This is a genomic window from Hyphomicrobium sp. B1, assembly GCF_049532635.1.
Lineage (GTDB): Bacteria > Pseudomonadota > Alphaproteobacteria > Rhizobiales > Hyphomicrobiaceae > Hyphomicrobium_B.
Map to the genome: position 1 here is coordinate 2839867 of NZ_CP134871.1, position 57671 is coordinate 2897537.

The 57671-nt window shown below is 58.7% G+C and carries 52 protein-coding genes and 1 tRNA gene (1 of these 53 running past the window's edge); 24 read left to right on the forward strand and 29 right to left on the reverse strand.

What is annotated here, in order from left to right:
* Window positions 1-88 precede the first annotated feature (88 nt).
* A complete protein-coding gene (locus RLW55_RS13555; protein WP_013948146.1) occupies window positions 89-268 on the forward strand; it encodes a DUF1328 domain-containing protein in 180 nt (59 codons plus the stop codon).
* A gap of 59 nt (window positions 269-327) precedes the next feature.
* Here the strand turns inward: RLW55_RS13555 and RLW55_RS13560 are convergent, their stop codons facing one another.
* Both RLW55_RS13560 and RLW55_RS13565 read right to left on the reverse strand, forming a co-directional pair.
* The gene (locus RLW55_RS13560; RefSeq protein ID WP_423414457.1) at window positions 328-1188 is read right to left on the reverse strand and encodes a class I SAM-dependent methyltransferase; all 861 of its coding nucleotides are present in this window, start codon (window positions 1186-1188) and stop codon (window positions 328-330) included.
* Between the two features lie 72 nt (window positions 1189-1260).
* Window positions 1261-2022 carry a glucose 1-dehydrogenase gene (locus tag RLW55_RS13565; protein WP_423414458.1) on the reverse strand — a complete coding sequence of 254 codons (762 nt, stop codon included), beginning with the start codon at window positions 2020-2022 and terminating at the stop codon, window positions 1261-1263.
* Window positions 2023-2180: 158 nt separating this feature from the next.
* Between RLW55_RS13565 and RLW55_RS13570 the strand changes: the two genes are divergently transcribed.
* Window positions 2181-3176 (forward strand): hypothetical protein, encoded by a 996-nt coding sequence (locus tag RLW55_RS13570; RefSeq protein WP_423414459.1) that lies wholly within the window; start codon window positions 2181-2183, stop codon window positions 3174-3176.
* Between the two features lie 10 nt (window positions 3177-3186).
* Here the strand turns inward: RLW55_RS13570 and RLW55_RS13575 are convergent, their stop codons facing one another.
* The 4 genes from RLW55_RS13575 to RLW55_RS13590 form a co-directional block, all read right to left on the reverse strand.
* Complete coding sequence (locus RLW55_RS13575; RefSeq protein WP_423414460.1) at window positions 3187-4551, reverse strand: cytochrome P450; 1365 nt, start codon at window positions 4549-4551, stop codon at window positions 3187-3189.
* A gap of 148 nt (window positions 4552-4699) precedes the next feature.
* Window positions 4700-5578, reverse strand: coding sequence for an NAD(P)-dependent oxidoreductase (locus RLW55_RS13580; RefSeq protein WP_423414461.1), 879 nt, complete (start codon window positions 5576-5578; stop codon window positions 4700-4702).
* Between the two features lie 51 nt (window positions 5579-5629).
* A complete protein-coding gene (locus RLW55_RS13585; protein WP_423414462.1) occupies window positions 5630-6643 on the reverse strand; it encodes an aldo/keto reductase in 1014 nt (337 codons plus the stop codon).
* 152 nt (window positions 6644-6795) lie between these two features.
* Entirely contained in the window at window positions 6796-8583 is a 1788-nt protein-coding gene (locus RLW55_RS13590; RefSeq protein ID WP_423414463.1) for a hypothetical protein, read from the reverse strand.
* Between the two features lie 262 nt (window positions 8584-8845).
* On the opposite strand from RLW55_RS13590, the gene RLW55_RS13595 reads away from it, so the two are divergent.
* The gene (locus RLW55_RS13595) at window positions 8846-10150 is read left to right on the forward strand and encodes an MFS transporter (protein ID WP_414463021.1); all 1305 of its coding nucleotides are present in this window, start codon (window positions 8846-8848) and stop codon (window positions 10148-10150) included.
* A gap of 11 nt (window positions 10151-10161) precedes the next feature.
* On the opposite strand, the gene RLW55_RS13600 is transcribed toward RLW55_RS13595, so the two are convergent.
* Window positions 10162-10536: a DoxX family protein gene (locus RLW55_RS13600; protein WP_414463020.1), complete on the reverse strand. Its 375-nt coding sequence runs from the start codon at window positions 10534-10536 to the stop codon at window positions 10162-10164.
* A gap of 33 nt (window positions 10537-10569) precedes the next feature.
* Window positions 10570-13017, reverse strand: coding sequence for a heavy metal translocating P-type ATPase (locus RLW55_RS13605; protein WP_423414464.1), 2448 nt, complete (start codon window positions 13015-13017; stop codon window positions 10570-10572).
* Window positions 13018-13092: 75 nt separating this feature from the next.
* Here RLW55_RS13605 and RLW55_RS13610 point away from each other — a divergent pair, with 75 nt between their 5' ends.
* Both RLW55_RS13610 and RLW55_RS13615 read left to right on the forward strand, forming a co-directional pair.
* Complete coding sequence (locus RLW55_RS13610; protein WP_409560334.1) at window positions 13093-13368, forward strand: metal-sensitive transcriptional regulator; 276 nt, start codon at window positions 13093-13095, stop codon at window positions 13366-13368.
* A gap of 202 nt (window positions 13369-13570) precedes the next feature.
* Window positions 13571-14620 (forward strand): L,D-transpeptidase, encoded by a 1050-nt coding sequence (locus RLW55_RS13615; RefSeq protein WP_423414465.1) that lies wholly within the window; start codon window positions 13571-13573, stop codon window positions 14618-14620.
* Between the two features lie 39 nt (window positions 14621-14659).
* On the opposite strand, the gene RLW55_RS13620 is transcribed toward RLW55_RS13615, so the two are convergent.
* Window positions 14660-15169 (reverse strand): CYTH domain-containing protein, encoded by a 510-nt coding sequence (locus RLW55_RS13620; RefSeq protein WP_013948131.1) that lies wholly within the window; start codon window positions 15167-15169, stop codon window positions 14660-14662.
* 323 nt (window positions 15170-15492) lie between these two features.
* Between RLW55_RS13620 and RLW55_RS13625 the strand changes: the two genes are divergently transcribed.
* Complete coding sequence (locus RLW55_RS13625; protein WP_414463017.1) at window positions 15493-16287, forward strand: SDR family NAD(P)-dependent oxidoreductase; 795 nt, start codon at window positions 15493-15495, stop codon at window positions 16285-16287.
* A gap of 112 nt (window positions 16288-16399) precedes the next feature.
* Here the strand turns inward: RLW55_RS13625 and RLW55_RS13630 are convergent, their stop codons facing one another.
* Together RLW55_RS13630 and RLW55_RS13635 are read right to left on the reverse strand one after the other, a co-directional pair.
* Window positions 16400-16660, reverse strand: coding sequence for a hypothetical protein (locus RLW55_RS13630; RefSeq protein ID WP_409560331.1), 261 nt, complete (start codon window positions 16658-16660; stop codon window positions 16400-16402).
* A 90-nt stretch (window positions 16661-16750) separates the two neighbouring features.
* Entirely contained in the window at window positions 16751-17458 is a 708-nt protein-coding gene (locus tag RLW55_RS13635; protein ID WP_423414466.1) for a CAP domain-containing protein, read from the reverse strand.
* Window positions 17459-17693: 235 nt separating this feature from the next.
* Between RLW55_RS13635 and parC the strand changes: the two genes are divergently transcribed.
* Together parC and RLW55_RS13645 are read left to right on the forward strand one after the other, a co-directional pair.
* On the forward strand, window positions 17694-19943 hold the full coding sequence (gene parC / locus RLW55_RS13640; RefSeq protein ID WP_423414467.1) for a DNA topoisomerase IV subunit A: 2250 nt from the start codon (window positions 17694-17696) through the stop codon (window positions 19941-19943).
* A gap of 60 nt (window positions 19944-20003) precedes the next feature.
* Complete coding sequence (locus RLW55_RS13645) at window positions 20004-20474, forward strand: hypothetical protein (protein ID WP_423414468.1); 471 nt, start codon at window positions 20004-20006, stop codon at window positions 20472-20474.
* Window positions 20475-20555: 81 nt separating this feature from the next.
* Here the strand turns inward: RLW55_RS13645 and RLW55_RS13650 are convergent, their stop codons facing one another.
* On the reverse strand, window positions 20556-21323 hold the full coding sequence (locus tag RLW55_RS13650) for an arginyltransferase (RefSeq protein ID WP_409560327.1): 768 nt from the start codon (window positions 21321-21323) through the stop codon (window positions 20556-20558).
* A 397-nt stretch (window positions 21324-21720) separates the two neighbouring features.
* Window positions 21721-21942 carry a hypothetical protein gene (locus RLW55_RS13655; RefSeq protein WP_013948123.1) on the reverse strand — a complete coding sequence of 74 codons (222 nt, stop codon included), beginning with the start codon at window positions 21940-21942 and terminating at the stop codon, window positions 21721-21723.
* A 407-nt stretch (window positions 21943-22349) separates the two neighbouring features.
* On the opposite strand from RLW55_RS13655, the gene RLW55_RS13660 reads away from it, so the two are divergent.
* From RLW55_RS13660 to RLW55_RS13670, 3 genes are all read left to right on the forward strand, one after another.
* The gene (locus tag RLW55_RS13660; protein WP_013948122.1) at window positions 22350-22556 is read left to right on the forward strand and encodes a hypothetical protein; all 207 of its coding nucleotides are present in this window, start codon (window positions 22350-22352) and stop codon (window positions 22554-22556) included.
* Between the two features lie 85 nt (window positions 22557-22641).
* Complete coding sequence (locus tag RLW55_RS13665; RefSeq protein WP_423414469.1) at window positions 22642-23931, forward strand: O-acetylhomoserine aminocarboxypropyltransferase; 1290 nt, start codon at window positions 22642-22644, stop codon at window positions 23929-23931.
* 19 nt (window positions 23932-23950) lie between these two features.
* Entirely contained in the window at window positions 23951-24271 is a 321-nt protein-coding gene (locus RLW55_RS13670) for a hypothetical protein (RefSeq protein ID WP_409560325.1), read from the forward strand.
* Between the two features lie 68 nt (window positions 24272-24339).
* Here the strand turns inward: RLW55_RS13670 and RLW55_RS13675 are convergent, their stop codons facing one another.
* Complete coding sequence (locus RLW55_RS13675; RefSeq protein ID WP_409560324.1) at window positions 24340-26148, reverse strand: PHA/PHB synthase family protein; 1809 nt, start codon at window positions 26146-26148, stop codon at window positions 24340-24342.
* A gap of 390 nt (window positions 26149-26538) precedes the next feature.
* Here RLW55_RS13675 and RLW55_RS13680 point away from each other — a divergent pair, with 390 nt between their 5' ends.
* From RLW55_RS13680 to RLW55_RS13700, 5 genes are all read left to right on the forward strand, one after another.
* Window positions 26539-27765, forward strand: coding sequence for an LL-diaminopimelate aminotransferase (locus tag RLW55_RS13680; RefSeq protein WP_024276046.1), 1227 nt, complete (start codon window positions 26539-26541; stop codon window positions 27763-27765).
* Between the two features lie 8 nt (window positions 27766-27773).
* On the forward strand, window positions 27774-29099 hold the full coding sequence (locus RLW55_RS13685) for a homoserine dehydrogenase (protein WP_024276045.1): 1326 nt from the start codon (window positions 27774-27776) through the stop codon (window positions 29097-29099).
* A gap of 34 nt (window positions 29100-29133) precedes the next feature.
* Window positions 29134-30135: a class II fructose-bisphosphatase gene (glpX, locus tag RLW55_RS13690; RefSeq protein ID WP_013948115.1), complete on the forward strand. Its 1002-nt coding sequence runs from the start codon at window positions 29134-29136 to the stop codon at window positions 30133-30135.
* A gap of 132 nt (window positions 30136-30267) precedes the next feature.
* Complete coding sequence (gene recJ, locus RLW55_RS13695) at window positions 30268-32100, forward strand: single-stranded-DNA-specific exonuclease RecJ (RefSeq protein ID WP_423414470.1); 1833 nt, start codon at window positions 30268-30270, stop codon at window positions 32098-32100.
* A gap of 112 nt (window positions 32101-32212) precedes the next feature.
* Window positions 32213-32287: transfer RNA gene (locus tag RLW55_RS13700), tRNA-Glu, on the forward strand.
* A 398-nt stretch (window positions 32288-32685) separates the two neighbouring features.
* On the opposite strand, the gene RLW55_RS13705 is transcribed toward RLW55_RS13700, so the two are convergent.
* Window positions 32686-33588: a LysR family transcriptional regulator gene (locus RLW55_RS13705; RefSeq protein WP_423414471.1), complete on the reverse strand. Its 903-nt coding sequence runs from the start codon at window positions 33586-33588 to the stop codon at window positions 32686-32688.
* Between the two features lie 126 nt (window positions 33589-33714).
* Here RLW55_RS13705 and RLW55_RS13710 point away from each other — a divergent pair, with 126 nt between their 5' ends.
* The 4 genes from RLW55_RS13710 (at window position 33715) to RLW55_RS13725 (ending at window position 35612) form a co-directional block, all read left to right on the forward strand.
* Entirely contained in the window at window positions 33715-34440 is a 726-nt protein-coding gene (locus RLW55_RS13710) for an SDR family NAD(P)-dependent oxidoreductase (protein ID WP_423414472.1), read from the forward strand.
* On the forward strand, window positions 34434-34931 hold the full coding sequence (locus RLW55_RS13715) for a RidA family protein (protein ID WP_423414473.1): 498 nt from the start codon (window positions 34434-34436) through the stop codon (window positions 34929-34931). The genes RLW55_RS13710 and RLW55_RS13715 overlap by 7 nt, the downstream gene beginning before the upstream one ends.
* Before the next feature lie 113 nt (window positions 34932-35044).
* A complete protein-coding gene (locus RLW55_RS13720) occupies window positions 35045-35476 on the forward strand; it encodes a cytochrome P460 family protein (protein WP_423414474.1) in 432 nt (143 codons plus the stop codon).
* On the forward strand, window positions 35409-35612 hold the full coding sequence (locus RLW55_RS13725) for a cytochrome P460 family protein (protein WP_423414475.1): 204 nt from the start codon (window positions 35409-35411) through the stop codon (window positions 35610-35612). The genes RLW55_RS13720 and RLW55_RS13725 overlap by 68 nt, the downstream gene beginning before the upstream one ends.
* Before the next feature lie 449 nt (window positions 35613-36061).
* On the opposite strand, the gene RLW55_RS13730 is transcribed toward RLW55_RS13725, so the two are convergent.
* Both RLW55_RS13730 and RLW55_RS13735 read right to left on the reverse strand, forming a co-directional pair.
* Window positions 36062-38947, reverse strand: a complete 2886-nt coding sequence (locus RLW55_RS13730) for an autotransporter outer membrane beta-barrel domain-containing protein (RefSeq protein ID WP_423414476.1) — start codon at window positions 38945-38947, stop codon at window positions 36062-36064.
* A gap of 335 nt (window positions 38948-39282) precedes the next feature.
* Window positions 39283-41052 carry a chloride channel protein gene (locus RLW55_RS13735; RefSeq protein WP_409560313.1) on the reverse strand — a complete coding sequence of 590 codons (1770 nt, stop codon included), beginning with the start codon at window positions 41050-41052 and terminating at the stop codon, window positions 39283-39285.
* 188 nt (window positions 41053-41240) lie between these two features.
* Here RLW55_RS13735 and RLW55_RS13740 point away from each other — a divergent pair, with 188 nt between their 5' ends.
* Window positions 41241-41717 (forward strand): MarR family winged helix-turn-helix transcriptional regulator, encoded by a 477-nt coding sequence (locus RLW55_RS13740; protein WP_414463007.1) that lies wholly within the window; start codon window positions 41241-41243, stop codon window positions 41715-41717.
* Window positions 41718-41899: 182 nt separating this feature from the next.
* On the opposite strand, the gene hmpA is transcribed toward RLW55_RS13740, so the two are convergent.
* From hmpA to RLW55_RS13770, 6 genes are all read right to left on the reverse strand, one after another.
* Window positions 41900-43138 (reverse strand): NO-inducible flavohemoprotein, encoded by a 1239-nt coding sequence (gene hmpA / locus RLW55_RS13745; protein WP_423414477.1) that lies wholly within the window; start codon window positions 43136-43138, stop codon window positions 41900-41902.
* Between the two features lie 338 nt (window positions 43139-43476).
* Window positions 43477-43662, reverse strand: coding sequence for a hypothetical protein (locus RLW55_RS13750; RefSeq protein ID WP_423414478.1), 186 nt, complete (start codon window positions 43660-43662; stop codon window positions 43477-43479).
* Window positions 43663-43718: 56 nt separating this feature from the next.
* Complete coding sequence (locus RLW55_RS13755; RefSeq protein ID WP_423414479.1) at window positions 43719-44180, reverse strand: Rrf2 family transcriptional regulator; 462 nt, start codon at window positions 44178-44180, stop codon at window positions 43719-43721.
* Window positions 44181-44772: 592 nt separating this feature from the next.
* Window positions 44773-45027 (reverse strand): hypothetical protein, encoded by a 255-nt coding sequence (locus tag RLW55_RS13760; RefSeq protein WP_409560309.1) that lies wholly within the window; start codon window positions 45025-45027, stop codon window positions 44773-44775.
* A 139-nt stretch (window positions 45028-45166) separates the two neighbouring features.
* Window positions 45167-45400, reverse strand: a complete 234-nt coding sequence (locus RLW55_RS13765) for a hypothetical protein (protein ID WP_414463005.1) — start codon at window positions 45398-45400, stop codon at window positions 45167-45169.
* A 133-nt stretch (window positions 45401-45533) separates the two neighbouring features.
* The gene (locus RLW55_RS13770; protein ID WP_423414480.1) at window positions 45534-46250 is read right to left on the reverse strand and encodes a Crp/Fnr family transcriptional regulator; all 717 of its coding nucleotides are present in this window, start codon (window positions 46248-46250) and stop codon (window positions 45534-45536) included.
* 537 nt (window positions 46251-46787) lie between these two features.
* Here RLW55_RS13770 and RLW55_RS13775 point away from each other — a divergent pair.
* Complete coding sequence (locus tag RLW55_RS13775) at window positions 46788-47066, forward strand: hypothetical protein (protein WP_423414481.1); 279 nt, start codon at window positions 46788-46790, stop codon at window positions 47064-47066.
* An 11-nt stretch (window positions 47067-47077) separates the two neighbouring features.
* Here RLW55_RS13775 and RLW55_RS13780 read toward each other — a convergent pair whose 3' ends face one another.
* The 6 genes from RLW55_RS13780 to paoA form a co-directional block, all read right to left on the reverse strand.
* Entirely contained in the window at window positions 47078-49234 is a 2157-nt protein-coding gene (locus RLW55_RS13780) for a catalase (protein ID WP_423414482.1), read from the reverse strand.
* A gap of 100 nt (window positions 49235-49334) precedes the next feature.
* Window positions 49335-50318: an ATP-dependent DNA ligase gene (locus RLW55_RS13785; protein ID WP_414464631.1), complete on the reverse strand. Its 984-nt coding sequence runs from the start codon at window positions 50316-50318 to the stop codon at window positions 49335-49337.
* Window positions 50319-50400: 82 nt separating this feature from the next.
* Window positions 50401-51477 (reverse strand): flavodoxin family protein, encoded by a 1077-nt coding sequence (locus tag RLW55_RS13790; RefSeq protein ID WP_414463002.1) that lies wholly within the window; start codon window positions 51475-51477, stop codon window positions 50401-50403.
* A gap of 184 nt (window positions 51478-51661) precedes the next feature.
* Window positions 51662-53872, reverse strand: coding sequence for an aldehyde oxidoreductase molybdenum-binding subunit PaoC (gene paoC / locus RLW55_RS13795; RefSeq protein ID WP_423414483.1), 2211 nt, complete (start codon window positions 53870-53872; stop codon window positions 51662-51664).
* 4 nt (window positions 53873-53876) lie between these two features.
* Complete coding sequence (locus tag RLW55_RS13800) at window positions 53877-54827, reverse strand: FAD binding domain-containing protein (protein ID WP_423414484.1); 951 nt, start codon at window positions 54825-54827, stop codon at window positions 53877-53879.
* Window positions 54824-55459: an aldehyde dehydrogenase iron-sulfur subunit PaoA gene (gene paoA, locus RLW55_RS13805; RefSeq protein ID WP_423414485.1), complete on the reverse strand. Its 636-nt coding sequence runs from the start codon at window positions 55457-55459 to the stop codon at window positions 54824-54826. Before paoA ends, RLW55_RS13800 begins: the two co-directional genes overlap by 4 nt.
* Before the next feature lie 180 nt (window positions 55460-55639).
* Here paoA and RLW55_RS13810 point away from each other — a divergent pair, with 180 nt between their 5' ends.
* Together RLW55_RS13810 and RLW55_RS13815 are read left to right on the forward strand one after the other, a co-directional pair.
* Window positions 55640-56785, forward strand: a complete 1146-nt coding sequence (locus RLW55_RS13810) for an HlyD family secretion protein (protein ID WP_423414486.1) — start codon at window positions 55640-55642, stop codon at window positions 56783-56785.
* Window positions 56782-57671, forward strand: the 5' portion of a protein-coding gene (locus RLW55_RS13815) for a DHA2 family efflux MFS transporter permease subunit (RefSeq protein WP_423414487.1). 691 nt of this gene lie beyond the right edge of the window; only the first 890 of its 1581 coding nucleotides appear in the window; it begins with the start codon at window positions 56782-56784; the stop codon falls past the right edge of the window. The genes RLW55_RS13810 and RLW55_RS13815 overlap by 4 nt, the downstream gene beginning before the upstream one ends.

The window sequence follows — 57671 nt, forward strand, 5'->3', positions numbered from 1 at the left end:
CGCAATCAGAAGCCGGGCCTAAGCAAAAAGGAACTTAAAAACGCCGGCGTGCGTTCGCTTTGCAGACATTTGAGCATGGAGGACCACAATGGGTGGCAGCCTGATTTATTACGCGATCGTCTTCTTGGTCGTCGCGCTTATTGCGGCGTTTCTCGGCTTCGGCGGCGTAGCCGGAACGGCGATGTCTGGCGCGCATCTCTTGCTGATGGTGGCCGTCGTGTTCGTGATCATCGGCCTCGTGGCCGGTGTGTTGCGACGCGGTGTGTAGGTTTTCTGTCGCCGTTGAGCAGCCCCCGGCGCTCGGAAGCGTTGGGGGCTGGTTCCAATTCACTTCGGCACCATCAGAGCGTAGCCGGCCGCGTTCTTAAAGTTCTGTCGTTCCGCAGATGACAACAGGGCACGCGCGACGGTCGCGACGATTGCTAGGAAGGGCATCCGTATTTTGCGACCCAGCCGATCGCCTTCCTCGCCGAAATAGCGAATTTCCTCGCGGTGCCAACCATGTTGGTCGAAGAAACCAAACCAGTCGGTGGGGCGAAATAAAAACGGCGCGTTCTGCATTTTGCCCGACATCATGCCCTCGCGGAACTTGAGAAGCTGAGGCGAAAGATAATCGACGATCCAGTAGGCCGCATGATCGAGCGCATGGAGATCATCGGCCAGAGCTCCGGCAGCATCCATTGTCAGATATGGAACGACGCCCTCGGTCAGGACCAAGAATTTCCGAGATTTCGCATTGACCTCTGAAAGCACGGACTTGCGTTCCGCATCGTTCGCGAGATCGCATGTCACGCGTGACAGACCGAAGCGCGGCTTTTCTTGCGCGAGCAAGCTTTTCTTGTAGTCGATCATCGCCGGATAATCGGCTTCGATCCAATTCAGCGTCGGCGGCAGATCCATCCGATAAGGGCGCGTATCTAGGCCCGCCCCGAGGTTCAAAACCGTATCGACGCCGTTGTCGACCGCACCATGAATGAACTCGTCGATGATGCGAGTGCGTACAGCAATGACCCATTCCGTCAGAAAAGGGCGCGGCATGGCTTCGGCGATGGTCCGCCCGCGATCTCCTGCCAGCACTGCCGCGAGGGGATCATGAAAGAGAGCATCCGCGCGCTTGCTTTCTATGCCGCGATAGTGAGCGACCCAGAATGCCGTATCCGAGACGTTCTCGATGATTGCGCTTGTCACGGGGATATATCCTTGAGCCAATTGAGCGCCAAGCGGCATAAGCCGCGATTGCGTCAGCGCGACGACCGCAAGCTAGACATAAATCATCTTCACGCTCATGCCGCCGTCGATGATGATGTTTTGGCCGGTCATGAAGCCCGCATCGTTTGCGAGAAACAGACATGCCTTGGCAATGTCATCCGGTACGCCGACGCGGCCGACAGGATGCTGCGCCTTGTCGGTATCCGAATGATGCGGGATTTTTGCGCGTCCTGAATATTGCCAGTCGCCGGTCTCGATCCAGCCGGGGCTGATCGCGTTGACGCGAATGCCATAGCCGCCGAGGCTGATCGCCATGCCGTGCGTCAATGCGATGATCGCGCCTTTTGATGCCGTGTAGGCTTCGGTGTTAGCCTCCGACATGAAGGCGCGCGTCGAGGCGATATTGATGATTGCACCGCCCCGCTTTGCCTTGACGAGTTCACGCGCGACGGCTTGCGTGCAGAGCACCGCACCACGGACGTTGACCGCCTGCACATGATCGAAATCCTTGATCCGCAATTCGAGGAATGGCTGATTGGCATTGATCCCGGCGTTGTTAACGAGCACCTCCGGACAGCCGAACGTTTTGATGGTCCGTGCGATCCAGCGGCTCACGTCTTCCTCGCGCGACGTGTCTGCGCGCTCGTACAGCGCGCGCCCGCCGAGCTTGCTGATGTATTCGACGGCCTCTTCGCCTGCGTCCGCGGCCGGATCGGCGATGGAAACAGCATAGCCCGCCGCCGCGAAAGCATACGCGATGCCACGTCCGATGCCTTGTCCGCCTCCCGTAATCGCGGCGATTTTTGCATCCATGTCATGCGGTCCTGATGTGGCTTCGGATTAAAACGTCATAGAACGGCCAACGTGCGAAACGGCGCAGCGTTGCACGCACGCCATGCAAACGCCGCAAGCCCGAACGATAGCAGTTGGAACGAAGTCTATTTATACATTGAAGAATGCGGGGGAGGAGCATGGCGCAGCCAGTCGCGATCGTGTTCGTGCACGGTATTCATACGTTTGCGCCGGGTTATCACGCAGGCATGCAGTCCGCAATCGAGGCCTGCCTGCCCAAGCGCGTCCGCGACGTCGCGACGTTTCGGTCGGTCTTCTGGGCGGAGCGCGTGCGCCAGCGCCAGAAAGAATATCTCGATGAAGTTGCAAAGAGCCGCCTTTTTCCCGTAACGCCGTATCGCAGTTTGGTCGTCCAGGGCCTCGGTGACGCAGCCGCCTATCAGAAGACAAAGAGCTTCCGCAATTCCTGCTACTACGAAATTCAGTCCGACATTCGCGCCGTTCTCGAAACGCTCGACGGCGACGGCCAGCCGAACCGGCCGCTGATTTTCATCGGCCATTCGCTCGGCTGCCATATCGTCTCTTCGTTCATCTGGGACGTAAATACGATCAAGAACTGGGACGATGCGCGCCTCGCACCAGAGGGCGATGATATCCGAGAATTCGCCGCTTACTTGAAGAACGGCTCGCCCTTTCGCCGCCTCGATACGCTGGCAGGCTTGGTGATGATGGGCTCGAACATGCCGCTCTTCACTTTCACGTTTGGGCCGAGCCGCATTCTGCCGATCACGACGTCCCGCGATCCGAACACGCCGCCAGCTTTTCCCGGTAGGGGTCTCGATGCCGATATGCGAGCGCGCACACGATGGCTCAACTTCTATAGCCGCAACGATCTGCTCGGCTATCCACTGAAGCCGCTCAACGAAGCTTATGCGAACGAGCCGCTGCTTGACGATATTGAGGTTGCATCGGAAGGCATGCTTCTCCGCGGGCTCGGTTATCTGTCGCAACCGATGGTCGCCTATCATGCTCACACCGGATACTGGAACAACCGCCGTGTGGTTCGCGGCGCCGCCGATTTGATTAGCTCGCTTGCGACCGCTGGCGAGCCCGTACGCAAGCGCAGATTTGCATTCTGGCGACGACCGGAAGAGGACCTCGCGACGGCCTCGTAGGAGCCAAAAATCAACGACGTGTCAACGTGGCGGGCATGCCGTACTTCGGTGGCATCGTGATTTGAGGCATGATGTCGATCACCGCGTCGGGGGCGAGCGTGAACTTGAATTGTTGTCCCACGGTCGCGAGCACGATGGCCGCTTCCATCAATGCGAAGTGCACGCCGATGCAAAGCCGCTGGCCGCCACCGAACGGATAGTAGGCAAACTTCGGCAGACGCGATGCGAGGCCATCGAGCCATCGCTCGGGAAGAAAGCGCTCGGGCTCAGGAAAATACTTCGGGTCGCGATGGTTGACCCACTGGCTCATCAAAATCGTATAGCCTTTCTTGACGCGATAACCGCCGAGTTCGAGATCTGTCGTCGCCTCGCGCCCGATGACATAGACGGGGGGATAAAGCCGCATCGCCTCGTTGATGACAGCTGCCGTATACGTCAGCGCCGATAGATCGCTCGCACGCGCCGCGCGTCCGCCGAGAACACGCTGCCATTCGGCGACGAGCTTTTGTTCGACGTCGGGATGTTGCGACAGCAGATACCAGCTCCACGTCAAGGTGAGTGCCGTCGTTTCATGGCCCGCGAGATAGAGCGTCATCGCTTCGTCGCGCAGCTGTTGCGCCGTCATTTGCGTGCCGTCTTCGCGCTGTGCTGCAATCATCGTGGACAGCAGATCGTTGCCGGGAGACGCCGCCTGCTTCTGAGTAATAAAACCGTCAATAACGGCGTTGACGTCTGCGATCGCCCGCTTGAGGCGCAAATTGGCCGGCGTCGGAAAAACGAGCGGCACTTGAAACAACGAGTCGAGACGATGCGTCAGAAGCTCGAACGTCAGCCGCAGACTTTCATCAACGCGCACGCGATCGCCGTGATCGTCGAGGCCGAACAGCGTCTTCAGTGCGATGGCGCTCGTCAGTGCGCTGAACTCGAATGCGATGTCAACAGATGTTCCTGGCACCCACTTCGCGAGCATAGCTTCTGTCAATTCCGCCATGACCGGAGCATAGGACAGCACCTGCGTTTTGAGGAAAGCAGGTTGCAACAGGCGGCGTTGCGTCAGCCAGAAATCGCCCTCGCTCGTAACGAGGCCGTTGCCTAGGACTGGCTTGAACGTCCGCGCGCCGAAATGCTTGATGTAGGAACGCGCGTCCGTCACCAGCACCTGCTGGATGAGCTCGGGATCGCTGACGAGAAAAAGTCGCCATCGTCCGGCGCGGAAGCTCGCAACAGGACCATACGTCTGCGCTAGCATTAGAAAGAAATCGACGCGTCGCGACCCGATCTGCGAGAGATTGCCGCCGATCAAGGTACCTTTCGGACCAGGCGGCAGACCCTTGTGTAACGTGGCCGTGTGCGACGTTGCGATAGACGTGCTCATGTCCGGCTCCGAAATTCGATAACGCATTCGAAATTTCGAAATAGGCACGGATACCATTTGGTTCCAGCCCATGCTGACGATGCTATCGTTTTGCGACCTTCAGTGTAAGCTTGAAAAGGCGCGGGAGACATGCGCGAAGGTGGGGAACTCAGGCGACGCCTGCATCTTTCGCCGCTAGGCTGCCGACGGCCGACCAGTCTAAATCATCGCCGCCATTGGCAAGCAGGGTTAGAAAGCGGTCGCGCAGCAGGCTGGCGATGGGCAACGGTACGCGCAGTTCCTCGCCGGCGGCCAGCGCCAGCCGAACATCTTTCAGCCCGAGGGGCGCTGCAAACCCAGCAGGCTTGAATTTTTCGTCCGCAATTAGATTGCCGTAAGTCTTGTAGATCGGCGCGCCGAACAGCGTCGAGGTGAGGATGTCGAGAAAGTGGTGTTTGTCGATGCCGGCCTTGCTCGTGAGCGCCATCGTTTCGCCGAGCGATTCAATGACGGTCGCAATAAGAAAATTACAGCTGAGCTTGACGACGTTGGCGGCGTCGGCCTGCTCCGAGACGACGAATGTTCGTTGTCCGATAACATCAAACAAAGGCGTTACGGCTTTCACAGCGTCAGCCGCGCCCGCCGCAACGATAAAGAGCTTCGCGGCCGCTGCCGCATCAGGACGGCCGAGCACGGGCGCTGCGACGTAACGCTGCCCGGTATTCGCATGCGCCTCCACCAGCCGCTTCGAAAGGGCCGTGCTGATGGTGCTGAGCGAGATATGAACGGCCTTGGGGTTCATGCTCGCGAGAATGCCGCCGTCGTCGAAAACAACGCTCGCAACGGCGGTGTCGTCCGCCAGCATCGTGAAGACGGCATCACCCGTCGCTGCTTCGCCCGGCGTGCTTGCGACCTTGGCGCCCTGCGACGCAAGCGCTTCGGCTTTCGCCCGGGTGCGATTGTAGACAGTGACATCGTATCCTGCCTTGAGCAGGTTTGCTGCGACGGCCGAGCCCATATGACCGAGCCCGATGAATCCGACTTTCATACTTCCTCACATATCTCGTCGACCGAGTGAAAATTGCGGCACGCCGCCATCTCAGCTTGACCGGGCCTGCGCGAATTGTGGCCGCTTTTCCGGCGGTGCCATGAACTCAGGAGAAACCGGATCGCTGATGCAGGCTTCCAAAATCGAATTTATTTCACGCTTGCTGCCGTCGTCGATATGCCAGCCATCGACTTCGGCCACCGGATCGAGCTGACCGGGATGGCGCGCGCCCCACAGCGCAATCGTGGGCCCCTGGTCAAGGACCCATCGGACAGCAAGCGCGAGCACGGATTTGCCGAAGCGGTTCTGCGCCAGAGCTTGCAGCTTTTCGATTGCAGCAAGGTATTGTGCGAAGCGCGGGGCCTGGAACTTCGGATCGGCTTTACGCAGATCATCGCCGCTAAACGTCGTCGCGGCGGTCATGCGCCCGCTGAGCAGCCCTCGGCATAACGCGCCATAGCTGAGCACCGTAAGTCCGGCTCTTTCGGCATAAGGAAGAACGTCGGCCTCGATCTCTCGCTCGAACAGATTGTAGGGCGGCTGCACCGCATCGAGCGCCGCCGCACGGCGAAACTTCTCCATCTGCGCCGGCGAATAATTGCTGACTCCGATCGCGCGGATTTTTCCGGACCGCCGCAAATCTTCCAGCGTGCGCGCCGTCTCTTCGAATGGTGTGTCGAGATCGGGCCAGTGGACTTGATAAAGGTCGATGACGTCCGTTCGTAGTCGGCGCAGCGAGTCCTCGATTTCCTGACGAATGCGTGACGGCGAAGAATCCCGATAGACCTTGCCGTCCTTCCACGCCAGCCCGACTTTCGTTGCGATCTGTACTTTGTCGCGCAGTCCGCCTACTGCGAGCGCTTTGCCGACGATCTCTTCAGACTGGCCGAAACCATAGACCGGCGCTGTGTCGATCAGCGTAATGCCGCGCTCGACGGCCGATTGGATTGTCGCGATGGACTCGCGTTCTTCGCTGCCGCCCCACATCCATCCGCCGATGGCCCAGGTTCCAAGACCCACCCGAGACGTCGTGACGCCGGACTTGCCGATAGCGATCTGTTCCATGACATGCTCCTCATTTCGCCGGCTACACTGTGCTTAAACATGGCGACGCGACGAAGAAGCTTCCAATACAAACTTCCGATGGCATTAAGCGCTCGTTGAGATGGCAGGCAGCCTGTCGCAACGTATCAAGAGCGCGCGAAGGTGCGCGCCCTCTAAGCCAGGGCGCCGCGCATCTCGACTTGATATCTAAGATCCGTGATGGTTTTGCGTAACTCGTCGTTCTCGATGCGGGCGTAGGCGTCGGCCGCGTGTCGCCCGAGGTTCTGCAGCATCCGTCGTTCGTTGCCGTCGATCGCCGTGCCGGACTCGTGCGGGCCATAGAACGTGATGGCATAACAATGCACGCGGCTCGTCGCCGGAATCGCCAGGATCGGCATATCGAGATCGCCAGGAAATGACGCGTCCTTTGCCACCGCCTCGTTGATGACGCACGGCTCGCCCTTCAGCAGCGCGCCGAGATTGTCATCGTTGAGACGAAGATCCGAGATATCGCCGGTCCAGCCTGTGCCGTTTTCGTAGCGGCGAAAACCGCTTTCGGTCCGGCGGAACGTCACCGCTGATGACAGCCTGAGAATATTGCTGGCGCGGCTGGATAAAATTCGGTCGATCTCGTCTCCGGTTTTGGCCTCCAATATGGCTTCGTCGAGAATCTCCCCGGCCCGATCGAGCGAGCGATTGAAAAAATCGTCGGCGAGCTCGACGGCCCATTCGTGCAGCCGTCCGATGACAAACAGAATGATCGCGCCGACGAGAAGCCACGTCCAGCTCGGAAGCTCGACAAGCTCATGCAGATGCTCGGCCTGCTCGTGCAAGAGGAGAGCCGGCAAACTCGTAATGAGCGCAAGCACGGTCACGCGCCTGAGCGGTATCGCAACGTTGACGACGCGTTGCCGCCGCACGGCTTCGACCACGAACAGGCAAAGCACGCCGTTGGTAAGATATAGCAGCCCGGCGACATCTTCCGGCAGAAACAGCCCGTCCCAGTCGGTCAGCAGCGTCGTGTATTCGTTGAGATCGGCGATGACAAACGCCGGAAGTCCGATCAGGCATCCCCACATCACCCACCGCAGGCGCTGGTTGTCCTTGGGCGACAGCGTCTGCCGCCGCATCAGCAGGATCGCAACGGCCGCCGCACTGACGAGGATACCGAACAAGATTGTGACGCGACTGAGCAATTCAGTATGGAATCCGAACGAGCTGCCGTAGGACGCCATGAGCGCCACGGCAATAACGGCGCCGAGCCATGGCATCAGGCGTTCCGCGCGCGCCCATTGCGGCTGCAGCGTATCGGTCGGCGCTCGCATCACGAAGATCAGCAGGCCGACGTATCCCGCAGCCTGAGCAATGCAACCCAGAGCGTTCTGCGCCATCAGCACGATCGGCCAGCGCTGCAAGTGGGCATAGAATTCGTAGGCTTGGCCGGGATTGAACCAGATGGCGTACAGGAAAAAGCCCCAGCTCATAGGACCGGGCTTCGTCCACACCAGCCACCCGGCGCCGAGGATGACCGCGATGCCGGCGATTTGCTCGAGCATCAGCACGAAGCGCACGAGCCAGTTTGAGGGCCGGGGCAGCGCCATCAAGTGCACCTGACGTGCCGGTTCCGCGCCATTGGGCAGCAGCTCGAACGTCGCCTGTACGCCAGGAAGGACATATTCGTTGCCGCCGACCGCTGAGATCGTCGCGGCACACACGTCGCGATCGTATGGAATACATCGCATTTTCGAAAAATCGAGCCTGTCGCCCTCGCGCACACCGGCTTTCCAGGCGGGGGAGTTCTCGAGGGCATTGAACGGACCGGCAACGTCATAGATCAGCCCGTCACTGTCGGCATAAAAACCGAACGATCCGAGAGGGCGAACCACGCGCGCGAAATCCGGCAGGATCATCGCGAGCGCCCAGATCAGCAGTCCGAGAAACAGAAGCCGCTGGCGTATCATCGTCGATTGCTTTCGCCTCAGGACTGTCATGCAATTCTGGTGACGGCCAACTTATCCCCGCAGTCCATGCCAGTGGTAGAATGCCGATGCATGAGGCCGCAAGGAGGCGCATTTGCGCAGGTTGAAGTTAATGATTTCCTTAATGAAATCCTGCTCCCGGAACGCTCGCTTCTGTGCGCGGCGGCGTTGCACTGGATTTTCATTATGAACATAATATAAAACCCTCGGCATGGGTTAAACGCGGATACGGTTTGGGGCCTTCATGATCTCTTCGGCGCTCGCCGCAACGATGGCGCGTAAAAACATCCACTACGGCTGGGCCGTTGCCGCCGCGGCATTCCTCACTATGCTCGTGACGGCAGGGGCCGTGGGCGCGCCGGGCGTTTTTATCGTCCCGCTCGAAAAAGAATTCGGCTGGAAGACGTCGGAGATCTCATCGGCGTTGGCCATCCGTTTCATCCTTTTTGGGCTGATGGGGCCGTTCGCGGCCGCGTTCATGAACCGCTTCGGCATTCGCCGCATGGTGCTGACGGCGCTCGTCATCGTTGCCGCCGTGCTCGCCGCGTCGTTGGCGATGACCAGCCTCTGGCAACTCGTTCTGCTGTGGGGCGTCGGCGTCGGATTTGGAACGGGACTGACGGCGATGGTGCTCGGCGCCACGGTCGCGACACGCTGGTTCTCCGAGCGGCGCGGCCTGGTGATGGGCATGCTGTCTGCCAGCACGGCAACCGGCCAGCTGGTCTTTCTGCCGCTGCTCGCCAAGCTCACGGCGCTTTACGGATGGCGTCTCTCCGTCGCGTTCATCTGCGCGGTGATCGCCGTTGCTGCCATCGTCGTCTGGCTCCTGATGCGCGACCGTCCCGCCGATGTCGGCCTGCCACCTTACGGCGCGAAGGACATCGTTCCCACGCCGCCGCATACTGAGAATTTTGCTGCGCTGTTGCTGACGCCGTTGTTGGTGCTGAAGGAGGTCTCCACCAGCGGAGCATTCTGGGTGCTGTTCGGCACGTTCTTCATCTGTGGCGTGAGCACGACCGGCCTGATCCAGACGCATTTCATCGCGCTGTGCGGCGATTACGGCCTCGCATCCGTCGCGGCGGCCAGCGTGCTCGCGATGATGGGCGTCTTCGATTTCTTTGGCACCATCGGCTCGGGCTGGCTATCGGATCGTTTCGACAACCGCTGGCTGCTCTTCTGGTACTACGGCCTGCGCGGGCTATCGCTGCTTTATCTGCCGTACACCGACTTCACATTTTATGGTCTGTCGCTTTTCGCGATGTTCTACGGCCTCGATTGGATCGCGACCGTGCCGCCCACGGTCAAGCTGACGACGCGTTATTTTGGGCCTGAAAAAACCAACGTCATCTTCGGTTGGATCTTCGCCGGCCATCAGATCGGCGCAGCGACGGCGGCATATGGAGCAGGGCTCACGCGCACCGAGTTCGCGACCTATCTGCCGGCGTTCTTTGCAGCGGGAATTGCGTGCCTCGCCGCGTCGCTGCTCATTCTGTCGCTAAAGAAACCGGAGAGTGCGCCCGCAATGCTCGATGCCAAAGCAACAACGTAAGGTGTAAATAATCAGACGGCGTAAGCCGCAGCGATCAATAATCCGCCGACAATGGCGGCGTTCGTTTGCCATGCGGTCTTGGCGGTCTGCCGCATCGGTTCATCCATGTTCCAGAAGTTGAGCAGCATGACCGAAGCGGCGATCGTGAACACGATCAAGCCGAACGCAGCGGCGGCCGTGAAGATATTGAGAACGAAAAGCGCGCCGGCAACAATCTGGAAGAGAGAGCCGACGATTAGGACGAGGCGAGGGTAGGGGATGCCGCGCGCAGCGACCATGGCGGTCAGCGGCGGCATGATGAAGAAGTGATGCACGCCCGCGTAGACAAAAAATCCGCCGAGCAGCACGCGGCCAAGCCCCAAAAGAAACGCGCTGAGGCTGAGCATTCTCTCGATCCCCCGAATCTTTTCCCGCTGAGCCTACTCTATATCAATGGCCCGCAAACGCAGCGCATTTCCGATCACGCTGACGGATGACATCGCCATCGCTGCAGCCGCGATGACGGGCGATAGCAGCAAACCAAAGACCGGATAGAGCACGCCTGCCGCAATCGGTACGCCCGCGGCGTTATAGATGAAAGCGAAGAACAGGTTTTGCCGGATGTTCGACATCGTGGCTTCGGACAGCCGACGCGCTTTCGCGATGCCTCCAAGGTCGCCTTTGAGCAGCGTAACGCCCGCGCTTTCGATCGCGACGTCGGTGCCCGTTCCCATCGCGATGCCGACGTCGGCGGCGGCGAGAGCAGGGGCGTCGTTGACGCCGTCGCCCGCCATCGCAACGGCGTGGCCGCGACCGTTGTATTCGTTGACGATGCGCGCCTTGTCTTCCGGCAGCACATCCGCCTTGACGTCGTCGATGCCGAGCTTGCCGGCGACAGCCTTCGCCGTCGTGGTATTGTCGCCCGTCAGCATGACGACATGAATACCGCTGGCTTTGAGTTTTTTAAGCGCCGATGCCGTCGTCGCCTTGATGGGATCGGCGACCGCAATGATACCCGCTGCCTGCCCATCGACCGCGACGTAGACCGCGGTCGCACCGTCGGCGCGCAGCTTTTCCGCGTCTGCATCGAGTGACGACGTCGAGATGCCCGCTTCGTCGATGATCTTCCTGTTGCCGATAACGACGGCGCGGCCGTCGATGGTGCCGCTGACGCCCTTGCCCGACGGTGCTACAAAGTCGCTGACCGGCGAAAGCGCGATATTGCGTTCGCGTGCGGCAGCGACGACGGCCGCACCGAGCGGGTGTTCGCTCGCCTGTTCAAGACTTGCTGCGAGCTTCAAAAGCTCGGCTTCGTCAACACCGGACGTGGTGCGGATCGAGGTAACCTTCGGCTTGCCTTCAGTCAGCGTGCCGGTCTTGTCGACGACGAGCGTGTCGATCTTTTCCATCCGCTCCAGCGCTTCGGCGTTCTTGATCAGAACGCCCGCGCGCGCACCGCGTCCGACGCCGACCATGATCGACATTGGCGTTGCAAGACCAAGCGCGCAGGGGCATGCGATAATCAGCACTGAGACCGCTGCGATGAGAGCGTATGAAAACCGCGGCTCTGGACCGAACGCCATCCACGCGATGAACGCCAATACTGCGACGCCTAAGACCAGCGGCACGAACCAGCTTGCAACCTGATCGGCCAATCGCTGGATCGGCGCGCGGCTGCGCTGTGCATCCGCCACCATCTGGACGATGCGCGCCAGCATCGTATCGCGGCCGACCTTTTCGGCGCGAATGACGAGCGCGCCCGAGCCGTTGATCGTGCCGCCGATCACCTTCGCACCAGCCGTTTTGCTGACGGGCATGGACTCGCCGGTCACCATCGATTCATCGACGTTGCTTTTGCCATCGATGACTTCGCTGTCGACCGGTATGCTTTCACCGGGACGCACGCGCAGTTTGTCGCCGACGACGACGGTCTCAACTTGCACTTCTTCTTCGGAATTGTCGGCCTTGATGCGCTGCGCGGTTTTCGGCGCGAGATTGAGCAGCGACCGGATGGCGCTGCTCGTCTGGTCACGCGCGCGAAGCTCAAGTACCTGACCCACGAGAACCAGCACCGTGATGACTGCAGCCGCTTCGAAATAGACGGGCGCTGCGCCATCCATGCCGCGTAGGCTTTCTGGAAACAAGCTCGGCGCCAGCGTCGCGACAATGCTGTAGACCCACGCCACGCCCGTTCCGAGCGCGATCAGTGTGAACATGTTGAGGTTGCCAGTCTGGATCGATTTCCAGCCGCGCTCAAAGAACGGAAAGCCCGCCCACAGCACGACGGGCGTGGCGAGCACGAGCTGCACCCAATTCGAAACCGTTGGGCTGATGAGGTGGTGCAGATCGAAGATGTGTCCGCCCATTTCGAGCACGAACACTGGCAGCGCCAGCGCAAGGCCAATCCACAGACGCCGCGTCATGTCTTCAAGCTCAGGATTCGGCTGAGCCTCGGCCGATACGATCTCGGGTTCGAGCGCCATGCCGCAGATCGGACAAAAGCCCGGCCCGACCTGGCGGATCTGCGGATGCATCGGGCAGGTGTAAATCGTGCCGGCGGGGACGTTCTCAGAGCGCGCTTCGGCGGGTTTCAGATATTTCGCAGGCTCGGCGAGAAACTTCGTCCGGCAACCGGCAGAGCAGAAATAATAAGACTGTCCCCCATGCTCGGCGCGGTGCTTCGCCGTAGCGGGATCGACGCTCATGCCGCACACGGGATCCTTCGCCATGTGCGCGGCCACGCCGTGACTATGACCCGAATGATCATGATGGGCGTGATCGTGCGCCTCAGCAGTCGCGCCGTCTTTCGCGGTCTGATGCGAGCAGCAGCTATGCCCGTTCTGGCCACTGTGATCGTGTCCGTCGGTCGGTTTACCTGCCGCCATCATTCCGCATCCTTGAGTCCGCGTACCCGCCTAGGGTATCGTTTGACAGATATACCCCCATAGGGTATACGTCAAGGCATGCAGAAACAGACAAAAACCGCGTGCTTGAAACGCCTGAGCCGGATCGAGGGGCAGGTGCGTGGCATCGCCAAGATGGTCGAGGATGACCGGTATTGCATCGACGTCGTCACGCAGATCTCGGCCGTTCGCGCCGCCCTTCGCCGTCTCGAAGAGGAAGTTCTGAAAGATCACGTCGCACATTGCGTCGAGCACGCAATCGCCAGCGGCAACTCGGCCGAGCAGCGCCGTAAGGTGGCAGAATTAATGGATGTGTTGGCCCGCTCTTCGCGCTGAACTTCGTCGGACAAGGAAAATCGGCTTTTATCAATATTGAGCGTTTCTTCGTTACAATTTGAAATACCGCCCATGCGTCGATGCCATTGATTTGCCACGCCGATGACGACTTCAGGCATCACATATTGAACGACGGAAATGGCGTTCCGATCTGTTCAGCCATGACTGCCCTACGGGTAAATCAAAGAATGCGCGGGATTCAATGAAAGCAATCATTCTGTCGATCGTCGGCGTGTCGGCGTTAGCCGGTTCGTCGACCCTGGCCTCAGCCCAGCAGTGGCAACAATGGAATGACCCACGCGGCGCACCCGTGCAGGGCTATTCCCAGTATGGCTACGACGAACCGCAGGATGACGATCGCTACTTCGATCAGCAAGACGGCCCGCGCGCCGATAATCGCTACGGCGATCCCGACAGCGACCCGCGCCGCTACGATCCCCGCTACAACGGCAACCGCGACGGCGGCTATTACGCGCCCTATCCGGGGCGGCGGGTCTACGGCAGCGACGGCTATGATAAATATGGATACGATCGCGACGATGATGGCGCGTGGGACGCAGCGCCCTCTCGCGAAGAAGAAGAGCGGCTGAGCAGGTCGCAGGGCGTCAGCGGCGGATCGCGCCCTTATATCCGTCCTGTGGCGCCGCCGAAGGTGGCCTTCAACGCGCCGTACGCGCCGGGCTCCATCGTCATCGATACCAGCGCGCGCAAACTCTACTACGTGCTCAACACGCACACGGCTTACGCCTATTCGATCGGCGTCGGCCGTCAGGGTTTTGCCTGGACCGGTAAGGAAAAAGTGTCCCGCATTGCTGATTGGCCGGATTGGTATCCGCCCGCAGAAATGCGCCAGCGCCAGCCGGGACTTCCCGTGCGCATGCTCGGCGGTATCGGCAATCCGCTCGGCGCCAAGGCAATCTATCTCGGTAACACGCTGTATCGCATCCACGGCACCAACGAGCCGAAGTCGATCGGCAAGGCGATGTCGTCAGGTTGCTTCCGGATGATGAACGCCAACGTGCTGCATCTTGCGTCTCTCGTGCATGTGGGAACCGAGGTGACGATCGTGCGCTCACTGAGCGGCCGCGTGGCTGCCGCAGAGAAGTCGCGGTCGAAGCCGGCTGAGCGGACGTCGGTGAAGACCTCTGCGGCTGCGCAGAAAACGAGCCCGCAATCGCCGCACATCATCAATCGTCAGTCGGAACGGCAAGCCGACGACGATGGCTGGGACCCTTATAATGGCTGGCATTGACGCAATGCCACGTGTGCGGGGCCAAAGGCATCGCAGCGCCTATGCATCGTCGTCTTTCTCCGGCGGCGGATTGCCGTTCTTGTCCCAAGTGATGAACGGATAGCGCGCGAGGTTGGAATTGCCGTAGCGGCGATCGTTCGTCACTTCGCGCCCGGCCCACTGCGGCAATGCCAGCGCCTGGTCCGGACTTTTGAGTTCGGCTTCGGCGAGCACCAGCCCTTTGTTCGCGCCTTCGAAGACGTCGACACTCCATACGACGCCGCCATAGGGCACATCATAGCGCATCTTGCTGATGATCGGCTCGACGCTGAACTGCTTGATCATCTCGACAGCGTCGGCTTTCGGAATCTCATATTCGTATTCATGCCGGACCAGCATGCCCGGTTCGCTCTTGAGCGTGATGTAGCCCTTGTCACCGTAGATGCGAATGCGGGCTCGGAGCAGCGGCGTGCGCGCGAAATAGCCCTGCAGAATGCGTTCAGAACCCGTCACCGCCTCTCTCCAGGAGGCGTCATGGATCAGAAATTTTCGTTCGATTTCGAGTGCCATTCGCCCTCCCGTCGTCCGCGCCGCAAACGAAGAACTGCGACGCGTCGCACAGACTGTAGCTCGTTCTGACGGCCGGAATGTTGCTGCTTGCTTTCCGGAGCAATACGAATTGTTGGAACCGCATGCGACGACCTGTTGGGACCGAGCCGGCGGGAGTTCGCGACCGGGCGGAACTCTCCCGCCGTCGCAACGTAGCAATTAGGTCCGCGCGCTCCGATTGCCATTGATCCAGGCCAAGAGAGGCGCGACGAAAACATTACTCTTGCATATTGTTCGGAAAATCCGATCTAAGGCACATCAACCCTCCAAACCGGAACCGGCCCATGAAAATCGATTTGACCGACAAGACCGCCCTCGTAACTGGCTCGACGGCCGGTATCGGACTGGCCATCGCGAAAAGTTTGGCTCAGGCCGGCGCCAAAGTGGTGATCAATGGCCGCAAGCAGGAGACGGTCGATAAGGGCATCGCCGCCGTGCACAAGGCATGCAACGCTGCGGCTGTCACGGGTGTCGCTGCCGACGTCGCTACCGCAGCAGGCTGCGATGCCTTGATCAAGGCGGTGCCGTCGGTCGATATCCTGATCAACAATGCCGGCATCTTCGAGCCGAAGCCCTTCTTCGATATTCCGGACGCCGATTGGATGCGCTTCTTCGAGACGAACGTGATGTCCGGCGTGCGCCTGACCCGCGGCTACCTGAAGGGTATGCTTGAGCGCAACTGGGGCCGAGTGATCTTCATCTCGTCGGAGTCAGCGGTGAACATTCCCGTCGAGATGATCCATTATGGGTTCACCAAGACCGCGCAGCTCTCGATTGCCCAGGGCGTCGCTCAACTGACGGCCGGAACCAACGTCACCGTCAATTCCGTCTTGCCGGGGCCGACGCTTTCCGAAGGTGTCGATGACTTCTTGAAGTCGATGGCCGAAGCTGCAGGCAAGAGCACGGACGAGATGGCCGCCACTTTCGTGAAAGAACACCGCCCGACCTCACTCATTCAGCGGTTCGCGAGCGTTGAAGAAGTCGCCAACATGGTTGTGTACGCGGCGTCCAAAGAAGCCTCCGCCACCAACGGCGCGGCGCTCCGGGTTGAAGGTGGCATTCTTAGAACCATCGGCTGACCGCGGCCGGCCTCCTCGACGCGTCATGCCGAGGAGCCATTGCGCAGATGAAAAGCGGATGCTCGGCACAGTCACGCGTGACTGCCCCGAGCATCACAACTCGATCTGGAGATCAATTCTGCGGCTGCTTTGGCGGCACTTCGATCTTTACGCCCGGAGCTTCGATCTTCGTGCCTTCGTTGCCCTTTTCGATATGCGTATAAGGCGCATCGATCGTCGTCTGATCGCCCGGCTTATTGGTTTCGACTTTCGCCGCCGGCGTATCGACAAGCACTTCTGTGTGTGAACGCCTATAGGTCGTCACCGCACCGATGACGACACCCGCAGCGATCAGGCTAAGCGCAATGAAGATGAGAAGTTGGCGGGTTTGCATAGGCATCCCTCCTTTTTCGTTTTTTAGCCGAATCTTATTGTAACGCGATGCGGCCGGAAAAGTTTCTTCACGGATCAATGTTCAGACTACTCATGGTTCTGCTGAACGGGTGGCAATTTCCAGCTTCGGCTCGCCCGAGGCATTCGGCTTGAGTGTGTATAGTTTTTTGTTTTCCGCCGTTACCTTCGCGATTTCCGTTGCCGAAGAAAAGACCCCGCCGGGCTTGGTAATAACGAGCTGCTGTTGCGAGCACGATGAGTGAACGACGGAAACTCCAGGCTTCAGGTCATAGGTCTTGCTTCCGTAGGAATAGCTGAGTTCCACCTTTGCGAAATTCTTGATCTGGAATGTCAAGATTTTCGAAGCAGGCTGGCCGAACAGTTCGACCGATATGAACTTCGGCTTGGCGCCTGGAGCGCGCGCAACGCCGACGCCGATTTCGGATACGCTGGCGCGAAGAATGTTGGCGCGATGCGGCGGCGAGTTCATCCAGCCCGCAATGGCTTGCAAGGCAAGCTCGCCAGTATCGAAGCCGCCGATGTTCTGGTCCATCGCGAGGTTTTCGGCGATATCGCAATGTTTGTAACCGACGCTCTCAGCGCGCTGGGCGGGCGTCCGGCCGTCTGCGGTGTGTGAAAACCTGCCGCTCGTTGCCACCTTCTGCGCAAACGCGCGCGCAGCCTTGGCTAGCATGGCATTGACCTTAAGCGCCGGCAGATTTTTTTCTCGACGCACTTCGTTCGTCATTTCGACGATGTGTTTTTCAACCTGAGGCAGGTCTGGCACGAGCGCCGCCATCGTTCATCCATTCTGGCCATCTGATCCCCTGGTTCTAAGAGGAATAGCGGCCCTCACATGCGGATGCCATCCCGTCCGATCAAGGAGCCCAACGGACTGTGGATTTTGTGTCGCGCCGCTCGCCTCGGGGACTTGTGCCGCATTGCGCCCAAATGGCGCGTCCCTGCAACTCTGGCCGTCCGCAGCGCTGCCCTAGGCTTGAGCGCGCCTCGGCAGCGCTGTAGAGGGATGCGCCATGAGTGACAAACCGATTCTTCCGGGCGATGGCCCCATTGAGCCCGTCGAGCTCAGAGCTGCTCTCGAAGAGCGCTATCTGGCCTACGCCCTTTCGACCATCATGCACCGTGCGCTGCCGGACGTGCGCGACGGCCTGAAACCCGTTCATCGGCGCATTCTTTATGCTATGCGCGAGCTTAGGCTCAATCCCGAGGGCGGCTTCATCAAATGCGCCAAGATCGTCGGCGAGGTGATGGGCGACTATCACCCGCACGGCAACCAGGCGATCTACGACGCTCTTGCGCGTTTGGCGCAGGATTTCGCGGTGCGCTATCCGCTGGTCGATGGCCAGGGCAACTTCGGCAACATCGACGGCGATAATCCGGCTGCTGAGCGTTACACCGAAGCGCGCATGACCGAGATTGCTGCGCTGATCCTCGAAGGCATCGACGAGGAGACGGTCGATTTCCGTCCCAACTACGACGGCCGCGTCGAAGAGCCAGTCGTGCTGCCGGCCGCTTTTCCCAATTTGTTGGCGAATGGATCGTCGGGCATCGCCGTCGGCATGGCGACGAACATCCCGCCGCACAATGTCGATGAATTGTGTGCCGCGCTTCTGCATCTCATCAAGCATCCGAACGCCACGATCGAGAAGCTTGTCGAGTTGGTTCCCGGTCCTGACTTTCCGACCGGCGGCGTGATCGTCGAGCCGCGCGCCCAGATCCTCGAAGCCTATAAGACTGGCCGCGGCGGCTTTCGCTTGCGCGCGCGCTGGGACAAGGAAGAGACCGGGCGCGGCGGCTATCAGATCGTCGTCACCGAAATTCCCTACGGCGTGCAGAAGGCGAAGCTGATCGAGAAGATCGCCGACCTGATGAGCGAGAAAAAGCTTCAGCTCTTAGGCGACGTCCGCGATGAAAGTGCCGAAGAGATTCGCCTTGTGCTCGAACCCAAGAGCCGCACGGTTGATCCTATTCTGCTGATGGAGAGTCTGTTCCGCGCGACCGAGCTTGAAGTGCGCGTCAGCCTAAACATGAACGTGCTATCGGGCGGCCAGATCCCGAATGTGCTCGATCTGCGCGACGTGCTCTGGCAATGGCTAGAGCATCGCATCGAGGTTCTGGTTCGGCGCTCAACGTACCGCCTGAAAAAGATCGAGCATCGCCTTGAAGTGCTCGACGGCTACCTGATCGCCTACCTCAACATCGACGAGGTGATCCGGATCATCCGCCGCGAGGACGATCCTAAAGCCAAGTTGATGTCGAAATTCAACTTGAGCGACGTCCAGGCCGAAGCGATCCTGAACCTGCGCTTGCGCTCGCTGTCGAGGCTCGAAGAAGTCGAGATCAAGGCTGAGCACGACAAGCTTTCGAAAGAACGCCGCGAATTGAAGCAGCTTCTGAAGTCGGAAGAGCTGCAATGGGAGCGCGTCTCTGAAGAAGTCAAGGAAACGCGCGAAAAGTATTCCAAGAAGACGCCGCTCGGCCGCCGCCGCTCGTCATTCGCCGACATGCCCGATATCGACATCGATCTCGATGCGGCGCTCGTCGAGAAAGAGCCGATCACCGTCATCATGTCTGAGAAGGGCTGGGTGCGCGCGCTGAAGGGCCATCAGGACGACCTGTCGAAGCTCGACTTCAAGCAGGGCGACGGCTTGAAACGCGCCTTGAAGGCGTTCACGACCGACAAGCTCGTGCTTTTCGCGACGAACGGCAAATTTTTCACGCTCGAAGCGGGCTCGCTGCCGGGCGGGCGCGGTCACGGCGAGCCGCTCCGCCTTATGATCGATCTTGAAGAAAACCACGATATCGCTGAGCTTTTCGTCCATGACCCCTCACGCAAGCTGCTCGTGGCTTCGACCGGCGCTTACGGCTTCATCGTGCCGGAAGCCGAGGTTATCGCCGCAACACGCAAGGGTAAGCAGGTCCTGAACGTCAGCGAGCCCGAGGAAGCCCGCGTTTGCGTGCCGGTTGATGGCGACTACGTCGCGACCATCGGCGAGAACCGCAAGATGCTCGTTTTCAAACTCGACGAGGTCAACGAAATGACCCGCGGCAAGGGCGTCATCCTGCAGCGGATCAAGGACGGCGCACTGTCGGATGCGCGCGTGTTCAAAAGGTCCAACGGCTTGACCTGGCTCGACAGCGCCGGCCGCGAATTTTCGCTGTCGTGGAGCGAACTGAAGGAATGGGTCGGCGAGCGCGCGCAAGCAGGCAAGGTGGCGCCCAAGGGCTTCCCGCGGTCAAATTCGTTCGGTCCCCGATTTTAGTCACACCTGTTGACTGCCGGACCTTGTGGCATTCGCTGCGCGAAGCTACGACTGCCTGCTATGGGTGGGTATCTGAAACGGACGGCGTCCAGGGCCGGGTTCTCGTTGCTGGCGATAGCGTGTGCCGGGTCGGCCGCATGCGCCGTGGAGGCGACGACGGGTTGCTCGAAGGAAGACTTTGAAGCGGTCGTCGAAGAGGCGGCCGGCAGCCTGCGCGACCTTAATTTGAAGAACCGCCCGCCTTTCCAGGAAAAACTGCGGGCGCTGAAAGACAAGCGGCACTGGAGCCATGACGAGTTCATGGAAAAGGCAAAACCGTTCGTAAGGGACGATAAGACCGTCGTCTATGACCAGACGACCAACGAATTGCTGTCCGAGATCGCCATGATGGGCCAGCAGGGGGCCGAGGCCGACACGCCTGATTGTGCACGCATGCAGGATCTGCGCGAGCACATGAAAAAGCTCGTCGATACGCTATCGGCGAAGTGGGTCTACATGTTCCAGAAGCTCGACGCCGAACTCGCGAATTGATCGAGTTCAGGACTTATCTGTCATCCCTCTGCATAAAGCTCAGGACACGCTCCATTGGCATCCGAGGTGTGGCAGGCGCAACTACTGCGGAATGTCTTCGTCGTCAGGCGCGCGTTCCCAGCGGTCGGGTCCAAGACGTTCCTGCGGCTTGAAGCGCGTCTTGTACGCCATCTTCCGCGAACCCTCGATCCAATAGCCGAGATAGACGTAAGGCAGTCCGATCCGGCGCGCGAAGGCGATGTGTTCGAGGATCATGTACGTTCCAAGGCCCGCATCGGCATCGTCAGGATCATAGAAGCTGTAGACCATCGAAATGCCGTCGCTCAGCCGGTCGCACAGTGCAACTGCTTTGAGCGGCCAGGTATCGAAGTCGAGATCTTCGGCCCCCTCAGGCTTTTCGCGATATTCGGTAAGGAACGTCTCGATGACCGTATCTTCGACCATCATGCGATAGTCGAGCATCGTCATGTCAGCCATGCCGCCGTCGCTGTGGCGCGCGTCGATGTAGGCGCGAAACAGCCGGAACTGCTCCATGGTCGGCGTCGGTGCCGTACGCTGGGCGACGAGACGTGAATTCCTTTTCCATGCTCGTCGCATCGAGCGGTCGGGCTCGAACTGGTCAGCGAGCACGCGGACGGAGACGCAGGCTTGGCAGCCCTCGCAATAAGGCACGTAGGCGATATTCTGGCTGCGTCGAAAGCCGGTGGTCAAAAGGCGATCGACAAGCTCAGGCGGCTTGTCGTGCGTCAGGTGCGTGAAAAGCTTGCGTTCGAGCTTGCCTGGTAAGTAGGGGCACGGCTGCGGCGCCGTCACGTAGAATTCTGGAAACTTCTTTTGCTGCTCCGTCATTCAGACGCGTCCCTCAGGGCTCCAGCGATTACTGATGATAGGAGGATGAAGACTCCAAATTCAAGGTGCTGGAGATCACTACGCAGCATCAATAGTGAATGTCAGGCAAAATTGTAGAAGCATAGCCGAGCAAAATACGCCTTTTCTGACCGGGCGGGTGCCAGTTATGCGCGCAAGGCGCTGCGTTTTGTAGGCAACTTAACCTGAAGTGGGTGCCCAGAGATGGGACGCCGCTGTGCCTGCATGACGGGAATTCGCATACCGCGGCGCATCGCAATCGCGCAGCAAAGGTCCATTGCGGAGGAACCAGCCGGCTCCAGACAGGCCCTCGTTCGGTGCCGGGGCGAATGCGCTCCGCCGATAGTTCAAATCCGGATTATCCGTAATGACCGGAAATCTAAACCTTGAATTCCGGCGAGGGCGCTCTCGGGATGCGGGCGCCGTCCGCGCCGACTTGGCTCGCCACGCCGTAAAGGGTGCATGCCAGGACAAGGGCAACGAACATGATGCCCATCCAGAGCGCCGAACGGCGCACAAACCAACCGACGGTAAGAGTTCCGGATGCGCGCGCATCGTCCCACGCCGCGCCTTCGGCCCGCTCGACACTTTGAGTAGTCATATGCTGATCTGCCGCCTTAGAAACTTGCCTCTGCGACTCACCCGATCACATCGCCCCGACACCCCCATCCGCACAAGACGACCATGCGCGCTTTTGGTGGAAATCGAATCGGATGTGGCATCCGCGCTGCTTATCTGCCGCGAGGAAGGGAGTGGCAAGGCCAAACCGTGGCAAATTCGATACGCTTTGAAGGCGACATGAGGGCCAATCCGCAACAGGAGCCGCGGCAAATATTCCTGACCACAGATTAGGCAGGAAGTGCGACAGCCTTGTTCTTGTGCACGGGAATATTTCCCGCATACTTGGCTCGATCAGTCCAAAAACAAATAAAAAACGACCAGAGGAACCGTCCAGGGCACACCGCAATCGCTCCCGCGAGCGATTACCGCTTCAAACCTGGAGGCCCCATGATCGAACTCGTCGTCGCTGTCTGCCTGATCGACCAGCCGAGCCGTTGCAAAGACGTCACGCTGAATTTCGAAGGTCAGAGCGTCAGCGCCAGCCAGTGCATGACCAACGGTCAGATCGAGATGGCGAAGTGGATTGGTGACCACCCCAACTGGGTTATCCAGAAGTGGCACTGCGGCATGGCCGGACGCTCCGCCGACCTCTAGGAAAACTTATAACGAGCCGGCCAGTTGACAGGCCGGTTCCACCTCGGCTCCCTGTGGTCCAAAAGGCCTCAGGGGAACGCCAACAATGTCGACATCATCGAACGTCAAGTTCGCGACGGCAGCCGTGCACGCCGGAGCAGCGCCGGATCCCACGACCGGCGCGCGTGCCACGCCGATTTATCAGACGACGTCTTACGTCTTTAATGATGTCGACCATGCCGCCGCCCTTTTCGGGCTGGAGGCGTTCGGCAACATCTATACGCGCATAACGAACCCGACACAGGCGGTGCTCGAAGGGCGCCTCGCCGCGCTCGAAGATGGCTCAGCCGCGCTGGCGCTTGCCTCCGGTCATGCCGCGCAGTTTCTGGCGTTCCATACGCTGCTTGAGCCGGGCGACGAGTTTATTGCCGGGCGGCAGCTCTACGGCGGCTCGGTCAACCAGTTCAATCATTCGTTCAAGAAGTTCGATTGGAACGTCATCTGGGCGGATGCAACGGACCCGCAATCGTTTGCCCGCGCCGTCACGCCGAAAACGCGTGCGATATTCTGCGAAAGCATCGCCAACCCCGGCGGCATCGTCGTCGATCTCCCAGCCATTGCAGCCGTCGCGAAAGATGCGGGCGTACCGTTTATTGTCGATAATACGCTGGCGACGCCCTACCTCTGCCGTCCGAAGGATTTCGGCGCCGACATCGTCGTACACAGCCTGACGAAATTTATTGGCGGCCACGGCAACTCGATCGGCGGCGCCATCGTCGATTGCGGCACCTTCGACTGGCTCGGAAGCCGCCACCATTACAAATCTCTGGTCGATCCGAATCCCTCCTACAACGGCCTGAAGATTGCCGAGGCCTTCGGGCCGATGGCGTTTGCCATCGCGGCGCGCGTTCTGGGGTTGCGCGACCTCGGGCCCGCAATCTCGCCGTTCAACGCCTTCCTGCTGTTGACGGGTTCCGAGACCCTGCCGCTCCGCATGCAACGGCAGGCCGACAACGCGCTCGCTGTCGCCGAATGGCTCGAAAGGCAGCAGAAAATCGCCTGGGTTAGCTATGCCGGGCTGCCGTCGAGCCCCTGCCACGCGCTGCAGAAAAAGATTTGTCCAAAAGGTGCAGGTGCCGTCTTCACGTTCGGGCTCAAAGGCGGATATGAAGCGGGCGTGAAGCTCGTTTCGGGCTTGAAGCTCTTCAGCCTTCTCGCCAACATTGGCGACACGCGAAGCCTTGTCATCCATCCCGCATCGACGACGCACCGGCAGCTCCGGGACGATGAGCGACGGGCTGCGGGGGCGGGGCCGGATGTCGTCAGGCTATCGATCGGCATCGAAGACATAGAGGACATCATCGGCGATCTCGAACAGGCGCTCGCTGCTGTCTAGACGTCAACGGGAAGGGACTATGAACCACCAGCTTGTTCTTCAATTTCAGGGCGACGACGACGATACGCTCGACAAGGTCATCGCGCTGGAAGATCGCCTGATCGAAGCGCTCGGCAGCTCGACGTCGGCCGAAGTGGACGGTCACGAGCCCGGTGAGGGCGTGATCAATCTCGTGCTGCTGGCAAAGAACGCGACGAAGGTCTGGGAGAAGATCGAGCCGATCGTGGAAGACGCTTCCGACGAGCTCGATATCAACGCCGTCGCGTTCCGCTCCCTCGATGGCGAGGATTTCACGGTTCTCTGGCCGGTCGATTATGAGGGCGAGTTCGAGTTGGCGTGAGCCTTTTCCCCTCTCCATTGTGTGGAGAGGGGCGATCGCCAGCCCTGCCGTTGTAGGCTGGGACGGCCCTAATGCGCTTTAACGTAAGCGCCGGGGGCGTCCTCGATCACGCCGAGCGTGCTGCCGGGAACGCGCGCCGGCACCCAACCGCCCGACTGCTGCGACAGCCATTCGATCCAGTACGGCCACCACGAGCCTGGATGCTCGACGGCGGACGCCTGCCAATCGGCGATGTTCGTCATTGCCGTGCCGTCGGTCCAATACTGATATTTGACCTTATTCGGCGGATTGACCACGCCCGCGATGTGTCCCGATCCGGCAAGCACGAACTCGACCGGGCCGCCGAACATCTGAATGCCGCGGAACACCGACGGCGCTGGCGCGATGTGATCCTCGCGCGTCGCCACCGAGAAGATCGGCAGCGTAATTTTCTTCAGGTCGAGATGAACGCCACCGAGCGTCATGTCGCCCCGTGCCAGCCGGTTCTCGTTATAGAACTCGCGCAGATAGAACTTGTGATTGGCCGCCGCCATGCGCGTCGAATCCTGGTTCCAGTAGAGCAGGTCGAACGGGAACGGCTTCTTCCCAAGCAGGTAATTGTTGACGACATATGGCCAGATGAGATCGCGCGGCCGCATCATATTGAAGACGTTCGCCATGCGCGAGCCGTCGAGGAAGCCGCGCTCCGACATCAGCGCATCGAGACTCTCAAGCTGCAGGTCGTCGGTGAACAGCAACAGATCGCCGGCGAGCGAAAAGTCGACTTGTGTCGTCAGCAACGTGCAGCATTGGAACGGCTCTTCGCCGCGCTGGGCGAGATAGGCGAGGCCGGTCGCGAGCGCCGTTCCGCCAACGCAGTAGCCGAGCACGTTGATCTTATCGAGCCCCGTTTCCTTCTGCACGGCCCGCACCGCTTCGAGGATGCCTTCCAGCACGTAGTCCTCGAAGGTCTTGTCGGCGAGCTTTTCGTCCGGATTGACCCACGAGACGATGAAAACGGTGAAACCCTGGTCGACGACATACTTGATCAGGCTCTTCGAAGCCGTCAGGTCGAGAATGTAGTATTTGTTGATCCACGGCGGGACCATGACCAGCGGCCGCTCGCGGACTTTCTCCGTCGTCGGACTGTATTGAATGAGCTGCAGCAGTTCGTTCTGGAAAACGACCTTGCCGCCCGTTGTTGCCAGGTTACGGCCAAGCTCAAAGGCGTTCGCGTCAGTCTGGCTGATCTTCATCAGATCGCCGGAACGCTTCATATCCTCCGCCAGCAGATTGGCGCCCTTCAGCAGGTTCTCGGCGTTCGAAGCCAGCGTCTCGCGCAAGACCTCCGGGTTCGTCACTGGGAAGTTCGTCGGCGAATAGGCGCTGGTGAGCTGTTTCAGATAGAACTCGGCGCGATGCCGTTCGACCGCATCGAGGTCCGGCGTCGAGGCCAACTGATCCTCAGCCCATTTGCACGCCAGGAGATAAGCCTGTTTGCAGAAATCGAAGAACGGGTTGTGATCCCACTCGGGGTCCTTAAACCTGTGATCCCCGGCAACCGGTGCAATGAGCGGCGGCACGTCCTTGTTCAGCATACGGGTCAGGACGTTGTTCCAGAGCGCCGCGAACTGCCGGAAGAATTCGGCCTGTGCCTCGGACAGCTTAACTGGGTCGGATAGCCATTTCCGGACCAACGCGGTCAATGTCTCGGTCGCGGCCGAAAATTCGCTCGCGGGCGAATAGGGACCCATCTTGGCGTCGGGACGCTCCGCAAGCTGAGCAAGCGCCGTGCTGCCCTGCTCGAACGCTTTCAACAGGTTTGTAGCGAACGCCTCCGGATCCGGAATGCGGTAGGCCGAGAAAAACGGCGGCAATTCGTGGCTGTCTTGCGGCATGGCGGCTTAAGAAGCTTTCTAAGGTTTTTTATCCGTTGGCACGGTACGCGAGTTCGCCAAAACCCTCGATGACAGTGCCGTTAAGAGGGGAGTCGAAGCAAGTGCGAATCGGTCATGTTGGCCCTTCGCAGTAGGTAGGTGGTGATGGCGCCATCATGACCGCGTCACGTTTGCTCCCGCAGTGCGAAAATAATGCGAAACCGTGCCCTTTCGCCCCGTTCGGTGCTACCTCGCGCCGCGGTACTGGACGGACCATGGGCCGCAAGCGTAAAGAGGCGTGCGGCCAAGCATTATCGCGAGCCTGGGCTTTGGTTAAACGACCGTTGATCAGCTTCGCAGCCGCCATATGAATTTCGCCGCGATTGCTGCGGTGCCGAGGGATAAAGATCTTTGAGCGAAGAGTTTCACCGCATCAAGCGCCTGCCACCGTACGTTTTCGCGGAAGTCAACCGTTTGAAGGCGGCTGCCCGAGCGCGCGGCGCGGATATTATCGACCTCGGCATGGGCAATCCCGATATGCCGACGCCGAAGCATATCGTCGATAAGCTCATCGAGACTATCAACAAGCCGCGGACGCATCGCTATTCGGCCTCGAAGGGCATTCCGGGACTGCGCAAGGCTCAGGCTGCTTATTACGAGCGTCGCTTCGGCGTGAAGCTCGACCCCGAGACCGAGATCGTTGCAACGCTCGGCTCGAAGGAAGGCTTCGCCAACATTGCCCAGGCGATTGCTGCACCCGGCGACATCGTGCTCGTGCCGAACCCGACCTATCCGATCCACTCGTTCGGTTTCATCATCGCGGGCGCCGCTATCCGCCATCTGCCGGCATCGAACGGCGAGGATTTTCTGCGCGCGATGGAACACGCGGTAAAACACTCGATTCCGAAGCCGCTCGCCGTCGTCATGTCGTATCCGTCGAACCCGACGGCCATGACGGTCAGCCTCGACTTCTACAAGGAAGCCGTGGCGCTGGCGAAGAAGCTCGACATCATCATTCTGTCCGACATCGCCTATGCCGAGCTTTATTACGATGACAACCCGCCGCCGTCAGTGCTGCAGGTTCCCGGCGCGAAGGACATCACCGTTGAATTCACGTCGCTGTCGAAGACCTACAACATGCCGGGCTGGCGGATGGGCTTTGCTGTCGGCAACGAAAGGCTGATCGGTGCGCTTGCGCGCGTGAAATCCTATCTCGACTATGGTGCCTTCACGCCGATCCAGGTCGCCGCCGCAGCAGCACTCAACGGCCCGCAGGATTGCGTCGACGAAATCCGCGCCATGTATAAGAGCCGCCGCGACGTACTCGTTGATAGCTTCGCAAAAGCAGGGTTTCCCGTGCCGCCGCCGCCCGCAACGATGTTCGCCTGGGCGCCTGTGCCGGAGCGGTATCGGCACATGGGCTCCGTCGAGTTCGCCAAGATGTTGATCGAGAAGGCCGACGTCGCCGTCTCGCCGGGGGTCGGCTTCGGCGAATACGGCGAAGGCTTTATTCGCATCGCGCTGGTCGAAAACGAGCAGCGCATTCGCCAGGCTGCCCGTTCGATCAAGAAGCTTTTCTCCGAGCCGGCAGAAACGCCGGCGGATATTTCCCGCCCACAGCAGTCCGCAATCCGATAATCGACAGCATGGAACCTCTCACCCTTGGTATTGCCGGACTAGGCACGGTTGGCGGCGGTTTGCTTGGCCTGCTGCAGGCGAACGGTCCGCATTTCGCAAACATTGTCGGTCGCGAGATCCGCGTCACCGGCATTTCAGCCCGCAACCGCAAGAAAGAACGCGGCATCGCCGTCGATAATGTCGAATGGTTCGATGATCCGGTCGCGCTTGCTGTGCACCCGTCGAACGCTGTGTTCGTCGAGTTGATCGGCGGCGAGGACGGTATTGCCAAGGCTGCCGTTGAGGCAGCGCTCAATGCCAAGAAGCACGTCGTCACCGCCAACAAGGCGCTGCTCGCAAAGCACGGTGTCGAATTGGCACGCTTAGCCGAGAAAAATGGCGTCGCGCTGAACTTCGAGGCCGCCGTCGCGGGCGGCATTCCGGTTATCAAGACGCTGCGCGAAGCGCTGGGCGCCAACCGCGTCAAGCGCGTTTACGGCATTCTGAACGGCACCTGCAATTACATCCTCTCCAAGATGCAGTCGGAGAACCGCGCCTTCGACGACGTGCTGAAGGAAGCGCAGGAACTGGGCTACGCCGAAGCCGATCCGACATTCGACATTGGTGGCTTCGATGCCGCGCATAAGCTTGCGCTGCTGACGAGCCTCGCCTTCGGCACCCGCGTCGCCTTCGAGCAGATCCACGTCGAAGGCATTCAATCGATCACCCAGGCCGACATCGAAGCCAGCGACAGCCTCGGCTATCGCATCAAGCTGCTGGGCGTCGCGACGGAAACGGAGACCGGCATCGAGGCACGCGTCTCGCCAGCACTGGTCTATAAGGATTCCGCCATCGCCGAAGTTTCCGGTGTGACGAACGCCGTCGCGATCGACGGCGATTTCTCCGGCAACATTCTCCTCGTCGGACCGGGCGCCGGTGCCAAGCCGACCGCATCGGCCGTCGCGGGCGATATTCTCGATATTGCGCGCGGCCTGATCGTTCCGCCGTTCGTGACCCCGACCGCCAAGCTCAAGGCGCACAAGCGCGCCAAGCTCGACCAGCATTACGGCTCTTATTACGTGCGCCTGGCGCTTTACGATAAGCCCGGCGCCATGGCCGCTGTCGCGAAAAGCATGGGCGACCAGCAGATTTCGCTCGAAAGCATCGTCCAGCACCGGCCGCAGACGCTGCACGCGCCGCGTATCGGGGGCCGCGCGCCGACGAACAAGGACCAGCCGGTTATCATCATCACGCACGAAACCACAGAACAGGCCGTGCGTAAGGCGCTCGAAACCATCGAGAAAGATGGCATCGTCACCGAGCGCCCGCAAATGATACGCATCGAAGAGCTTTGAACGAAACCTTGGGCACCGCGGAAGGACATGGATCATGAGCAGGGCTGAACAAGCAAACGGCACGCACGGGCCGGGTCTCGATCGAATTTTGGTGCTCGAACTGGCGCGCGTGACGGAAGCTGCCGCCATTGCCGCCGCTCATCTGGTCGGACGCGGCAACGAGAAAGCTGCCGACAAAGCTGCCGTTGACGCCATGCGCCGTGAGCTTGGCCGCGTCGAAATCCGCGGCACGGTCGTCATCGGCGAAGGCGAGATGGACGAAGCGCCGATGCTGTACATCGGTGAGAAGGTCGGCACCGGTGAAGGGCCCGAAGTCGATATCGCCGTCGATCCGCTCGAAGGCACGACGATCTGCGCCAAGGCCATGCCGAACGCGCTCGCCGTTCTCGCGATTTCAGAGAAGGGCGGCCTGCTGCATGCCCCTGACATGTACATGAACAAGATTGCCGTTGGTCCGGGTTACCCGAATGGCGTCGTCGATCTCGATGCAACGCCTGCTGACAATCTCAACGCCCTTGCCAAGGCGAAAGGCGTGCCGATCCATGAGATCATGGCTTGCATTCTCGACCGTCCACGCCACGCCGACCTGATCCGCGCCGTGCGCGAAGCCGGTGCAGGCGTGCAGCTCATTCCGGACGGCGACATCGCGGGCGTCATCTGGACGACGGACCCGAAGGAAACCGGCATCGACATTTACATGGGGTCGGGCGGCGCGCCGGAAGGCGTCCTCGCGGCGGCAGCGCTCCGCTGCATCGGTGGCCAGATCCAGGGCCGTCTGATGCCGATGAAAGACGAAGAGCGCATTCGCGCCGAGAAGATGGGCATTTCCGACATCAAGCGGAAGTTCTGTCTCGAAGATATGGCTTCCGCCGACGTCGTCTTTTCCGCAACCGGCGTCACTGACGGTTCGTTGCTGAAGGGCGTGCACATTCGCGGCGACTTCGCGGAAACGGAAACCGTCGTCATGCGCTCGAAGACGGGCACCGTTCGCCGCATCAAGTCGCGCGTGCGCAACGTCGGCTCGCGTTTCGTCTGATCTCGCAGGCCATCCGCTCGCTGGACTCCTATCTCCTTGTGGAGACAACGCGAGCGGATGCCGCGTCACGGCCCGAATCGACCTACAACCTGAAGCGATTGAGGCCGATCACACGAAACGGCGGGGAAACGATTGCGCCCAAATCTCGCGGCAGTTGAACAGGACGCCGGCACGGCCGAGCGTTCGTTTCTCGGAGTGACCAAAAGCGCCCGCGGTTTTGCGTGGCGTGAGCGTCTTCCTGAGCATCAGAAGCAAATCGCGACCGCGATCAGCCAGCGCCACGGCTTGCCCGATTTGATCGGACGCGTACTCGCCGCGCGCGGCGTCGGCTTGGACGCGGTACCGACGTTTCTCGATCCGACGCTGAAAGCGCTGATGCCCGATCCGAGCACGCTGCGCGACATGGACAAAGCCGCCGCGCGCCTTGCCGACGCCGTGCAGAGCAAGCAGAACGTGGCGATCTTCGGGGATTACGACGTCGACGGCGCCTGTTCCTCGGCGCTGATGAAACGCTTCCTCGAGTATCACGATACGCCTGCGCGCATCTACATTCCGGACCGATTGTTCGAAGGCTATGGTCCGAACGTCGCCGCTATTGAAGGCCTCGTCAACGAAGGTGCAAAGCTCATCGTCACGGTCGACTGCGGCACGACCAGCTATGAGCCGCTCGCCGCCGCGCGCAAACTCGGCGCCGATGTCGTCGTCATCGACCACCACCAGGCTGATGAGCGTCTTCCGGACGTGACGGCGCTGGTCAATCCGAACCGTCAGGACGACATTTCAGGGCAGGGGATGCTCTGCGCCGCGGGTGTCGTCTTTCTCGTTCTCGTCGCGACAACGCGCGAACTCCGCCGCCACGGCCATTACAGCGGGGCACGCGAGCCCGATCTGCTGGCGCTTCTCGATATGGTCGCGCTGGCGACCGTCGCCGACGTGGTGCCGCTCGTCGGCCTCAATCGCGCGTATGTGAAAAAGGGCCTCGCGGTCATGCGGGCGCGCGAGAACGTCGGCTTGACCGCGCTTTCCGACGCCGCCGGTCTCTCCGTCGCGCCGACGCCCTACCACTTGGGATTCATCCTCGGACCGCGCATCAACGCCGGCGGACGCATCGGCAATGCCGCACTTGGCGCGACGCTGCTCTCGTCGTCCGATCCAACGGAAGCGCAACGCATCGCCGAAACGCTCCATCGGCTCAACAAGGAACGCAAGGATATCGAGACGGCCGTGCTCGAAGAGGCGATGGCGATCGCCGACCGGCAGGTGACGGATAACCCCGATCGCGCGATCCTTGTTGTCGGTTCTGATGCCTGGCACAAGGGCGTGGTTGGACTTGTCGCGAGCCGTCTGGTCGAACGCTTTCGCCGTCCGGCCTGCGTCATAGCCTGGGATGCAACTGCGATGGGCACCGGCTCGCTACGCTCGGTTCCCGGCATTGATCTCGGCGCTGCCGTGCGTGCCGCTGTGACCGCAGGCCATCTGGCGAAGGGCGGTGGACACGCCATGGCGGCCGGTCTGACGGTCAGCCGCGACAGCCTTGCGCCGCTCGAAGCCTTTCTGCAAAGCCACCTCGGCGCGGCAGCAAAAGGTATGGGCGACGTCGCGCATCTCGATATCGACGCGTCGCTCGTCGCGTCGGGCGCTACGTCCGATTTGATGGACCTGATCGAACGCGTCAGCCCCTTCGGTCAGGGCAACGCCGAGGCGCGCTTTGCGCTTCCCGCGCACCGCGTGAAATTCGGCAAGATCATCGCCGACGCGCATGTGCGCGTCATTCTCGAAGGCGGCGACGGTTCGCGCGTCGACGGCGTCGCATTCCGCGCCGTAGGCCAGCCGCTGGGCGACCTTCTGCTGTCGGCAAGCGGGATGCCCCTCCATGTCGCAGGCCACCTGCGCAAGGACACCTGGGGCGGCCGCGAACGCATTGAAATGCAGATCGAAGACGCTGCCGATCCCCGCCGCCAGTAGGAATTTGCGCCGCTTTTCGAGGTGGCCCATCCTGTCGCAGGAAATAGGGGCGACGGCGGCTTGCCAAAGACGCCCAAAGCCGCTTATACGGTGCCCCTTGTTGCCGACGGACGCTCCCTTCGTCTATCGGTTAGGACGTCAGATTTTCAATCTGAAAAGACGGGTTCGACTCCCGTAGGGAGCGCCAGTCAGTTTTTAAGAATTGATTTCATTGATATTTTTCGACGATTTTGTCCCACCTCTAACGCGGGAGTGTCATTCGACCGCTCAGCATTCGACGAACGACGATCAAATGAGTTCGCCGAGACATGCGTAAACCTCTAGATAATCTCCCATGCGTCGAGCATTGATGTCCGCATTCTACAAAAGCCGATATAAGCGATCGCGCGATCATCATCAGCCGAGTATGTCCACCTCATCCCAGAAGCCGACCTCAGCAACCGCTGCCGCGGACCGATGACTGTAATGCAGAGAAAGCAGTCCTCGAGCTGACTCCACTTCGCCTCTCACTCTCGATCCGGCGGTACGACCGCACCTACGCGAAGAGGGGACGAAGTCTCTTCTTCCGCTTTGGGCCAGAAGCGGTCAAGCCAATGGCAGCCACAACGGGCTCTTCCAGGCTTTCAGCTCGTCAAGAAATACTTGAAGCTTGGAGGGAATGAAGCGCCGCGTCGGATAGACAGCGTGAACAAAGATCTCAGTCGATGACCACTCCGGCAGGATTCGAACGAGCTCACGTGTCCTGATCTTCTCGTCGCAATAGTTGGACGGCAGAAAACCGATGCCGTGCCCCTTGTACGTAAATGCGCTGACGCTCTGAAAATCCCGGCTCGACACCGGTCCCGTGACGCGCAGCTTCACGGACTTGCGGCCACTTACAATATGCCACTCTGTCTCGTTGTTGCGGCCGTTGAGGAGAATGCATTGATGAGCGGCGAGGTCTTCAGGCTTCGAGGGTATGGCTCGGCCCTTTAGATAGTCAGGCGACGCGACGAGGTAGCGGACGCTCCTCCCAATCCGCTTCGCGATGATGCTTGAATCCGCAAGCTCGCCGAACCGGATGGCGACATCGATATTGTCTGTGATGAGATCGACAAACAGATTGGTGATGAAGAGATCGACCTGGATGCACGGGTACTTCTTCAGAAATGCGGACACGAACTCGTAGAACGGCTCCTGACCCAGGATGACCGGGACGGAAACCTTGAGCGCGCCCTCCGGCTTTTTCTGCGTCTGGGTCAACGCGCTCTCAGCGTCCAACAGACGGCTGAGCGGCTCGCTGCACTGATCGAAGTAGGACCGGCCCTGGGCCGTGAGGCTTAACTTGCGCGTCGTCCGCTGCATTAGGGTGACACCGAGCTGATCCTCGAGCGACGCCACCTTCCGGCTCACCGTCGAAACCGGCATGCCGAGCGCCCGCGAAGCCCGACTGAAGCTTCCGAGCTGCGCGACCTTCACGAACACGGCGATGTCGTTCAAATCAGGCATGCGCTCATTTTTGCATAAATGGAAAATAGTCTCCATATATTTCTATCTAATCGGGAATGCAGATCGATCGATATTGAGGACGCGGCTAATAGAGAAACGGTCGCGCACCAACATCAGGAGATCGAAATGGAACAGCGCAAAACAGTCCTCGTCACCGGCGCCTCCCAGGGCATCGGCGCAGCCGTCGTCAACGCCTTTGTCGAACGTGGCTATAACGTGGTCGCAACGTCGCGCCGCGTCAGCCAATCCTCGGAGATCAAGGCATCGGATCGCGTTGCCCTCGTCGACGGCGATATTGGCGATGCCGCGACCGCAAAGAACGTTGCCGAAACAGCGATCCATAGATTTGGCTCCATCGACGCCGTTGTTAACAACGCCGGCATATTCGTCGCCAAGCCGTTCCTCGATTACACGGACGAGGACTTCCGGAAAGTCTCATCGACAAATGTCGACGGCTTTATCCGTCTCACTCAGCTCGCGATCCGGCAGATGCTGGCGCAAAAAAGGGGCGGCAGCGTCGTCAGTATAACGACCTCCCTTGTCGATCATCCTATCGCGGGCTTTAATGCCTCGGTGTCCATGATCACCAAAGGTGGGATCGATGCGGCCTCTCGGAGCCTTGCCATGGAATACGCCAAGGACGGAATCCGCGTTAACACCGTCGCGCCGGGGATCGTCGACACGCCCCTGCATAAGGACAATCCCAAGGACTTCCTGAAGACCCTGTCGCCGATGGGCGCGATCTCGACTGCTCGGGAGATCGCAGACGCGGTTGTTTTCCTGACCGAAGCTCCACACGTAACCGGGGAGGTGCTCCACGTCGACGGCGGCGCACATCTCGGCAAATGGTAACGCTCGGCACGGCGCCGGCCGGCGCGGAACAGCGGCTGAGTGAGCTCGGGATCGTGCTGCCGTCACCGCCGACGCCCTTGGGCGCTTACGTCGAAGCGGTTCGGACCGGTAACCTCGTGTTCTTCAGCGGGATGCTGCCGGTTGTCGAACGTGAGCCCCAATTCGTCGGGCGAATTGGCGGAGAGCTCACTTTGGAAGACGGCCGCAAGGCCGCCGCGACCGCCACCCTGAATGGACTGTCGGCGGCGAAGGCTCTCCTCGGATCCCTCGACTGTGTTGCGGCGATCGCGAAGCTTGGCGTGTATATCGCCACCGAGGGCGATTTCAGGGAGCACGCCAAAGTCGCCGATGGTGCGTCCGAGTTGCTGGAGGCGATCTTTGGAACAGAAAAACTTTCGCCCCGTATCGTCCTTGGTGTCGCGAGCTTACCGCTCGGCGTACCGATCGAATTGGAACTCGTTTTGGAAGTCGACGACGGCCCGCCTCGATAAACGTGTTCCATCAGGCGTGCCGTGTTCCATGACGTTCCATAGCCGGGAACGCGCTCTCGGATTTGGACGGCAACTCGCGAAGTGAACCCGATCCGTAATCAGGAGGAGTAGCGATGAGACGAAATTTATACTGGATGATGGCGATTGTTCCGGCGGTTTGCGCCGCCTTGGGTGGAGCAGCCATCTCCGCGCAGGACAAGTACACCGTGCGGGTGCCCGGCGGCCTCTCGTTCTCCGAGTTCAAGGGATACGAGAACTGGCAGGCTGTTTCGATCAGCAAGACCGATCACGCCTTCGCTCTCATCCTCGCCAATCCCGTGATGATCGAGGCCTATCGTTCCGGCATTCCCGGCAACGGCAAGCCTTTCCCTGAAGGCTCGAAGATCGCCAAAGTCCATTACAAGCCGGTGAAGAGCGATGATGCGCCTGATCCATCGACGGAGTTGCCGGGGGGAGCAGGCCAACGTCGATTTCATCGTGAAGGACAGCAAGCGGTTTACGGACCCGGACAGCGGCGGGTGGGGATATGCCGCGTTCAACTATGATACCGCGTCCGACACCTTTACACCCGGGACCTATAAAGACCCGGCCCCGCAGGGACACGACGCCAAGTGCGGAGTTGCGTGCCACGCGTTGGCGCAGTCAAAGGATTATATTTTCACGACGTATTCCAGGAGATGAGCGGCGATTGAGCGGGCGATGACCGTTCCGGGTCATGAAAAAACGCCGCTCTCGTGTTTCTGACATCTGCTCCTAATCTGTAATCGGATATCACCTGATGCGCGTTGAAATGTGGCTCCGCATTAGGACTGGATGTCTGCTATTGGGATGTTTCTTTCATGTGCGGTAAATCGCGCTCGTCAGTTTCCTCTGCTGAACAGACTTGGCGCGGCTGAAAGCCAAGACCAAATTTTGGTGGGATACCTGCTGGCACAACGTATTGAAATACTATGGGCGAAATTCCTGTCCCACTCGTCAGTAAGTCATTGAAATTAAAGCGCATAACCACTCCCGTAGGGAGCGCCAGTCAGTTTTCTCGCATTGATTTCATTTATATTTTTTGCCGATTTGTCCCACGGCGAAAATGGGAGTTTCAAGCGACCTCTCATCGGGTCGCACACCGTCCGTCTCTACCACTTCATCCTGATGCCGCCGGTCGCGCTGTAGTCGTTGCTGTCGCCGAAGCTTTCGAGGCTCGTGTTCGCCAAGACTTCGCCGTAGACCGAATACTTGTCGTCGGCCCAGCTATAGGTTCCGCCCACGCCCAGACCGCCCCAGAGGCGCTCGCCTTCTGTGCTGATGTCAGTCCCGGAAACGGTCGCACCCGTGCCGTTGAGAAACTCATAATAGAGGTTGGCGATGCCGTAGAGGCTTGAACGCGAGATCGCGCCGGAGGCATCGCGCCATGCCGTTCCATTTTCAAGCGCCAGCCCAAGCCGACCATCGAGGCTGTCGCCGTCATTTGACGAAACCCGCGCGCCGAACGGATCGGTGAAGCTGTCGAAGCTTACATTCGAATAAGTGAGCTGCGCCTGCGGAATCAGAGCCCACGCAGCGCTCATGGGCACGCGCTGGCCCGCTTCCAGGCTGAAGGCGTAGCCGAAAGCGCCGTTGCCATCTTGAAGCGCCCCGACGAGATCGGATCGCAGATCGTTGTTGAACCAGGTCGCCCGCGCTTGACCGTCAACGTAGAAGCCGCTGCGATCGTACCACGTCAACGTTCCGCCGAATCCGTAACCCTCGGCGTGGATGTGACCGTCGCCGTAGAAGGAGCGCACATCAGCCGACGACGTTCCGTATTGAAAATTCACGCCGCCGACCAACCGCCCAAACGCGTTGTCGACCATTAGACCGTCGAGACCCGATTGCAGTTTGAACTCATCGGCATCGTAGCTTGAGCCTGTGGTCGAGTGATCGGCGTCGTACTCTGAATGCCGACCTTCGACGCGCGCCCAAATTCCGGATGCCGATTGCGAATCGGAATCCGAATGCGCGGCGCCGTCCCAATAGCGGTTGCCGACGCGCTGCTGCAGCGTCGGAAGGCCGTTCAAGCCAAGAAGAACCTGGGAGTAGACTTCATACATCGGCACCGTCGCGGCGTAGAGCGGCCCCGCAGGCGCCGTCGGTGGCGGATTGATAAGAGCCGAGCGCAGATACCAGTCCCCGTCATTCGGCGTGTTGATGCCGTTCTTTTGCAGCGTGTAGGCATAGGCGCCGCCGATCACGGCTTGCGCGCCGTGAAGGACATAGTCTCCGGCCAGCGCAAAATTTCCGGCCGACGTGCCGCCGACGTCCACGACTTCAATGCCGGCGACCGTCTGCGCGCCGCCACCGCCAACGTTAATGACGCGGAGCGATGTTGTGCCAGACGTGTTTCCCTGAACCCGCAATAGATCTGTCGGCGAGGCATCGCCGCCGAGCACGGATTCGATCTGCAGCGTGCCGCCCGTGCCGGTGTAATTGCCGGCAACGGTCAGCGTGCCGATGGAATTGCCCGGCGCGATGATGCCGGCATTGATCGTGTCGCCGACCGTGCCGATGCCTTGCAGCCGGCCGGCCGCCTGCACATTCATGGTGCCGGCGAGAATGCCGTTGACCGCCAGCGTGCCGCCCTGAACGAGCGTCGATCCGCCAAAGGCCGAGTTGTCGCCGCTCAGGATTTCCTTGCCGCCCGCAACCGACAGCACGCCGGTGCCGTTGAATGTGCCGGCGAACGTGTCGCTGGCGTTGGTGATCGTCAGATTCTTGGCGCCCATTGTGACGACACCGCTGCCGCTCAGGCTCTGAATGTCGGTGCCGGCTGCCGTCAGCGGTGAAATATCGAAGGTGCCGTTGGCGGTCACGCCGCTCGACGCCGCGATCGAGCCGTTGGCGCGCAGCGCCAGCGTGCCCTGATCGATCACCGTCCGGCCAGTATAGGAATTGCTCGTCGTCAGGTTGACGATGCCGGTCCCTGTCTTCGTCAATGCGCCGGCGCCGCTGAGTTCGCGCAAGGCGGACACCGTGAAGCCGACGCTGTCGAGCGTCAGCCCGCCCGCCGCGATGTTGAGCGTGCCGGCGCCGGTGCCGATCCACACGCCGCTGCTTCGTGTCGCGCGGTAGGTGGCGTTGTCGAAGTTGACCTGGGAGCCCGCGCCCACGTTCAGGCTCTGCGATGCAATCGTGGCATTGCTGACGTTGAGCGTGCCGACGCCGCCGGCGTTGCCGAGCGATACCCCGCCGCTGGCGGTGACGGTGGCCCCATTCTCGACGTTCAGTATTCCCCGTCCGGTACCGCCGACGCTGAGCGCGAGGCCGGTGGCCGTCCATTGCGATCCCGCACCGGTCACCGTCACCGTGCCTGTGCCGCTGCCGCCGCCGATCCGGAAACTTCCGAGGCTCATGACCGTGCCGCCGTTTTGAATGGTCAGGCTGCCCGACGCGGTATCGCCGACGAAGAGATTTCCGGTTTGCAGCCGCGAGCCCGTTCCGCTCACCGTCGCCGCTGCGTTGGCGCCGTTCACGGTCAAGCTGCTCGTCGTGACGACGGTTCCGCCGTTCTCGATGTTGAGCAACTCGGGGAAGCCGGTGGCGCCGGAGAGGCTGATCGCGCCGTTGGCAGTCCACTGGGAGCCGGCTCCCGTTACGGTCACAGTGGCGCCGTTGCGGATGGCAGCTGTGCCGGTACTTGTCAGCGTGGCACCGTTTTGAACGGTAAGACTGCTCGTAGGATTGGCACTATTAGCATCGATTGTCACGGAACCGGCTGTGCCGGTCGCCCCACCCTGTATGCCGAGGACCACAATGCCAGCTGGGCCGATGCTGACGGCTCCGCCGGCAGGCGCCGTACCGGCGCTCCAGTTCGAGCCAACCGTCCAGTCGTTACTGGTGGCGCCGGTCCAGGTTTGAGCCTCGGCTGGACCCGCGAACGCCACCACGAGAGCCGCCGAGGCAAGCGTCAGGCGGCAGGTCCGCGCGTCGAAAACACGTCGCCCAAAAACAGGCGCAAACAGCGACGCCACGGAAACCAACGCCATGGAAAAAATTCCTTGCTGAACATATGTAACCGCATGAAATTTGCGATGATTCGGCCTACCAGCCTATGAAGGCTCCTCCGAAAGTAGGAGAAGGGTGTAGAGCGGTGATTGCTGTTGCAGAAGGGCCACAAAAGACGCAGCGCTATTGTCAGGTGACTGACCCGCCCCACTGAGTGGCCGGTTGCCATGTTAGTTGGCCGGACAGACATCCTACTGCTAGCCGCTGCGTGGACGTGGGAGTGGCGTAGACTGCAAGTAAGGACACGCAGCCAACGTTGGAACAAACACCTGAGGAAAACCGATCCGTATAGGTCCGCACATGCTCGTTGTGGTCGTCAGCGCTGGTGTCTTCTCAATCTGAAAAACGCCCTTCTTGGCTCTTCTTTAGATGGACCGGCCTGGACGCTGACTATGTCTTTCCAGCAAAGGTAGCCGACCAACCGGCCAGTATTTCTGTTAACGACCGGAACGTGAGCGACATTGGCGGAATTCATGCGTTCGGCAACTGCCTCCAGATGCTCGTCTGGATGTGCAATGACCGGTTTTTCTGCCTGCAGAAGGTTGTGAAGCTGAGCAGTCCTCGGGTGGCGCTTCCGCCGCCACTTCATCACGCTTGGCGGATCGAGTACGCCAAGGACACGCCGATCTTCGTCGACCACCGGAAATGTCGGATGGATCGTATCTGGATCTATGAGAAAGCTCGCAGCGTCGCGCAGCGTCATCGACGCTGGAACTGTCTGCACGCTTCTTGTCATGACGTCTTCGACGCGGGTCAGGGCAAACGTCTGCACATGATATTCGCATAAGATATGGTGCCCGCGCCGTGCCAGACGCTCCGTCAAAATAGAACGCCGCATCATCAAAATCGCGACGGTATAAGCGGCCGTGCACGCCGCTAGGACCGGCAAGAAGCAGTCGATTGCACCAGTGACCTCAACGGCAAAGAACGTTGCGGTCAATGGAATGCGCATCGTTCCGCCCATCGTCGCGGCCATCGCAAGCAATGGCCAGAAACCGGCGCTCGCTATCGGCAGGATGGCCGTCAAAGCCATGCCCATGGCCCCACCGATAATGAGCAGCGGCGCGAGCACACCACCGGATGTGCCCGATCCAAGCGCTATGCCCCATATTGTCATTTTCACAAGCAGCAACGAAAGCGCGCTCATCGTGCTCAGATCGCCTTTGAGCAGGTGATCGATATTGTCGTAGCCGACGCTCAGCGCCCTTGGATCGATAAGTCCCCCTATGCCGACGCAGATGCCGCCGATCATGGGCCACCACATCCAGTGGATAGGCAGCTTAGAGAACAAGTCCTCCGTCGTGTAGACAAGTTTTGTGAGAACGCCTGAGAGAAGGCCGGCAATCGCCCCGACCGCGACCCAAGTTATAAGCCCCATTAGCGATATCTGCACGTCCCCCGAGAATGGAAATAGCGGCGACGGCATATGCAAATAAGAGCGTTCGACTGCCGAAACGGTCGCCGCCACAGCGACAGGGATGAAGCTGCGCGGCGCCCACTCGAATAAAAGCAGCTCCACTGCCAGCATGACGGCAGCGATAGGCGTTCCAAAGACTGTCGTCATTCCCGCCGCCGCGCCGGCGACGAGAAGCGTTTTTCTCTCTGCATCGCTGACAGGAAGCATTTGCGCGATAATCGAACCGAGTGCGCCCCCGGTCATGATAATCGGACCTTCGGCGCCGAACGGGCCGCCCGTTCCGATCGAGATCGCCGATGAAATAGGCTTTAGGATTGCGACTTTCGGACTGAGCCGCGATCGCCCGAGAAGGATCGCCTCAAGGGCCTCAGGTATGCCATGGCCACGGATTTTCTCGCTTCCGTAGCGCGCCATCAGGCCGATGAGCAGGGCTCCTGCGACCGGAATGAATATCGAGATGAAGCCTAGATGCAACTCGCCAATCGTCCGCGCGGCAAACGACCACTCGCCGAAATACGCGATGTTCGTGCAAAGGCGAATAAGGGCGAGCAGCCCAACTCCCGCACCCACACTGATGGTCGCGACCACGACAGCGATTGCTGCAATCCACAAGACTCGCGGATTGGCTGTAAAATCACCGCGAGAACGATCGATTTCTATAAGCCTCATGACGCCTTCTCAAACAAAGGTTCGAATTCTTTCCGGCGCGGATAAATATCGCAATACGATATATATGCAACCGAAAGCGCGTGGCTGTTAAGGCGCGAAGCGCGTCACTCATGCGCGGTTGACCATTTTCCCAGGGCCCCTATTCTGCTCACGCGGGGCAATAGATGTTGAGGGGAGGGGCGTAGTTCGTGGACGAAAGTCATAGGAAACGGGGCGCATCTCGCAAACGGCCGGTAAAGGCTAGAAACGCGTCTGTAAAAAAGGCCGACTACGAAGCTCTCGCCGAATTTCGCTACGCACTTCGGAAATTTCTCGCTTTTAGCGAGGAGGCGGCATCCAAGGCGGGGCTCACGCCACAACAACATCAGGCACTGCTTGCGATCAAAGGCGCGCCCGACACGGATTGGTTGAGCATCAGTCAGATCGCGGAACGTCTGCTCGTCCGCCACCATACCGCGGTCGAACTCATCGACCGGCTGGTCGCGCTGGGTCTCGTCGTTCGCATGACCGATCCGGAAGATGGCAGACGAATACAGGTTCATGTGACGAAGGACGGAGAAGAGCGGTTGCGGGCGCTTTCAGCCATCCACATTGAGGAAGTCAAAAATATCCAACCGACGCTTCGCAAACTTCTCAAGCAATTTTACGCTAGCGGTGGAGAATGACGACGTATCGAAAGAAATACCCGGATGCGCGAGAGAGCACACCCGGGCCATCGAACACGCCCACCCTCTAGGACGAGAAGGCGGACGCGGCTTTCTTTTAGCGGTTGCCGTGCCGAAAGCATAGATCGCATTGCGATATTATTGCACCGGAGTGGCCAGCGTGTTTCCGTCCAGGAGATGCTTTATCCTCGAGCGAAACTCGCAAGATCCTCCTTGGGTCCAAAGAATTCAAAATGTTGCTGCTCGTGCGGGACATTCCTCCTGCTCAGCAGACGATGCATGTTCGCAAGAAAGGCTGGCGGACCGCAGTAGTAATAGTCCGCGTCGCGATCCCCGATCATGGTTTCAAGCAGCGGTGCATCTATGAAACCTTTGCTGGCGCCAATCCCATTGCTACCGAGTGGTTGCTGCGGATCGACGTAGCGGAAGTGGGCGCTTAAATTGGCGTGCTGCGCCGTGAGATCCTCGACCGTGGATTTGAAGGCCTGCACATCTTCGTTCTGGCACCCGTGAATAAGGGCAACCTCACGTTTCGGAGAGATGTCCAGCGAGCTTTGCAGCATGCTCATGAGCGGTGTGATTCCGATGCCGCCAGCGATCAGAACCAGCGGACGGTCATCCGTCAGGTCGTGATCGAGGAAAAATTCTCCGCACGGCGGAGCGACGTCCAGAACCGAGCCGTCTGTCAAAGAATTGTGCAATAAATTCGAGACATAACCAGCCGGCGTGGTGCCCGCGACGCCGTCTTCGCGTTTGACGCTAATGCGCAGCCAATCCTGATTGGGTTTCGCAGAGAGACTATACTGGCGCATGGTCGTTAAACCATCGCCGGTTGGGACGCGGATGGTGATGTATTGACCTGGCTTGAAGGACGGCAACGGCCCTTTGTCTTCCGGGGTCAGATAGAAGGATGTGACGACGCTGCTTTCCTGCTGTTTTTTGGATACGATAAAGCGGCGAAAGCCCTCCCAGCCACCGGGAACCGACGCGGCTTGGCGATATATTTGGGCCTCGCGATTAATCAGAATATCGGCCAGAAATCCGTAAGACTCGCCCCACGCTGCGACGATTTCATCGGTCGCAGCGCTTCCAAGAACTTCGCGGATGGACGCCAAAAGGTTTTCGCCGACGATCGGATAATGCTCGGCCTTGATCTGCAACGATGCATGCTTCTGAGCGATAAGTTCAACTGCTTCCTTGAGTGCTCCGAGATTATCGATGTTGGCTGCATAGGCGCAAATTGCGGACGCCAAGGCTGCCTGCTGCTTGCCCGCCATTTGGTTCGTGCGATTGAAATAGGGGAGCACTTCGGGATTGTGACTGAACATTCGGTTGTAGAAATGTCGGGTCAATGTATTGCCGTGCTCTTGAAGAACAGGCGCAGTGGCCTTGACGATTTCGATGGTCTTCGAACTTAGCATGATGCTTCCCTTTGATGCTTGGCAATAGATCTTGCGCAGTGTCACGGTGAAAACATGTATTTATGATGCATCTTTTAGGTCAAGGGGAGCACGATGTTAAACTGTCTCAGCGTCGCTCTATAATTTGTGCTTCGTCAGAGGACGGTGCTCGTTAGGAACGGCGATTTCTGGAATGAGAGCTAACGTGCCACGCATTTGTCCATGCCCGGCCCTGCCTCGGAACCTTCCGCCTCAATAGTATCGGCGCCACAATCGAGCGCTTGGAGCGCGTCTTTGCGTGTCAAAAGGTGCGGGATCGCCGACCGATAAGAATATCGCTTTGGGGTCATGGGCCAGAGCTACGTCCAGGGATAGCCGGCTGTCTGCGCAAGGACCACGTTATGAGCCGCAGCCCAAGGCCGATCTCCTACGACATCGAATTCGCGCTCGCGCCAATCGGCATCGCCATGCCCGCCTCCAATCAGTCCAAGTGCACCTGCTTCAGATATCGCTGCCGCAAGCCGCCCTTCAGTGGCGAATGCCATCGGTGCCCAATGATCGGGTGACGCAACCTAAGCCGCTCGGTCAGTCGGTCTGAGCATTATCCAGCTCCGTTTCGTGAACTCAAATTCGGCGCGCTATCAAAAATCGCACGCAAGGCCTTACGGTTGCTCACGAGGTCCGCCAGCGTCCAAGAATCCAGCTCGGTGAAATAGGCTGTCAAAGCGCGTCGCAGTACGTGTTTCAGCCGACAGGCGCCGGTGATGCGACAGGCATTTTCGGAGCCGAAGCATTCGACGATCTCGAAGTCCTCTTCGGTTAGGCGTAACACTTCGCCTATGCCAATTTCAGCAGCTGGTTTGCCGAGGCGAAGACCTCCGCCACGACCGCGAATGGCTTCTACAAACCCCAACTGACTAAGCCGATTCACTACCTTCATCAGATGATTTTCGGAAATGCCGTAAGACTGAGAGATTTCAGAAATCGTAGACAGGCGCTCGGTCTGTGCACCCAAATACATAAGCACTCGGAGCGCATAGTCCGACATTAGAGTCAATCGCATGGAAGTCTCCGAGGCTGAAGCTTGAACTTGCCTCATTGCCATAAGATGTATTCTGTATTCATCTTACAATGGCAATGAGGGAGATGAAACCAGCTATTTTCTGCTTATCGCAATACCGTTGTGGTTTTCGATTGGCAGAAGAACCGGAAAACCAAATTTAAAGCTACTATCTTCTGGACCGGGCCGTGTTGGCGGGACATGCGCAGTGGCGTTCCCTTAGTCTAGTAGGCAGCATCGTTTTCTACGCAGCCCAGCGGGCTAAGGCGTCGTTGGGAATCACATACGGACGGAGCTGCCTGGTCGAGCGGGGGCCCTGCCGAAGTTAGCCTTCACGCCAGAGACATTCCTCCTGTCGTACCCGCTACCCGACTTCTATTTCCATTTTGCCGCTGTGCCGCGAGCCAGAGAAAGCGGACATCTGTTGTCGCATCGCCTCAAGCCGTTCACTGAGACGCGTACATGTCCGCTGCTCGTCCTCAGGCGGACGAATTTCGTTTCTTCGGCTTAGGGGCAGGGGACGACGCAGCGCCAATTCTCAATCCATTCTCGGTTACGGCTCTATCTAGCCGCCGTCGTTGGATCGTCGATCCTCCTACAAAAGTGTTTGAGTGCCGGCGCGAATGGCGTGGAACGTCTTGAGCGCCACCGCCGAAAGCTCTCCCGTATCTAGCCCCGATACATTTCCGGCCGATACCACGACGGTCGCCAAAAGTTCACGAGATCGCTCATAGTCCGAATGGGCGACCGATGGCGCCAACGCCTCCCAGGCAGCGTCGAAGGCGTTTTGCAACCTCTGGAGATCATCTGGATTGAATGCTCCAGTTTGTAGAATTCGGCGCGCGCGCATGAAGCAATCCCTCAATGTGAACCGCGCAGAAAAGATATTTAGTTGAAATGATTGTCAATTTGCCAGAGGCAGAAATGCACGATAGCGTACCAAGGTGCTCGATTACACGCAGCGTAAGATTGAATGTCTCTGCGAACGTCTACTCGACCTGTAAGAGGTTTCGTTCCTGGAGCATGTAATGGGTTTTTGAACCTGTATACGTGACCAGCTGCTGCCAGTCCGTTTCTCCCCTACGCGCCATGTGGAGAACGCCACTTGCAATGCTTTCGCAAATCTGACGATTTGGAAGGCAATCTCCGTACAAATCTTTTATGATTTTATCATATACCTCTTGGAGGGCAGCAAGCTCTCGATCATTGTAGGCTTCGGCCATCTGCAACTCCTTACGCGCTCATACCCGGTCACCCGGTGGCAGAAATATCTTTACCAAAAGAATTTATGCTCCATCGGCGCGAAGTCCGTACGGAGCCGCACATGCATGGAACAATTATTTGAAGCGACGTGCGCTAAGGCGAATAATGAAACAGCCGTTCGAATTCCGCTTCTGGCACACCGTATAGTCCAGCAGCACTCTCCTCCAGGCCTTCTCTATCTCTGATCGTGACTGAGCCCCGCGCCGTTTCGATGAGGCCTCGCGCGGTTAGATGTTGCAGGGCAGTCGTTACGCCGGCTCTGCGGACGCCCAACATGAGAGCCAAGAATTCGTGAGTGAGAACCATTTCGTCGCCATCACTGCGATCGCACGCCATGAGAAGCCACCGTGCTAACCGTTCTTCCAACTGACCGTGCGCGTTCGCTAGCGCTGTGTGGGCAACCTGTATCATGAAAAGATACGCCGATTTCAAGAACAGGTTTTGAATCGTTGGACTCTTCGTCGCGATGAGGTGAACGTCTTCAGTTGCCATGCGCCAGCCGCTTCCCTCGACTTGCATGAAAATATCGAAAGGAGCCCGATGAGAGCCGAGGACTGTCGCGGTCCCGGTCATCCCCTCGCGGCCGATAAGACCGACCTCCGACTGCAATCTGGCACCCTTCGCAATCGCTACCACTGAGGCGATGCCGGAATCAGGAAAGTAGACATATTCGACGGTTCGATTCTCCGCCTGAAGACGATATCGGAAGGGAAGAGCAATACGCTCCAGCAAAGGTTCGATCAGAGCTCTGTCATCGGCCGACAGCGTACTGAGCAGGCGATTCCGCCGCTCGCCGCGCGTTACTGACATCGGGAAGCTTTCAGCGTCGCTACCGCAAACTGCGCCACAGATATGGCACCACCGGTCAACCCAAGGGCTACAATAAAATGCCTTGACCGGCTTGCGAGGGGTCGATAGCTCCAAGCGAAAAGTGCCATCGATATTGCAGCATTATGGTACTACCCGTTGACGCACGATTAGTGCCCCAAACAATTCAGATATGAACGTAAACGATCGAAGCGCGGGTGAGTTTGGAAGGCCGTATGGTTCGCCACGGCCATGAAAAATAGAACACTTTGGATCACGAGATGCAGTAGGCCGACGCAAGTTGCTCGCGAAGTTGTGATAGAATATCTGAAAAAGGCGACGCGGGCGCGGCCGATTTTGAGCAGCCGCGTGAACCTACCGCACGTTCTTAGTTGTGGTGGGAATTTTCGCAGCCCATTTCGCCGTGATTTTGGTCCGAATGTATCTGCTGCTCGTTCGCTAGAAACGGTTCGCAAAACTGATATGACTGAATGAAACGCGATACGCCCCTTAAAAAATTGACTTGGACGAATACGGCATTTGGCCACTCGTTTGATTGAAACGGCAAACTCCAACGAGTCGCTTGGTGATGACAAATCGCCTTTAAGCTTAGGGTATGCCGAATGCCCCTCTCTCACTTGGACAGATATTGTGCTTCGCTTGATGCTGACCATGGCGGCAGCCGATCTCATCGGCCTTGATCGCGAAGCGGGTGGGCACAATGCGGGATTGAGAATTACGCTCTTCGTGGGCCTCGCCGCAGCGGTTGCAATGGTTCAAGCAAACCTGTTGCAAAACGTACATCTCGATGAACTTTAGGTCTGCACACGTCAAGCATCTAGATCGACCTTCGCTTCGCGGTCCCAAACCCGCAGATTTCCGCAAGCTTTCACGAAATTTGCGATCGCATTCGTCGAGCTTAGCTCGATGCAACCGTCGTCAAGATCGTTGTCGGTAACGCCGCATTTTTCGAGTAGGCGTTTTGCTTCGGCGTTAAAGGCGATAAACTTACAGTGTGCGTAGGCGTCGCGAACGAAATCCTGGCTAGGCGCATCGTTCAGCAACAGATTGATACCTTCTTCGCTTGCGAGAATGGCGACGGCGTCGAATAGAACTGAAGGACCGCCATCGATCTTCTGCTTGGCGGCGACTTCCGTCCCGTCGGACAGCGCGATGCCGGAGATCTTCGGCGCGACGAGTTCGCAAACGCCACCGGCTTTTTCGACGGCGCTTACGAGGGCCTTGAATGTTTTGACGTCAGCGCCGGATGTCGCGAAGATGCCGAGCTTTCGCCCTTCGAACGTTCCTAGATTGCGGCCAACAATGCTGAGGGCATTCGACGTTCCCACATCGATGGGCTTTTTTGCCGGTGCGGCAGGCTTCGGAAGCCTGATGCCGAGTCCATTTCCAACAGTCTTTCCGAGAGATTCATCAAGGGTGAGGAGATGCGCGACCATCCGCTCTCGAATGTGGGGATGCTCGACCTTGCTCAATTCGAACACGAGCGCATCGGCGATGTGTTTCTGTTCGGGAGGCGTTTGACTGCGATAGAACATGCGTGCCTGGCTGTAATGATCGGCGAAGCTTTCGGGTCGGATCCGCTGTTTCGTTCCGTCGATGGGCTCAGCAAAGCTGCGGAACCCAAGGGACGGCGTTTCCCTCGGACCGCCTTCGTCACCCCAACTGTTGGGTTCATAATTGGCGCGCCCCTTCGGATTATGCATCGCCATGTGTCCATCCTGTTGGAAGTGTGCGAACGGGCAGCGTGGGGCATTCACCGGAATATGCGTAAAGTTAGGACTTCCCAACCGTTTCAACTGCGTATCGAGATATGAAAAATTTCGTCCCTGGAGCAAAGGATCATTGCTGAAGTCTATTCCCGGCGGAATGTTCTGGGTGCAGAATGCGACCTGTTCAGTCTCGGCGAAGAAGTTATCGACCACCCGATCCAGCACCAGCCGACCCACGATTTGCACCGGCAGGATCTCTTCCGGGATCAGCTTTGTCGCGTCGAGCACGTCGAAATCGAATTTGTCCGCGAATTTCTGGTCAAAGAGCTGAACACCGAATTCCCATTCCGGAAAATTTCCCATCGTGATTGCGTCCCAGAGATCGCGGCGATGAAAGTCGGGATCAGCTCCGTTGATTTTGACAGCCTCGTTCCACATTACCGATTGCAATCCCAGCTTCGGCTTCCAATGAAATTTGACGAACGTTGACTTTCCCTTCTCATTGAGAAAGCGGAACGTATGAACGCCAAAGCCCTCCATGAATCGGAATGAACGTGGAATTGCCCGATCCGACATGACCCACATGATCATGTGCATGCTCTCGGGCGTCAGTGAGATGAAATCCCAGAACGTATCGTGCGCCGATTGCGCTTGCGGAAAGCCTCGATCGGGTTCGGGCTTAACGGCGTGGATCACGTCGGGGAACTTGATGGCGTCTTGAATGAAGAAGACGGGAATATTATTGCCGACAATGTCCCAGTTGCCTTGCTTTGTATAGAGCTTGACGGCAAAGCCGCGCACATCGCGAGCGAGATCGAACGACCCTTTGCTACCGGCAACTGTCGAAAAGCGGACGAAGGCTTCGGTTTTTTCGCCGACGCGCTGGAAGATATCCGCCCGAGTCACATCGGAAAGAGATTTCGTGAGTTCGAAATAGCCGTGTGCGCCGTATCCGCGAGCGTGGACGACACGCTCGGGAATCCGCTCGTGATCGAAATGGAAAATCTTCTCACGAAAATGGAAATCTTCAAGGAGCGTCGCGCCGCGGTCGCCCGTCTTTAGTGAGTTTTGGTCATCCGCGACAGGAATGCCTTGCTGCGTCGTCAGAAATACGTCGGCGTCGGCAGTTTGTTGGTGCACTTCGCCGCCGTTCCCCCTTTTTGTCTCAAGCGAACTCGTGGGATTGGATGGCGTAAGGAGATTGAAAGGTGCTTTCGGAGAATGGGGTTTTGACGACTTCTTACTCGAGGTAGCCATACGCGCCTCCAAAAAGCGGAGAAGGCCGAATTCTCCGTCATGCCGTGAATGCAATTGCCCAACAAGCCCACGAAGATTCCGTTCCGAGTATCCCGCGAAACTATGCGCGGCTATTCGGGCTAATTTGATCGAACCTGCACTGTTGAGGCCTCTTGTCCGGCCGCCAGCGGAGAAATTTCGTGCCATGACGAAACCTATTCCCCGTGACATGGTCGTAGCGCACTTCGGCAACGAGCAAAGGCCGGACCGGCTGCCATTTAGCGGATCGTTGCGTTGCCCAGCGACTCGGGCGGCCCGGCGCGTCGCCGGTAAAACTTTCCGGTGCGCACAGTTTCAGCAGTTGCTTTGTAAGCTCGGGCCGATCAGCTATAGGGACGGATGACGTGAAACCCACATGATGCAACAGGCCTTCATCGTCGTAGAGACCTAATAGGAGTGATCCTAGGGTTTTGCCCCCTTGCGCGTATCGAAACCCGCCCACCACACAATCGGCGGTGCGCATGCGTTTTATCTTAAGCATGGCTCGCTCGCCGAAACGGTAATCAATATCTAGACGTTTGGCGACAATCCCATCCGTGTCGGTGCGGCCGCTCTGCAGCCATGCTCTCGCGGTTGCAATCCTATGCGTGGCTTCGGTCAGAGAAACCAACGGAGAGTGTAAATTGTCCGCGAATTTCTCGAGTGCTTCGCGCCTCTCGCTGAACGGCTGCTCGGTGATCCATTTTCCGGCAGCGAAAAGTATGTCGAACGCGACGAGGCGTGCTGGTGTCTTTTGGGACAATTGCAAAATGCGGCTTTGAGCAGGATGGAGCCGCATTTGCAAAGCGTCGAACGACAAGCGGCCGTCGATCTCGATTATGAGTTCGCCATCGATGACGAACGTCTGTGGTTTATGCGCGCGGGAGAGAGCTTCGACTATTTCGGGAAAGTATCGCCGCAATGACTTTCCTGATTTCCCGATAAGCTCGACTTCTTCCGCCCGCTTGTACGCAAGACATCGAAATCCGTCCCATTTGGGTTCGTACTGCCACTCGCTTCCTTTGGGAATATCTTCAACAAGACGAGCTTCCATGGGAGCAAGCAGAGGCGGCCAATTCTTGCTGCGACTGGCCGACCCTGTCTTCCCGTGTGAGGGCTTTCCTTGAACTCGTACCACGCCGCAATTCCTACTTCGGTCTGGGATCCTGCAGTCGTGCGCCAGGCTCCATTTCGCCGGAGCGATAGCGCTTCACGGCGTCCAAGAGCGTATAGGTGGCATTGCGAGTTTCTTCGAAGATCGCCGTGTCGCCATCCAAGTCTTCGTGGCTCGTCGCATAGGGTCGATAGTATCCGATGTATCGGTCAATCGCGGCGAGTGTCCCGGCAGGCCGGAGCTGCATATCGCTCAACCAATCATGTAAGGATCTGCGAACAACGTCCGCGCCCTCTGAATCTCCGTGGACGATGATTGAAAATGCGCGTCCAGCGAGATGCTTTGGGTAAGACCAACCGCCTAGTTCGATGTGCTTCGCTTCTTCGGCATTCTTCCCGTGTGTTAAGGTGGGATCGGTATTTCCTCCGTCGGCGCAGACCAATCGATCAATCATCGACTTTAGCGTCGTTGGTGCTTGATACCAGTGACATGGAGTGACGATCATTATGCCGTGTGCGGCGACCCATAGCGGATAGATCTCATTCATCCAATCGTTGATCTGGCCAAGCCCATGGTTCGGGTAACAGGAACATGGCCAATGACAGAGGGCCGGCGATGTTGAGAAACAGGCTTTGCAGGGATAGATCTGGCGACCATACTCCGACGTCAGCCGACTGAGATCCAGGACATCGGCGACGAAGTCTTTATTATTCTCAACAGCGACTTTCGCGGTCTCAACTAAGCGAAACGTTTTCGACATTTCACCCGGACATGTGTGCTCACTCCGCGGCGAGCCGTTTATCAAAAGTATGCGAGAGGGAAGGCGTCTGTCCTCGTGTCGCTTTTGCGCTTCGGCAATTGAGCCTCGTGTGTTGAGCCACTCGGTCGCGACGTCGTAATCGGGATCTGAAAAATCGCTTCCGGCTTTCTGAGTCCGAGGGGCCTTCCTCTTTTTGCTATAAGCCTCCCAGGCAATATGAGTTATCGCAGCGATCTCGGCGTCCAGCCCGCCAAACAAAGGGTCGTTAAAAGCTTGGCGAAATCTCTCATCGAAGGATTGCCTATCAACAGTCACGTCAGGCATTCCCTTGCGGGGGCTAACGGATGCCATGTGAATATGCCTTTATCGCACGCGGAGAGCAGATGTCGGATGCGGCGTCATAAAGGAACGCTGTAAGCCGAAGCAACGTTCCAGACATTTGGTATAGGTCGCCGCTGATCATGCAACGCTTCGCAGAGAAAAGCCGAAGTCTGTCCGAATAGCTAGGCACATAGATCGGCCATAGCTCGCCGAACTACGTCACCGCTGGCAGCCGCTCCAAATGCTTTTCAAGAGTGATCGGATAATCGCGAACGCGCACACCAGTGGCATTGTAGACGGCATTGGCGACCGCGGCGCCGACGCCACAAAGACCAAGTTCGCCAACGCCCTTTGCCTTCATTGGATTTGCCTTGTCATCGATCTCATCGAGAAACACGACGTCCTGGTGAGGTATGTCCAAATGAACAGGTACTTCATAGCTGGCAAGGTCGTGATTGACGAAGAAGCCATACTTCTTGTCGATTGCGAGCTCTTCCATCAACGCACCGCCGACGCCCATGGTCATCGCGCCGATGACTTGGCTACGCGCCGACTTAGGATTTAAAATACGGCCGGAAGAGCAGACCGCGAGCATCCGATTAACCCGCACGACGCCGGTGAACGCATCGACACGCACCTCGACGAAGTGCGCGCCGAATGTGGACAACTGGTAAGTCTTTGCCAGATCCCCGAATTCGATTTTATCCTCACCTACAAGTTCACCCGACGCTGCGGCGTCCTTGAGGCTTGATGTGCGATTGCCGCTTCTCACATTCCCGTTCGCGAATTCGGCGTCGGCGGAGTTGAAGCCCAGACGTTGAGCAATGGCTTCTCTTAGTTTTATGCACGCCGCATACACGCCGGATGTGGCGTTCGCCGCGCCGAACTGGCCGCCCGATCCAGCTGAGACTGGAAAGGCTGAGTCGCCAAGCTTCACGACGACATCATCCAAATTGACGCCCATCATCTCTGCGGCGGTCTGCGCGATGATCGTATAGCTGCCAGTGCCGATATCAGTCATATCGGTTTCAACGATGATCTCACCACTTGAACTTAGCCGCACGCGTGCTGCGGAAGGCATATTTAGATGATTCCGAAATGCGGCGGCCATGCCGATCCCAATTAGCCATCTCCCTTCCCGTACTTGAGCGGGCGAAGAATTTCGCTTCGACCAACCAAACCGATCGGCGCCTTCGCGCATACATCGCACCAATTGCCGATCAGAAAATCGGCGCTCAGGTTTTTCGGGATCGACTTGGGTATCATTCTTTTCGCGAAAAGTTATGGGATCCATCCCCAGCTTTTCTGCCATTTCGTCGATGGCGATTTCCAACGCCATTAGACCTGGAGCTTCGCCCGGCGCGCGCATCGCGTTGCCCTCCGGCAGGTCGAGCACGGCAAGCCGCATCGACGTCAATCGGTTTGCGCCGGCATAAAGAAGTTTAGTTTGGTTGACAGCCGTCTCTGGATGCCCGTCCGGTTGATCGCCCGAGCCGCTCTCATGCGCGATCGCCAAGATAGCGCCGCTATGATCCGCGCCGATTCGGATATGCTGAATCGTCGCTGGTCGATGGGTCGAATTATTTGGCATTAATGGGCGGGGCATAGCCACTTTGACAGGTCGCTTCGCAGCCAAAGCGCCAAGCGCAGCCATCAGCGCGTCTGAACGGAGAAACAGTTTCCCGCCGAATCCCCCGCCGACGTACGGCGAGATCAAACGGACCTTATTTTTGGGTATGTTGAGGGTCGTCGCGAGATCCGTGCGGCCCCAGTCGATCATCTGATTAGATGTCCAAACTGTAAGTTCGTCGCCGCTCCACGCAGCAATGGATGCGAAGGGCTCCATCATCATGTGGCTTTGATCTGGCGTGACATAAGTCTCGTCGAGCTTGACGGGTGCATCCGCAAATGCCTGCTCGAAATGACCGACGCGCTCTTCCCTCGCGGGCGAACCGCTATTCGGATCGCCGGCGAAAGGTGCATTCTTCCAGCGCTCCGCGAGATTGAACCGGCCGTGAGAACGATCGTAATCGACGCGAATAAGCGATGCGGCTGCTCTGGCCTGTTCGAATGTTTCAGCCACCACGATAGCAATCGCTTGATGGTAATGATCTATCTCGGGCCCTCCAAGCAGTTTCGCAGTATTGTGTTTTCCTTTTCCGAGGTTGCCCGCGTCTTGCGCGGTGACGATTGCGACCACTCCAGGAGATGCCTTCGCCTGCGCGAGGTCCATTGAGTGAATACGCCCCTTGGCGATCGCGGATCCAAGGATAAAGCCGTAAGCCAGACCTGAAAGCTCATGGTGCTCGTAGGCGTACGGGGCCCTACCGGTCGTCTTCAGCGGCCCTTCGATGCGTTCGCGAGCGCGGCCTACCACCAGCATTTTATCGATCGGATTCGCGCCCGCCGGCTTGTCGAATCTCATTGGTTTAGCCCTTCGACTGCTCGATGACGGATGCGAGCGCTCTCGTCGCTAACGTCAGCTTGAAAGAGTTATCTTTCGTTGGCGTCGCACCTTGAAATGCACGCGAGGTAACTGCTTCTGCGCCGTGTGGAAGAAGGGACTCGGCTGCTTCGACGCGCCACGGCTTAGGCGCAACGCCGCCGAACGCGACGCGGCCGCTCCCATCCGATTGAATGACGGCTGCGACCGAGACGAGTGCGAAGGCATAAGAAGCGCGGTCGCGGACTTTTTCATAGAAGTGCTTGCCGCCAAGCGGCGGCGGCAGCGTGACGGCAATTATCAACTCGTCAGGGCGCAGCGTCGTTTCAACGTGGGGAGTATCTCCCCATAAGCGATGAAAGTCTGCGATTGGAATGGAACGCTGCTGACCGCGGGAGTCTATAGTTTCCACGACGGCGTCGAGCAGCCGCATCGCTACCGGCATATCACCTGGAAAAGTAGCTATGCATGATCCGCTTACGCCTATAATTCCGAGTTGACGAGAGTAGCCGACAATTGCGGCGCAGCCCGATCCGGGACTGCGCTTGTTGCACGCCATATTCGTATCATAGAAATATGGACATCGCGTGCGCTGGAGCAAATTGCCGGCGGTCGAAGCTTTGTTTCGTAGCTGCCCCGACGCGCCCGCTACGATTGCGCGGGTAAGCACCTGATAGTCCCGTCTAACGCGCGCATCCGCAGCAAGATCAGTGTTTGTCACGAGCGCACCGATCCGCAGTCCTCCGTCGCCGGTAACCTCGATCTTGTCGAAACCTAGATCTTGAACATCTACGAGGTGGGTTGGTGCCTCAATTTCAAGCTTCATCAAGTCAAGGAGGTTCGTGCCGCCGGCGATAAACTTCGCGCCAGTCCGGCCGGCGACCGCTTGCGCCGCAGATATAGGATCTTTTGCGCGTTCGTATGAGAAAGCCTTCATTCGCGATCTCCGGCGATCTCGGCCATAGCTACAGCAATGTTGGAATAGGCGCCGCACCGGCAAATATTTCCGCTCATCCGCTCCCGCATTTCGATATTTGTGGCGCGGGGCTGATCAATCGGGTTTTCTTGAGCGTGGCTCGGAATGCCCCGCTTGATCTCGTCCAAAACCGCAACTGCCGAGCATATTTGGCCAGGCGTACAATAACCGCATTGATATCCGTCATGCTTGATGAAGGCAGCTTGCATCGGATGGAGCTTATCCGGCGTTCCCAAGCCCTCGATTGTCGTTATCTCGTCGCCATCGTGCATGACGGCGAGACTGAGGCATGAATTTATTCGCACGCCGTCTACCAGAACGGTGCAGGCACCGCATTGGCCATGGTCGCAGCCTTTTTTTGCGCCTGTCAGATAGAGGTGTTCGCGCAGCGCATCGAGGAGTGTCGTGCGCGGGTCAATCGAGAGTTCGTGTTTCTTTCCATTGACTGCAAATCGAACTGAAATATTCAAAATTTGCTCCGCTTTGGCTTCAGACGGAGTTGCGACGCCTGACACCTTTACTGCCGCCGCTGACGCCGCGCTGCCCGCGAGCACGTTTCGACGAGACATTTCGAAACCGGTCGACTTCGACATGGATCTCACCCTTTCCCGGCGGGCTCATTCATGGCTCCGTATTCGCCAGTAACTCGGTGGAAATGGGATTCGTTCAATGACGGGGCGAAGTTTCTTCTATGTCAGCGCGATTTAGCTCAGCGGCTGGACCAAAGACTCGGGATGCAATGTCAGGAGGAACCATAATGTATTGAACGTCGTATGGCATTCAGCAGAAGTCAAAGCCGCCAGACCGCTCATATGGACCAGCGTTCACCCACAGAGCCCACTGCGACCGATGATAGAGAACACGAAGAGCAAGACGAGGCGCCGGTCCATTTCGGCGAAATCATCCGTGCGCATCTTTGGATTACGGCAGCGATCGTTACAATACTTGCTGCTGCTGCCGTCGGTGTTCTTGTTTGGTGGCTTAACGCGCGCCACTACGAATGGACCGACGATGCTTTTATCGACGCTCGGCAATTTGCCGTAAGCTCGAAGGTTGCCGGATATATCGATGCCGTAAAGGTAACGGACAATCAACGTGTATCTGCCGGCGATCTGTTGGTGCAAATCGATCCCCGCGATTATGAGGCGTCGCTCGCTCAAGCCAAAGCGCGCGTTTCGCAGGCCGTGGCAACCGTCGGCAACGAAGACGCGCAAATAGACGCGCAGAAAGCCCAAGTCACGGCCGCTGAACAACAGAAGAAGGAAGCAGATGCCGCGCTCGTCTTTGCAAAGCAGGAAAACGATCGCGCTCAGGCGCTCGTCAAATCCGCGGTTGGCACAGTCGAACGAGCGCAGCAGACCCGATCTCAACTGCAACAGGCACAGGCAACATCGGCGCGAGCCATGGCGAGCGTCGAAGCCGCCAAGAAGCAGTTGACGGCGCTACTCGCCCAGAAAGTGAGCGCTGAGGCTAACGTGGAAGCCGCCAAGGCAGACGAAGCGCTCGCCGAGCTCAATCTCTCGTACACACATGTGACTTCCGCACAGTCCGGCAAGATCGTCCAGCTGACAGCCGCAAAAGGGCAGTACGTTCAGGTCGGACAAAACCTGATGATGTTTGTTCCGTCGCACATTTGGGTAACCGCGAATTTCAAGGAAACACAGATAACGGATATGCGGCCAGGACAACCGGTCTCTATCGAAATAGATGCTTATCCGAACCGCGAATTCGAAGGACACGTCGACAGCATCCAAGCAGGATCGGGCACCGCATTCAGTCTGCTTCCGGCGGAGAATGCGACGGGCAACTACGTTAAAGTTGTGCAACGCGTTCCCGTGAAAATCGAAATCGACAACCCTCCCTCCGACGTAACTCTTGGACCTGGAATGTCCGTTGTCCCCGAAGTGAAGGTCCGATGAGCAACGACGCCAAAGCTGGAGGGCCGCGAAAGATCAATCCATGGCTGATCGCATTCATTGTGTCGATCGCGACATTCATGGAAGTTTTGGATGTCAGCATTGCAAACGTCGCATTGCGCCATATTGCCGGAAGCGTCGGTGCCTCTTACGACGAAGCGACCTGGGTTCTGACGAGTTACCTGATCGCGAACGCGGTGATCCTGCCAGCAAGTGCTTGGCTGTCATCGATGGTTGGGCGCAAGAAGTTCTACATGTTCTGCGTCGCGCTATTCACCTTCGCATCTTTTCTTTGTGGCATAGCTTGGAGTCTACAATCGCTAATTTTCTTTCGCGTTCTCCAGGGTCTCGGTGGAGGCGGCTTAGCGCCGAGCGAACAGTCAATTCTTGCGGACGCGTTCCCGGCGGAAAAGCGCGGCAGCGCATTTGCAGTCTATGGTCTCGCTGTCGTCGTGGCCCCGACGGTAGGACCGACAATTGGTGGAGCAATCACGGATTATTCCACGTGGCACTGGATCTTCTTTATCAATATCCCGATGGGCCTTCTGTCTCTGTTCCTCGTCGGCACTTTTGTCGATGCGGATAAAAAAGAGAAAACGAAAAACGACCCCAAACGCAGCCTTTGGAATTTCGATTTAGTGGGATTCTTGCTGGTAGCGCTGTGTCTCGGCGCGCTGGAGGTCGTTCTCGACGAAGGGCAACGCAGCGACTGGTTCGAGTCGACATTTATCATCGTGTTTGCATGCTTGTCGGCAGCAGCATTCGCGGTGTTCGTTCCGTGGGAACTGTCCCGAAAATATCCGCTCGTTAAAGTGCGCTTGCTTGGCACACGCCAATTTGGAATGTGCTTCATCATGATGCTCGTAACGGGCGGCGTGCTTTTCAGCTC

Bases quoted from the DNA above. Each gene is read 5' to 3' on its own strand.
- RLW55_RS13555 (WP_013948146.1), top strand. From the start codon at position 89: ATGGGTGGCAGCCTGATTTATTACGCGATCGTCTTCTTGGTCGTCGCG.
- RLW55_RS13565 (WP_423414458.1), bottom strand. From the start codon at position 2,022: ATGGATGCAAAAATCGCCGCGATTACGGGAGGCGGACAAGGCATCGGA.
- RLW55_RS13570 (WP_423414459.1), top strand. From the start codon at position 2,181: ATGGCGCAGCCAGTCGCGATCGTGTTCGTGCACGGTATTCATACGTTT.
- RLW55_RS13575 (WP_423414460.1), bottom strand. From the start codon at position 4,551: ATGAGCACGTCTATCGCAACGTCGCACACGGCCACGTTACACAAGGGT.
- RLW55_RS13580 (WP_423414461.1), bottom strand. From the start codon at position 5,578: ATGAAAGTCGGATTCATCGGGCTCGGTCATATGGGCTCGGCCGTCGCA.
- RLW55_RS13585 (WP_423414462.1), bottom strand. From the start codon at position 6,643: ATGGAACAGATCGCTATCGGCAAGTCCGGCGTCACGACGTCTCGGGTG.
- RLW55_RS13590 (WP_423414463.1), bottom strand. From the start codon at position 8,583: ATGATACGCCAGCGGCTTCTGTTTCTCGGACTGCTGATCTGGGCGCTC.
- RLW55_RS13595 (WP_414463021.1), top strand. From the start codon at position 8,846: ATGATCTCTTCGGCGCTCGCCGCAACGATGGCGCGTAAAAACATCCAC.
- RLW55_RS13600 (WP_414463020.1), bottom strand. From the start codon at position 10,536: ATGCTCAGCCTCAGCGCGTTTCTTTTGGGGCTTGGCCGCGTGCTGCTC.
- RLW55_RS13605 (WP_423414464.1), bottom strand. From the start codon at position 13,017: ATGATGGCGGCAGGTAAACCGACCGACGGACACGATCACAGTGGCCAG.
- RLW55_RS13610 (WP_409560334.1), top strand. From the start codon at position 13,093: ATGCAGAAACAGACAAAAACCGCGTGCTTGAAACGCCTGAGCCGGATC.
- RLW55_RS13615 (WP_423414465.1), top strand. From the start codon at position 13,571: ATGAAAGCAATCATTCTGTCGATCGTCGGCGTGTCGGCGTTAGCCGGT.
- RLW55_RS13620 (WP_013948131.1), bottom strand. From the start codon at position 15,169: ATGGCACTCGAAATCGAACGAAAATTTCTGATCCATGACGCCTCCTGG.
- RLW55_RS13625 (WP_414463017.1), top strand. From the start codon at position 15,493: ATGAAAATCGATTTGACCGACAAGACCGCCCTCGTAACTGGCTCGACG.
- RLW55_RS13630 (WP_409560331.1), bottom strand. From the start codon at position 16,660: ATGCAAACCCGCCAACTTCTCATCTTCATTGCGCTTAGCCTGATCGCT.
- RLW55_RS13635 (WP_423414466.1), bottom strand. From the start codon at position 17,458: ATGGCGGCGCTCGTGCCAGACCTGCCTCAGGTTGAAAAACACATCGTC.
- parC (WP_423414467.1), top strand. From the start codon at position 17,694: ATGAGTGACAAACCGATTCTTCCGGGCGATGGCCCCATTGAGCCCGTC.
- RLW55_RS13645 (WP_423414468.1), top strand. From the start codon at position 20,004: ATGGGTGGGTATCTGAAACGGACGGCGTCCAGGGCCGGGTTCTCGTTG.
- RLW55_RS13650 (WP_409560327.1), bottom strand. From the start codon at position 21,323: ATGACGGAGCAGCAAAAGAAGTTTCCAGAATTCTACGTGACGGCGCCG.
- RLW55_RS13655 (WP_013948123.1), bottom strand. From the start codon at position 21,942: ATGACTACTCAAAGTGTCGAGCGGGCCGAAGGCGCGGCGTGGGACGAT.
- RLW55_RS13660 (WP_013948122.1), top strand. From the start codon at position 22,350: ATGATCGAACTCGTCGTCGCTGTCTGCCTGATCGACCAGCCGAGCCGT.
- RLW55_RS13665 (WP_423414469.1), top strand. From the start codon at position 22,642: ATGTCGACATCATCGAACGTCAAGTTCGCGACGGCAGCCGTGCACGCC.
- RLW55_RS13670 (WP_409560325.1), top strand. From the start codon at position 23,951: ATGAACCACCAGCTTGTTCTTCAATTTCAGGGCGACGACGACGATACG.
- RLW55_RS13675 (WP_409560324.1), bottom strand. From the start codon at position 26,148: ATGCCGCAAGACAGCCACGAATTGCCGCCGTTTTTCTCGGCCTACCGC.
- RLW55_RS13685 (WP_024276045.1), top strand. From the start codon at position 27,774: ATGGAACCTCTCACCCTTGGTATTGCCGGACTAGGCACGGTTGGCGGC.
- glpX (WP_013948115.1), top strand. From the start codon at position 29,134: ATGAGCAGGGCTGAACAAGCAAACGGCACGCACGGGCCGGGTCTCGAT.
- RLW55_RS13705 (WP_423414471.1), bottom strand. From the start codon at position 33,588: ATGCCTGATTTGAACGACATCGCCGTGTTCGTGAAGGTCGCGCAGCTC.
- RLW55_RS13710 (WP_423414472.1), top strand. From the start codon at position 33,715: ATGGAACAGCGCAAAACAGTCCTCGTCACCGGCGCCTCCCAGGGCATC.
- RLW55_RS13715 (WP_423414473.1), top strand. From the start codon at position 34,434: ATGGTAACGCTCGGCACGGCGCCGGCCGGCGCGGAACAGCGGCTGAGT.
- RLW55_RS13720 (WP_423414474.1), top strand. From the start codon at position 35,045: ATGAGACGAAATTTATACTGGATGATGGCGATTGTTCCGGCGGTTTGC.
- RLW55_RS13730 (WP_423414476.1), bottom strand. From the start codon at position 38,947: ATGGCGTTGGTTTCCGTGGCGTCGCTGTTTGCGCCTGTTTTTGGGCGA.
- RLW55_RS13735 (WP_409560313.1), bottom strand. From the start codon at position 41,052: ATGAGGCTTATAGAAATCGATCGTTCTCGCGGTGATTTTACAGCCAAT.
- hmpA (WP_423414477.1), bottom strand. From the start codon at position 43,138: ATGCTAAGTTCGAAGACCATCGAAATCGTCAAGGCCACTGCGCCTGTT.
- RLW55_RS13750 (WP_423414478.1), bottom strand. From the start codon at position 43,662: ATGGCATTCGCCACTGAAGGGCGGCTTGCGGCAGCGATATCTGAAGCA.
- RLW55_RS13755 (WP_423414479.1), bottom strand. From the start codon at position 44,180: ATGCGATTGACTCTAATGTCGGACTATGCGCTCCGAGTGCTTATGTAT.
- RLW55_RS13760 (WP_409560309.1), bottom strand. From the start codon at position 45,027: ATGCGCGCGCGCCGAATTCTACAAACTGGAGCATTCAATCCAGATGAT.
- RLW55_RS13765 (WP_414463005.1), bottom strand. From the start codon at position 45,400: ATGGCCGAAGCCTACAATGATCGAGAGCTTGCTGCCCTCCAAGAGGTA.
- RLW55_RS13770 (WP_423414480.1), bottom strand. From the start codon at position 46,250: ATGTCAGTAACGCGCGGCGAGCGGCGGAATCGCCTGCTCAGTACGCTG.
- RLW55_RS13780 (WP_423414482.1), bottom strand. From the start codon at position 49,234: ATGGCTACCTCGAGTAAGAAGTCGTCAAAACCCCATTCTCCGAAAGCA.
- RLW55_RS13790 (WP_414463002.1), bottom strand. From the start codon at position 51,477: ATGGCATCCGTTAGCCCCCGCAAGGGAATGCCTGACGTGACTGTTGAT.
- paoC (WP_423414483.1), bottom strand. From the start codon at position 53,872: ATGAGATTCGACAAGCCGGCGGGCGCGAATCCGATCGATAAAATGCTG.
- RLW55_RS13800 (WP_423414484.1), bottom strand. From the start codon at position 54,827: ATGAAGGCTTTCTCATACGAACGCGCAAAAGATCCTATATCTGCGGCG.
- paoA (WP_423414485.1), bottom strand. From the start codon at position 55,459: ATGTCGAAGTCGACCGGTTTCGAAATGTCTCGTCGAAACGTGCTCGCG.
- RLW55_RS13810 (WP_423414486.1), top strand. From the start codon at position 55,640: ATGGCATTCAGCAGAAGTCAAAGCCGCCAGACCGCTCATATGGACCAG.